Below are 57,671 nucleotides of genomic sequence, written 5' to 3'. Positions count from 1 at the left end.
GTTATAGATACAGAAATGAATAGTTGGATGAGTAAAGAAGATATAGAAAGCTTAGAAATGGAGATCCCTATAGGAAGGTTTGGAAAGGTTCAAGAAATAGGAGAAGTAGTTTCTTATTTATGCAGTGATGAAAGTTCTTATTTAACTGGACAAATAATAACAGTTGATGGTGGATTTATTTAGTCGAGAATGGAAAGTTGACAATTGAGAACCAGTATATTAATTGACAATTAGTAGAGAAGAATAGTCAATTAAATAGAGAAATTCATTTCATGAATTTCTCTATTTAATGTTGATTCTCAATTTTAAAATTTCAATTACTCAAGTTTCTCATCTGCACTTAAGTTTAAAGTGAAGTATGATAGTACTCCATTTGAAGTGTTTTGTATTCCGTAGGAACTGTTATGAAGATCAAGAATTCCTTTGGTTATAGATAATCCTAAACCTGATGAGTTTTTATCTCTTACTCTAGACTTATCTATTTTATAGAACTTGTTCCAGATATTATCGAGTTCATCTTTAGATATTTGGACACCAAGATTTTCAATAGATATTAGGACTTTACTTTCAAGTTTCTCTATAGATATAACTATCTTTTCACTAGAAGGTGTGTATTTAATAGCATTTGTCATGAAATTACTTAGTACTTGTTCTATTTGAAAAGTATCACCTTCAACATACAAATACTCAAATTCAGGATTAAAAACGACTTCTAGGGATTTTTCTCTAATTAATACATTATACTTTCTAAGTGAACCTTGAATCATTCTAATTATATTAAAAGTTTCTATGTTAGGTTTAACATTACCTGATTGAAGTTTTGATAGTTCAAGCATATCCATAACAAGTTTATTCATTTTATGAGCCTCATCTATTATGATATTTAAATAATCATTTTTAGCTTCTCCCTGAACTATGCCATCTCTAATTCCTTCTGCATAACCTTCTATTATACCTATAGGAGTTTTTAATTCATGAGATACATCTGCAATAAAGCCTTTTCTCATTTCTTCAACTTTTCTTTCATGTTCAACTTCTTCTTGTAGAATATCATTTTTACTTTTAAGTTCCGTTAAAGCAGATTCTAGATTTTCTGATAAAAAGTTTAAAGTTGTTCCAAGATTATTTATTTCATCATCTTCTAAAGGAGTATATCTTTCAGAAAAATCCATGTTACTCATTTTTTTAGCTATTTTATTTAGTTTTATAAGAGGATCTCCTATGTATTTAGATAAAATCATAGAATAAAATAAAGCTACCATAAGGGTTCCAACTATAAAATATGGTAAAAATCTATTTAAAACGCTAGTAGCTTCTCTTATAGGCTCTACAGAAGATACTGCCATTAAAATAGAACCATCATTCAATTTACAGATAACTACAGTAATAGTTGGATCAAAGTTTGAATTATCTGAAATAGTGACAAAGATTTTACCGGAGGAAATATATTGAGAGTTAGGTAAATACAAGTTATTATATATTTGCTTAAATGAAGATTCTGTATATTCATTAGTAGCTATATATATAAGGGAATCTTTTGGAGTTACAACTCCTACTTTTGCATTATTATTAGTTTCAAATTTATTCATGGCTGGCAAAAGAGCTCTTTTATATAATTCCACTCCTTGATTATATTCTACTGCTGAATTAGAATTTCTAAATTCCTCTACAGATTTGATTAATGAATTGTTTTTTTCGTTTATATAAAACTTCTCGAAAAAGTGTTTTTGAAAAATTAATATAAGAGAAACTAATATTATTAATGCTATAAAGGTAATAAAAAAAATCTTTTTTCCTATTTTACTACGCATCTTTTACCTCAAACTTATATCCGCTTCCTCTAACAGTAACTATATATTCAGAAGCCGTAGTTAACTTCTCTCTAAGTCGCTTAATTGTGGTATCAACTACTCTTGAATCTCCATAATAATCAAAACCCCATACTCCATCTAACATAGTGTCTCTTGATAAAACTATGTTTATGTTGTCAGTTAAAAAAACGAGAAGTTCAAACTCTTTAGGGGTTAAGTTAATAGGTTTATCCTCTACGCTTACATCCATAGAATCTTTATTTAAGGAAAGTTTTCCAAGTTCTAATACGGTTAAATTGGTTTCTTTTGAAGTTCTTTTTAAAAGTGCTTTGATTTTTGCAACCAAAACTTTTGGTGAAAAAGGTTTTGTTACATAGTCATCTGCACCCAATTCATAGCCGAGTAATTTATCCTCTTCTTGGCTTTTAGCAGTTAATAAAATTATAGGAACAGATGAGGCTTTCCTGATTTCTTGAGTTAATGTTAAACCATTTAGTCCAGGCATCATGATATCTAAAATTATTAAATCTACTTTGTTTTGTTTAAATAGGTGCAACCCCTCATTTCCATTTGAAGCTTCTATGATAGTATAATTTTCAATAGTTAAGTAGTCTCTTAAAAGAGATCTAATTCTAAGTTCATCTTCAACAATTAATAAAGTTTTCATAGGTCTAACTCCTTTCTAGTCTAATTATATAATAATTATTATACATAAAAAATATAGATAATCTGAATTTTTAAATAAAATGGTTTTAGTTTAGATTATATTATATAATAAGTGGAGAGTATATTAAAAGTAATTAACTATAAGGAGTGTTTTAATGGTAAGACTTAACTTTGATGCTAAAGAGGATGTTTTAGATAATGGATTTAAAGTAATAACAATAAAGAGAGAAACACAATTAGCATCTTTAAATTTAGGAATTAAGATAGGGGCTCTATATGAAAAAGAAAATGAGAAGGGAATATCTCATTTTATAGAACACATGATGTTTAAAGGAACTAAAACAAGAAACAACGAAAAGCTAAATGATGACCTAGAAGCCTTAGGTGGAGAATATAATGCTTATACAGATTACACATCTACAGTTTATTCAATAACTTGCCTAGAAGAAGAAATTGAAAATGCTGTTGATATTCTAAGTGATATGATAGTGAACCCCTCATTTGATATAAAAGAAATGAAAAAAGAAAGAGATGTTATATTATCTGAAATAAGGACAAGTAAAGATGATGTAGAAGATTTAAGTTTTAGAAGAACTAGTACTTTTGCATTTAATGAAAGTCCATTAAAATATGATATTATGGGAACAGAAAAAAGTATTGCTTCTTTTTCAAGGAAAAATTTGGTAGAATATTATAACAAGTATTATATGCCTAAAAATACAGTTTTGACCTTTGTATCAAGTTATGATCATGATAAAGCTATAGAACTTGTTAAAAAGTATTTTGATAAGTGGAGCAATAAGATAATAGGGGATAAGGACTTTAATTTAGAAAAGAATATTGCTGGTGTGTTTGAAAGTCATAAAAATGATATAGAACAAGCTACAATAACTTATTTATTTTCTTTTAATGATGTTCCAAAAGAATTAGAATTACCTATTAAGATTTTAAATCACAAATTAGGTGAAAGTTCTAATTCAATATTATTTAGAGAGTTAAGAGAAAAAAGAGGTTTTGCCTATGATGTATACACTCATTTAGATTTAAGCAGTAATGTAAAAACCCTTCATATATTTACTTCCCTTGTTGAAGAAAATGTTGAAGAAGCAATTAATGTTATAAATGAATGTATAGAAAAAATTAAATCTAAAGATATAGTTTTTGATGAATCAACTTTTGATTTGATGAAAAAGGTTCATAAAACAGCTGTGGTATCAACACTTGAGGACTCAACTGATTTAGGAAACTATGTATTGCATCAAATACTAGAAGGTGAAAGCATGTTTGAGTTTATTAAAGACATGCACAATTTAGATTCTTTAAAACCAGAAGATATATATAAGGCAGCGGAATATATATTGAGGGAGCCTACGGTGCACATACTGAGAAGCTAGAGAATTATTTGATGTTCCGCTACGTTAGGCAGAAGGATTTGATGAAGCCTGAGAGGCGGCTTCTACAGGGCAGTGGTGCATATACTAAGAAGTTAGAGAATTATTTGATGGTGGTCTGCAAGATTAGGTGAGAAGGAATTTAATGGAGTTCTTCGAACTCCTACAGAGCAGAGGTGCATATATTGAGGAGTTAAGAAAGGTTGAAGTTATTTGAATAAAATCACTAAGATAGAGGTTGGGAAACGAAATAAAGATAGAGTTAATGTTTTTATAGATGATGAGTTTGCATTTGCTTGTTTTGGGGAACTTGTGTATAATTATAATCTTACTAAGGGCAAGGTCGTTAATGTTGATGAACTTAGGGAAGTTATAGAACAGGAAGAGTACTTAAAATGTAAAAGTGCTGCTTTAAAGATGATGGAAAGATCTTATAAAACTGAAAAAGAAGTAAGAGAGAAGTTGTTAACTAAAGAATTTAGTGAAATTTCTATTCAAAGAGCTATTGAGTTTCTTAAGGAGTATAATTTTATAAATGATGAGAAATATGCTCAAATGTATATTAAAGATAAAATTAAACTTTCTGGAAAAAACAAAATAAAGTACTCTCTTATTAGAAAGGGAGTAGATGAAGAGTTTATAAAAAGTAATCTTGATATGGTTGATAAAGATTCAGAACTGGAAGTAGCTGAAAAATTAGCATATAAAAAATATGCTGTTATTTCAAAAGGTGAAAGTGATAAATATAAATTATCAAACAAACTTATAAGATTTTTAATGACAAAAGGATATGACTATGATACTTGTAAGAAAGTAACGAAAAAAATCGTAGAACTTGATTTTAATGATTAATGAGGGTGAGTTATGAAAGATTATAGTATAGACTTTTTATTTCTAGCATGTTTTTTGTTGCCTATAATATTTGGAGTAATAAGAGGATTTAGAGCAAATGACCTTATGAAAATAATTAGGGGTATTGAGGAAAGTATATGTTTTGTTACCTCATTTATAATAACAATTAACTTTTTAAATAGAAGTTATTTCTTTGATATTGACTTTATCCAAAGCATATCTATAAATTTAAGTAATTTTACTGAAAAATATCCGCAAATTTCTTATTACATTTTCTTGTTAATAAGTATTATAATAATATATGGGATATGTTTCATTCCATTTTTTATACTAAATCTACTTATATTTAAGCCTTTATTGACTAAAGTTGAAAATGTGTGGGATAATGGAGGGAATTTATTAAAGGGATTTATAGGAGCTATATTTAGAATTCCTCAGGGAATAATAATGGCTTTATTGTTTGGAATGATAGTTCATGGAGTTGTGTCATTTGTTCCTAATGATAACTTATCAACTCTTGTAAATAATTCGAAAAGTTATAAATATTTTTATAGCAAGATATTCAACCCAATATCAACATCGAATTTTGCAAGAGCTTTGCCTAATTTAATCGGTGATTCTATTAAGGTTAAGATTGTTAAAGAACAAATAGGAAACTCAAATGGTAGTGTTGAGAGTAATAAGATTGTAAATGAGATTGTATATTACAATGGAATTACTTTAGAAGAGGGAATAAAATCAAATAGTGAAATTGATAATATGGCATATGAGATCACAAGAAAAAGATCCTCGGATAAAGAGAAAGCTAAGGCTATTTATGCCTGGGTTGGATCGAATGTTGAATATGATTATGATAAGGCAACCGAGATTCTAAATGATAATTTCAGAAATAAATCAGGTGCAATTGTAACTTTTAAAGATAGAAGAGGAATATGTTTTGATTATGCATGTCTATTTACTGCAATGGCAAGAGCTAGTTCATTAAAGGTTAGAGTAGTAATAGGGCAAGGTTTTGATGGAAAGACTTGGGTTGCACATGCATGGAATGAAGTATACTTAAAAGAGGAAGATAGATGGATAAATGTAGATCCTACTTTTTATAAAGGTGGAAACTATTTTGATTCAAAGGACTTTTTTGAAGATCACAAAAAAGAAAAAGTAATAGGTGAATGGTAAGGGATTTCTTAAAAATTAAGAAATCCCTATGTAACCTTTTTTAGGAGAAGATTTATTGCTTTTTCACAATCTTCATCCTTGCTATTTAGTGCCCAAGCTCTATTAAAGTATAACAAAGCTTTCCTAGTATTATTAAGCATGGCATATGAATAAGCTAAATTAAAATAATATTTACTATCTTCTGATAAATCTATAGCTTTTTTTATATAAGTAATTGCATTTAAATAATCTTTAGTTTTTATCAAACATACCCCTGCATTATAATATGAGCAGGCTAAGTTTTCTTTAAGTTTTATGGCTTTTTCGTAATAATCTAATGCTTCTAGATAGTTCTTACTATTATATAGTTTATTACCCTCTTGAAAATAACTCATAAATCCTCCATAATATAAATAATTTACATATTGACATTATTAACAAAAATAACAATATTATTCAAAAACATAACATTGTTAACAATTAAATAGCTATACTTTAAATTGGATTTATTTAATAATATAATAAGTATTAGGCTTTTATTTTTATTGAAAGGAAGCGATTAAATGTATAATTTAGGGTTGGATGTAGGGTCTACTACAGTAAAACTAGTAATTTTAAATGCAGCAAATAAAATAGTATATAGCAGATATAAGAGACACTTCTCTGACATAAAAAGCACAATTATTGGCCTTATTAGAGAAGCCTATAAACAGTTCGGAAATATTGAGATAACAATTAATGTTACAGGTTCTGGTGGACTTTCAGTTTCAAAGTGGCTAGATGTTACTTTTATACAAGAAGTTATAGCATGTACTAAAACTATAGAGGAAATGGTTCCGGAAACAGATGTAGCTATAGAACTAGGTGGAGAAGATGCTAAGATAACTTACTTCAAAGGTGGAGTAGAGCAAAGAATGAATGGAACTTGTGCAGGTGGTACTGGTGCATTTATAGATCAGATGGCCTCACTACTAAAAACTGATGCTACAGGATTAAATGATTTAGCTAAAAGTTATGGAACTATATATCCTATTGCATCTAGATGTGGAGTTTTTGCGAAAACTGATGTACAACCTCTTATAAATGAAGGTGCTAAAAAAGAAGATATAGCAGCTTCTGTACTTCAAGCAGTTGTAACTCAAACTATAAGTGGATTAGCTTGTGGAAAACCAATTAGAGGAAAGGTTGCTTTCTTAGGAGGACCACTTTATTTCTTATCAGAATTAAGACAAAGATTTATAGAAACCTTAGAGTTAAAAGAAGAAGATGTCATATTCCCAGAAAACCCACAATTATTTGTGGCTTTAGGAGCAGCTTTAGCTTCAAAAGGTGAAAATAGCGTTTTGTTTAAAAATATAGTTGATAAAGTGAAAGAATTATCAAAGTTCCAAGATAAAGAAATAGAAACTTTAAGACCTTTATTTAAGGATGATGAGGAATTAATAGAATTTAGAAATAGACATGAGGGCAATAAAGCAAAAAGAGGGGATTTAAGTTTATATAAAGGAAATACCTATTTAGGTATTGATGCAGGATCTACAACAACTAAAGCTGCATTAATAGGTGAATCAGGAGAATTACTTTATTCCTATTATGGATCAAATGAAGGAAGTCCTTTATTAACTGTAGTAGGTATATTAAAAGAAATATACAGTAAGATACCTAAAGAAACTAAGATAGTTAATTCTACTATAACTGGATATGGTGAGAGTTTAATTAAAGCTGCCCTTCATATAGATATTGGAGAAATAGAAACTATAGCTCACTATAAAGCTGCTGATAACTTTCTACCAGGAGTTGATTTTATCTTAGACATTGGTGGACAAGACATGAAATGTCTAAGAATAAAAAATGGAGTTATAGACAGTATATTATTAAATGAAGCTTGTTCTTCAGGATGTGGATCATTTATAGAAACCTTTGCTAATTCTTTAAATATGGAAGTTAAAGATTTTGCTAAAGAAGCTTTATACTCATCAAGCCCTGTGGACTTAGGCTCAAGATGTACAGTGTTTATGAATTCAAGAGTTAAGCAATCCCAAAAAGAAGGTGCAACAGTAGGTGATATATCTGCTGGACTTTCCTATTCTGTTATAAAAAATGCTTTATTTAAAGTTATTAAAATAAGAAAAAAAGAGGAAATGGGACAGAAGATAATAGTTCAAGGTGGAACTTTCTATAATGATGCAGTACTTAGAAGTTTTGAACTTGTTTCAGAAAGAGAAGTAATAAGACCTGATATTGCTGGTCTTATGGGAGCTTTTGGAGCCGCATTAATCTCAAAAGAAAGATATACACAAGGTTATGAGTCTACTTTAGTACCTTTAGAGGAACTAGAAAGCTTTACTTTTGATACAAGTCTTGAGAGGTGTGGACTTTGTGGAAACAACTGCTTGTTAACTAAAAATAAGTTCTCAAATGGAGAAACTTTTATATCAGGAAATAGATGTGAAAGACCTATTATAGGTAGAGTATCTAGTGAAGAAGTTCCTAATTTGTATGACTATAAATATAGAAGAACTTTTAAATATATACCACTAAAGAAAGAAGAAGCTAAAAGAGGAATAATAGGAATACCTAGAGTTTTAAATCAATATGAAAACTATCCATTTTGGTTTACTTTCTTAACAGAGTTAGGATTTAGAGTTGAGTTATCTCCTAGAAGTTCAAAAGCTATATATGAAATGGGGATAGAAACTATACCATCTGAATCAGCTTGTTATCCAGCTAAGCTTGTTCATGGACATATTATGGCTTTGATAAATAGAGGAGTAAAAACAATTTTCTATCCATGTATTCCATATGAAGTAAAAGAAGATCCTACAGCGGGAAATCACTATAATTGTCCTATAGTAACTTCATATCCAGAAGCTATAAGAGCTAATATGGATGTTATTAAGGAGCAAGATGTTAAGTTTATGAATCCTTTCTTTGCACTTCATGATAAAGATAAGTTATTAGTTAGACTTATCCATGAGTTTAAAGAACTTGGTATTAGTAAAGAAGAGTGTACTAAGGCACTAGACTTAGCTTGGAGAGAAAAAGAAAACTACGTTTTAGATATAAGAAACAAAGGTGAGGAAGTAATAAAGTATCTTGAAGAAACAGGTAAAAAGGGTATAGTACTTAGTGGAAGACCATATCATATAGATCCTGAAATAAACCACGGAATACCTAATATAATAGCATCCTTTGGAATGGCTGTTTTAACAGAAGATTCAGTTGCTCATTTATCAGAGGTTCAAAGACCACTTAAGATAGTTGATCAATGGACATACCATTCAAGATTATATAGAGCTGCAACTTATGTATCTAAAAAAGACAACCTAGAGTTAGTTCAATTAAACTCCTTTGGATGTGGATTAGATGCAGTTACAACTGACCAGGTTCAAGAGATATTAAGTGCATCTGGGAAAATATATACTGTTTTAAAAATAGATGAAGGAAATAATTTAGGTGCTATAAGAATTAGAATTAGAAGCTTAATTGCTGCAATGGAAGAAAGAGTTAGAAATAACTATGTTCCTATAAAACAAAAGATTGAGTATAAGTCTAAAGAGTTTACTAAGGAAATGAGAAAAACTCATACAATATTGTCACCTCAAATGTCGCCTATTCACTTTGATTTAGTTCAGGAAGCTTTTAATTCTTCAGGCTACAACTTAGTAGTTTTACCATCAACTGATAAGATGGCTGTAGAAGAGGGATTAAAATATGTTAATAATGACGCTTGTTATCCTTCAATAATAGTAATAGGACAACTAATACATGCCTTAAAATCAGGTGAGTATGATTTAAATAATACATCAGTTATCATTTCTCAAACAGGTGGAGGATGTAGAGCAACAAACTATATAGGATTCCTTAAAAAAGCTTTAATTGAAGCTGGTTTTGAAAATATACCAGTTATATCTTTAAATGCTGTTGGACTTGAGAAACAGTCAGGATTTAAGATAACACCAAAACTCCTTCATAAAGCACTAATGTCATTAGTTTATGGTGATTTATTTATGAGAGTTTTATATAAAGTAAGACCTTATGAAAAAGAGGTTGGAAGTGCAAATGAACTTTATGATAAGTGGAGAAATATAGCTAAAGAAAATGTTAGAAGTGGAAGTTTTAATGCTTATAAAAAGAATATAAGAAATATTATTAAAGAGTTTGATGAACTAGAACTTTTAGATATAAAGAAACCTAAAGTTGGACTAGTCGGTGAGATTTTAGTTAAGTTCCATCCAACTGCAAACAATGATGCAGTAAGTGTTATTGAAAATGAAGGTGGAGAAGCAGTTATGCCTGATCTTCTAGACTTCTTCTTCTACTCAGCTTATGATGCAGACTTTAAATATAAATTCTTATCTGCAAGCAAAAAGAGCAGAAATATTTCAATGCTTGCTATATGGTTTATGGAGTTATATAGAAAAGAAATGAAGAAGGCTTTAGACGAAAGTAACAGATTCCATGCACCTAAGCATATAAAAGAATTAGGAGATATGGCATCTCAAATACTTTCTCTAGGTAACCAAACAGGAGAAGGATGGTTTTTAACAGCAGAAATGATAGAACTTATAGAAAGTGGAGTTAACAACATAATTTGTATGCAGCCTTTTGCTTGCTTGCCTAACCATGTTACAGGAAAAGGTATGATTAAGGCATTAAAGCATAAATATCCTCTTTCAAACATAGTTGCAGTAGATTATGATCCAGGTGCATCAGAAGTTAATCAGTTAAATAGAATTAAACTTATGATGTCAGTTGCCTTTAAGAACCTAGAACAAAAGGAAGTACCTAAAAAAGTATTATGGCTTGAAAAAGAAGTATAATATTTCTTGACAATTTTACATTTAATACTATAATATATGAATATATCTTATAATTTCATATGGATATACAAATGCAATGAAAAAGAGGAGTAAAAACAATAATGATATTAAGAGAAGAAAATCCTTAGGCTGTGAGATTTTCTATATCGGATGTTTTGAAGGTAGCTTTTGAGCAGCTTTGCTGAAAGTTTAAGTAGGTAAAGTCGGCAGCTATGTCGTTAAAGTAATGAGAGTCTATAATCTTTTATGATTGTAGAAATAAAGGTGGTACCGCGAGTCTTCGTCCTTTTATAGGATGAAGGCTCTTTTTTTATTCCATATATTTCCTGGGGAATAAAATTGATAAATATAAGTTCAAAAAGATGAAAGCAAAGAAAATACTTAAGCACAGCTATATTTTAGCTTAAAAGAAATGTACCTAAATTAAGAGGAGGAAGAAAAAATGAGTGAAAATAATATTTCAACAACCTATAATCCAAAAGAATTTGAAGAAAAGATATATAAAACATGGGAAGAGAAAAAATACTTTACCCCAGAGATTGATAAAAGCAAAAAGCCTTATACTATAGTAATGCCACCACCAAATATAACTGGTAAACTTCATCTTGGGCATGCTTTAGATAATACACTTCAAGACATTTTAATAAGATATAAAAGAATGCAAGGTTTTTGTACTTTATGGGTTCCTGGTGAAGACCATGCAAGTATAGCAACTGAAGTTAAAGTTGAGAATGAACTTCTGAAACAAGGTCTAGTTAAGAAAGAACTTAGAAGAGAAGGATTCTTAGAGAAAGTTTGGGAATGGTCAGATGAGTACAGAGAAAGAATAAGAACTCAACTTAAAAAGATGGGGGTTTCAGCAGACTTTACTAGAGAAGCTTTCACTATGGATGAGAACTTAAACAAAGCTGTTAGACATGTGTTTGTTAAGTTGTACAATGAAGGACTTATCTACCAAGGAAATAGAATAACTAACTGGTGTCCTAAGTGTGAAACTGCTTTATCTGATGCAGAGATTGAATACAAAGAACAAGAAGGAAGCTTCTGGCACATTAAGTATCCGGTTAAAGACTCAGATGAGTTTTTAGAAATAGCAACAACTAGACCTGAAACTCTTTTAGGAGATACTGCTGTTGCTGTAAATCCAAACGATGAAAGATTTAAGCATTTAATAGGTAAAACTTTAATACTTCCACTAGTTAATAGAGAAATACCTGTAGTTGCTGACGACTATGTTGATATAGAGTTTGGTACAGGTGCAGTTAAGATAACTCCAGCACATGATCCAAATGACTATGAAGTTGGTAAAAGACATTCTCTTAAAGAAATCAGAGTTATGGATGACAGAGGAGTTATAAACTCTTTAGGTGGAAAGTATGTTGGACTTGACAGATATGAAGCAAGAAAGGCTATAGTTAAAGACTTAGACTCAGAAGGACTTCTAGTTAAGATAAAACCTCATGTTCACAATGTAGGAACTCATGATAGATGTGGAGTTGTAATAGAACCTATAATATCAAAACAATGGTATGTTAAGATGGAATCTTTAGCAAAGCCTGCTGTAGAGGTAGTTAAAGAAAAGAAAACTAAGTTTATACCAGAAAGATTTGAAAAGACTTATTTCAACTGGATGGAAAACATTCAAGATTGGTGTATATCAAGACAACTTTGGTGGGGACATAGAATACCTGTATTCTACTGTGAAGACTGTGGAGAGATGATGGTAAAGGAAGATGCACCTGAGAGCTGTACTAAGTGTTCATCAACTAAGATAAGACAAGAAGATGATGTGCTTGACACTTGGTTCTCATCTGCACTTTGGCCTTTCTCAACTTTAGGTTGGCCAGATAAGACAGATGACTTAAACTACTTTTATCCTAACTCAGTTTTAGTTACTGGATATGATATTATATTCTTCTGGGTTGCTAGAATGATATTTTCTGGACTTCACAACATGGGAGAAACTCCTTTTGAACATGTACTTATACATGGTATAATGAGGGACTCTGAAGGTAAGAAAATGAGTAAGTCCTTAGGGAATGGTGTAGATCCTCTTGATGTAATAGACAGTTATGGTGCAGATGCTTTAAGATTCATGTTAGCTACAGGAAATGCTCCAGGAAATGATATAAGATATTATCAAGAGAGAGTTGAAGCTGCTAGAAACTTTGCAAACAAGATCTGGAATGCTTCAAGATTCTTAATGATGAACTTAGATAAAGAGTTAATGAACAAGTACAAAGATGAAAAAGACTACTCACTAGCTGATAAGTGGATATTATCAAGATGTACTACTTTAGTTAAAGAAACAACCGAGAACTTAGATAAGTTTGAACTTGCAATAGCTTTCCAAAAAGTTTATGACTTTATGTGGAATGAACTTTGCGACTGGTATATAGAACTTGTTAAACCTGTATTTTATGGAGAAGATGAAAAAGCTAAAGGAATTGCATATAGTGTAATCTACAAAGTTTTATCAACTGGACTTCAGCTTCTACATCCAGTTATGCCATTTATAACTGAAGAGATATATACTCATCTTTGTGACGAGTTTGAATCAATAACTATCTCAACTTGGCCAGAGTATGAAGAAGAGTTACATGATACAAAAGCTGAAAAAGAAATGGGATATATAATAGATTCAATCAAGTCTCTTAGAAATGTTAGAGCAGAAATGAATGTACCACCATCAAGAAAAGCTAAAGTAATTGCATATATAAATAAAGAAGCTAAAGATGCTTTCTTAAATGGAATTTCTTATATGGAGAAGTTAGCTTCTGCATCAGAAGTTGAGTTTATAGAAGAGAAAACCTTAGTTCCTGAAAATGCAGTTTCTGTAGTTGTTGAAGTTGGGGAGTTATTTATGCCACTTCTTGATCTAGTTGATAGAGAAAAGGAACTAGATAGACTAAACAAAGAAAAAGCTAAACTAGAAGGTGAAATAGACAGAGTTGATAAAAAGCTTTCAAATGAAAGATTCACAGCTAAAGCTCCAGCTGATGTGGTTGAAGCTGAAAAAGCTAAAGGTGAAAAGTATAAAGAAATGCTTGAATCAGTTATAGCAAGAATAAAAGCACTAGAATAGTATGTAAATGATGGGATGATTAAATCATTCCATCATTTAATTATATGTGTTAAAATAATGGGGACAAGTTAAACGCAATAAAAGTTGTAATATAAGAAGTAATTTATGGAGGTTTAGATATAATATGATAAAACTAATTGCAAGTGATATGGATGGTACACTTTTAAACTCAAAAGGAAACTTGCCAAAAGATTTTGATAAGGTAGCAGATAAGCTTATAAATAAGGGAGTAGTTTTAGTTGCTGCTAGTGGAAGACAATATTATACTCTTAAAAACACTTTCAGTAATATAAAAGATGATATGGTATTTTTAGCTGAAAATGGAGCTTATGTTGTATATAAAAACAAGGAATTATATTCTTCCATTATTTCAAAAGAAGAGGTTATAAAAATAATTGAATCTTCAAGAGGAATACCAGGAGTTGATATTGTACTTTGCGGTAAAAACGGTGCATATATTGAAAATACTGAAGAGAGATTTTTAACTGAGGTTAAAAAATATTATCATAAATATGAAGTTGTAGAAAGTTTAATTGAAGCTCAAGATGACTTTATGAAAGTTAGTTTATTTGATAGTCTTGGAGCTGCTGAAAACTCTAATAAAGTTATGAACCCATTATGGGGTGAGAAATTTAAAGTTACTGTATCAGGTGAAGATTGGCTTGATCTAATAAATAAAGATGCTAATAAAGGTAATTCCTTAAAAGTTATTCAAAAGCTATTAAACATAGATAAAAATGAGACTATGGTTTTTGGAGATTATTTTAATGATGTTGAAATGCTTCAAGAGGCATATCACAGTTATGCAATGATGAATGCACCAGAAGGAGTAAAAAAGCATAGCAGATTTTTAGCTAAAACTAATGATGAAGATGGAGTGATGAGAGTTATAAAAGAAAAAGTATTAAAGGAAGCTTAAACTTTGGAGGGAAAAATGGATTATAAAGAATGTATGAAGTATATACATGATTTAGGTAAATTCGGAATGAATTTTGGGATGGAAAGAACAGAGCGTATATTAGAGCTTCTTGGAAATCCCCATAGACAGTTAAAACTAATCCATGTTGCAGGAACTAATGGAAAAGGTTCAACTACATCAATGATTGCTAGTGTTTTAATTGAAGCAGGATATAAAGTTGGTATGTATACTTCACCTTTTTTAGAAGAGTTTGAGGAAAGAATTCAAATTAATAGAGAAAATATATCTAAAGAAGATTTAGTTAAAGTTGTAATGGAAGTCAAAGAGATAATACCAAAGGTAATAGAAGAGGGATTTCATGCACCTACAGAGTTTGAAATCATAACCTGTGTGATGTTTAAATACTTTAGTGATAAGAAGATTGATTTTGGTGTAATTGAAGTAGGACTTGGAGGAAGATTAGATTCAACTAATGTAATTAACCCTTTAGTATCAGTAATTACTTCTATAAGTTATGACCATATGAATATTCTAGGAAATGATATAAGAGATATTGCTAAAGAAAAAGCTGGGATAATAAAAGAAAAAACTCCTTTAGTTTTATATCCTCAAGTGAATCTGGTTACAGAGGTTATAGAGGAGATTGCTAAAACAAAAAACTCCAATATAATTTACACACAAAAAGAGCAAGTAAAGGTATTGGATTTTGTTCATGGAGAACATGAAAGTTATCAAATATTTGAAAGAGTTGAAGGCAGTAAAAAGAGGATATATGAGCTTCCTCTACTTGGTGAACATCAAATATTTAATTGTAATACAGCTATAACTACAATAGAGGTATTAAGAGATAACTTTAATATAAATATTTCAGATGAGCATATCTTAAGAGGAATAAAGAAGGTAAAATGGATTGGAAGAATGGAGATTCTTAAGAGGAATCCATTTGTTATAATAGATGGAGCTCATAATATTGATGGTATAAAAGCCCTTAAGCAAAATATACACAAATATTTTGAGTATGAAAAAATGATATTAATATTAGGAATTTTGGCAGATAAACAAGTAGATGAGATGATTGAAGAAATTTGTCTAGAAGCTACTGAAGTAGTTGCTGTAACCCCTCATTCTGATAGAGCTGAACTTGCTTTAGATTTGAAAGATAAGATAGATGGGTTTGGAATAAAGACTATTGCTTTAGAAAACTATGAAGAAGCTTATAAATACGTGCATAATAAATTAGGTAAAAAAGATATTCTTGTTGTAAGTGGGTCTTTGTACATGATTGGAGATATGAGAAAGATAATAAGAAAAGAGCAGTAATTTTACTGCTCTTTCTCTTTATGAGAGGTATTGTTAATAATATGCAAGGAATAAGTTTTAATCAATGCCATGATAGGTACACTTAAAAACATTCCTAAAACTCCAAATAACCCACCGCCTATTGTAATTGCTAAAATTACTAAAAGAGGTGATAAACCAACCTTTTCGCTAAGTATTTTAGGTCCTAAATAAAAACCATCAAATTGTTGCAGTAAAAATATGAAAAGCAAAACTATAAAAGCTTTCATAGGGTCCGCTAAAAAAGTTAAAATAAAAGCCGGAATCATTCCTATAAATGGTCCAAAGTAAGGAATCATATTAGTTACACCAACTATGATCGATATAAGTAAAGCAAAAGGTGCATGTATTAAAATTAAACCAATATAACATAAAACACCTATGATAAATGAATCTATTGATTTACCTATGATAAATTCAGAAAAAACTGAGTTAGCTTCACCAAGGAATTCAAGTATTTCATCTTGTTTAGGTTCAGGGAATAAGCGACATATGATTCTTTTACTTATATTAAGCAGTTTTTCCTTATCTTTAAGTATATATATAGATATTATGAACCCAAAAATAAATTTAAAAAAAGAAGTAGTAAACTTAATTGTTGAACTAAAAAGAGAAGAAAGTAAACTGTTAATAAATACATTAATGTCATTTAAACTCTTAGTTAATGTCTCTTCTAGTCTATCTACAATTAGAGGATTTAAATAATAATCTTTATTAAATTCATTTATCTTATCTGTAAGCCAAACTTGAGTATTTTCTGCATACTCAGGAAGGTTTCTAAACAAGTCTCCTAAACTATTAAATACTGTAGGGAATATTATAACTACGCCTAAAGCTATTACACCAATTACAATTATATATGTAATTATAAGAGAAGGCACTCTCTTAATATTAAAACGTCTTTCTATCAATTTCATTAATGGATTAAAAAAATAAGCTAATCCAAGAGCCCAAAAAAAAGGTGAAAGCATAGACAATATTTTGCTACCAAAAGGAATAAGTGAGCTTTCCCAACTTAAAATCAGTTTAAGCATTAAAATCGATATCAAAATAATGGGTATTAAATTAAAGTGGAATTTTTTAAAAATCTTCAATAAGCTGTCCTCCTTGACTATCATACTTAAATATTTATCATATAAACTACATTTAGTCAAATTAATAAGTATTAAGATTAAAATAAGAATAATATAAGAAAATTTGTATTAATAATAGGGGGAAATGGTGCTATAATTAACTGAATACTAACGCTAAGAGGGACTGATGAAATGTTAAATGTAAATATAAATCAAAAGAAGAGTTTAAGTCAATTATCTAGTGAAATGATGATGGATATAAAAGAAAATAGATATTTTAAATTATCTTTCATATCTGTATTAGTAAAATCAATTATATTTATAGTATTGATTTCAGATGATAAAGCAAATGGAATTAATGTTATGAGAATTTTTTATTCCTATCCACCTATTTTAGTATATTTTAGTTTTATAGCACTATTTTTATCCTTTGGATTTTTATTTAGGGGTAAGGGGCAATATATTTGTTTTCTGTTCTTGAATATATTATTTACAGTCCTTGTAATAGGTGACTTATGGTACTTTAGAAGTAATGCATCTTTTCTGACATTACATATGATGAAGATGACAAGTAATTTAGATAATTTAGGGTCATCTATAATTTCTATGGTAAGAGCTGTAGATATTCTATTTATAATAGATATCCCAGTGATGATACTACTTAAAATTAAGGATAAAAAAAGTAAGTTTAAAAGAAATACATATAGTTTTTTAGCTTTATTTATACTATCAATTGTGTATTTAATTTATGCACATATAAAAATAGATAAATATGATAAAGGATTTACAAATCAAATGATTTTCGCAAAAAGTTGGAGTCCTAATCAGACTATGTCTAACTTAACCCCAATTGGGTATCACATATTTGATTCTTATAATTATTATAAAGAATCGAAACCTTATGTACTTAATAATGAAGAAAAAGAAAATGCAGCTAACTGGTTTCAAAACAAAAAGGAAAACCTAGAAGACAATGAATATTATGGAGTCATGAAAGGAAAAAATGTATTAGTAGTTCAATGGGAGTCTCTTGAGAATTTTGTAATAGGGCAAAAAGTAAATGGACAAGAAGTAACTCCTAACTTAAATAAACTTCTTAATAATTCTTTGTACTTTGATAATTTCTATGAACAAACTTATAATGGTACGAGTTCTGATGGAGAATTAATAACTAATACCTCTGTTTTTCCTGTAAGAGAAGGTGCAACATTTTTTAGATATCCTAGTAATGAATATAAATACTCACTACCTAATGTGTTTAAAGGATTGGGATATGAAACAATAGCTTCTCATCCTGATAAAGGTTCATATTGGAACTGGATGCCTGCACTTAAGTCCATTGGATACGAAAAAACAATAGACTCTACGGATTACAATGTTGATGAGATAATAAACCTTGGAATAAGTGATCAAAGTTATCTTAAGCAGTTTGGGGATAAACTTGGAAGTTTAAAATCACCTTTTTTAGCTTACACAGTTACTTTAACAAGTCATTCTCCTTTTACAGTTTTACCAGAAAAAGATAAGGAATTAAAGCTTCCAGACAATTTAAACAATACTAGAATAGGAGGATACCTACAAAGTATTAATTATACAGACAAATACTTTGGTAAGTTCCTAGAGGATTTAGATAAAAAGGGAATTTTAAAAGATACTGTTATTGTTGTATATGGGGACCATGAAGGAGTTCATAAATTTTATGATGATGAGGTTAAAGCTACCTCAGGATTAGAAGATTGGATGAGGGACAATAATAGAAAAGTTCCTTTAATAATATATAATAAAGATATTGAGAAAAAAACACTACATGTAAATGGTGGACAAGTAGATACACTTCCTACAGTAGCATATCTGTTTGGCGTTAACTTAGATAAGGAGTCGGATAAAACTATTGGAAGAAACCTTCTTAATACTAAAAAGGATTTTGTAGTGTTATCAACAAGAGAATTTATAGGTGATGAGAAAGAGAAGGAAGAGATGCTCAAAGTCATAGATTTAAGTGATATGCTTATAAGAGCTAATTACTATAAGGATTAGGTGAATGATATGAACAAAAAAATATATATTTTATCAATTGTACCATTAATATTTCCTATATTATCAAGAGAAGATATTATTCCTTGGGTGATTGCTTTATTTTTTGTAAATAAAAGCATACAAGCTATAAAATCAAATATTAATGTGAACAGAAAACTACTTATTAATATTACATCATCTGGAGCTCTTATTTTAGCATTTAATTTATTGGCTTCAGCAATACAAAACTATTTTTCTAAGTTATTATTATAATTATCAATTTATCCTCCTTTTTAGGAGGATTTTTTTATCCATTTTTATAATCGTTTCATATATTATATTAAAGGTTATAAGTAGGAGGTGTAAAGTTGGAAGGTATATGTGTTTGTAACATTGCATCTAATTCACTTTCCTTTATAGACATAAATGATTATAAAGTGGGAACCTGCCCGATTACTTTAGGAGAATGCCCTTCAGGTCCTCATGGAATATGTCTATGGAGTGAATTTATAGTAACGGCTAATAGCTACAGTAATTCCATTTCTTTTGTTTCGATAAGAGATAAGAAAGAACAAAAGAATATTTATGTAGGTGCTCATCCTAGTGATGTAAAAGTGTATTTAAACAAAATATATGTTGTATGCGGAGAAAGTAATAGCCTAGCTATTTATGACTTAAATGAAGAGAAAATAATAAAAGAAATAGCTTTAGATTTATATCCTCACAGTATAGATATAAATAAGTGTGGCATGGCTGCTATAGTAAACATGCAATCTAATAAAATAAGTATAGTAGATTGTAATAAGGATATAAAGATAAAAGACATCTCAGTTGGCGAATTTCCAACAAAGTGTAGAATTACGGATGATTCAAAAGGTATAGTTGTCTGTGAAAGTTGTTTAGGTATGCATGTTCCAGGAAGTATAACTAAGTACGATATAGAAAATGAGAGTATAAGATACAAATATAAAGTGGGATATGGACCAGTAGATTTTTTTACAAGTGAAGATAAGATATATGTTTCTAATTTTGAAGAAGGAAGCGTTAGTATAGTGGATTTAAAGCTTGAAAAATTAGAGAAGATTAGCTTAGGAGGAATGCCAAGAGGTATACTTTTAAATGGAGATAAATTATATATAGCAGATAATTTCAAAAATAAACTAATAGTTGTTGATTGTATTACAAAGAAATTAGAAAAAACCATAACTTTAGGAAATGAACCTAATGCTATGGTTTATTATAATCTATTGTATTAATGAATTAATTATTTTAGTATAAATTTCAGAAGAATTTTCTTTCCATTTAGAGCATAAGTCAATGGCCTGTTTTTTTGAACCTACGCTTAGTTTTAGATCAATTAATAAGGAGTTATTTTCTAATGCTTTTAGAGTTACTATAAAGGAGTTATTATCATCAGGTGTGTAATCACTATGAATGGTTAGCTCCTTTTTTATTGACTCCCTTTTTTCAACTATATAACTATCTAAAATTGCTATTTTTGATTTAGAAATCCTGTCTCCAAAAAAGGTTAAAACATTGTCCCCTTTATCAGTTAATTGGATAAAATGTTTTTCATTTATATATTGATATTCTATAAAACCAGACGTGTCTAAATCATCAATATATTGCTGGAGAGTAAAATAATTTATAAAGCTTGTTTCTAAAACTAAATCTGTTAATTGAGTTTTAGTTACTGGATATTTAATGTTTTTTACTATATATAATAGGATAAGCTTGTTTTCAGCTAATTCCAAAGAATTTTCCTGCATATTAGTCCCTCCGATATATTGTGATTTTATTCAATTATAACACAAAATATTGGGAGAAGTAAGTAATGATTGGTTAAGAAATGTAATATAATTTATAAAATCCATAAATAGGTGGTGAGTATTTGAAAAGATTAATTATAAAAAGTTCATTGTTAGTCACTATACTTTTATCCTTGATGTTAATTAGTATATTAATTGCTAGAGACAGTAACTCAGCTTCAGCAAATATAAATAGTATGCCTATTTATAGGGTTGATAGGGAGGAGAAATGGGTTGCACTAACTTTTGATGTAAACTGGGCTGAAAGAGATTACCTAGAAGAGATATTAAGTGTATTAAAGAAAAATGATGTTAAAGCTACGTTTTTTGTTATGGGGAAGTGGGTTATATATCCTGAGGATAAGTCGGATAAACTTCTTGCAATTAAAGAAGGAGGACACGAAATAGAAAATCACAGTTATGAGCATCCTGATTTTCAAAAGATAACTAAAGAGAGAATGAAGTCGGAAATAAACAAGACAGAAGAGATATTTAAGAAGTATGGTATAGAAAATAAGAAGATGTTTAGATGTCCTTCAGGATCTTATAATGAGGAAACATTGAAGGTTGCTGATGAAATGGGCTACAAAGTAGTTCAATGGGATGTTGATTCACTCGATTGGAAAGAAACAGGACAAGAATATGAATATAGTAGAGTAATTAACAATGTAAAAAATGGCTCAATAGTTCTATTTCATAATAATGGTAAATATACACAGGCAAATTTAGATAAAATAATAAAAAATCTAAAAAATCAGGGATATGAATTTAAGAAAATTGAAGAAATTTTGTTTGAGAAAGATTATTTCATTAATGGAGAAGGTATACAAAAAAATAATTTATAAAATTTAACAATTGTTTATTGAAAAATTGAAAACTATTGTATTATAATTGATATATATAATTTCTTCCTATTATTGGCTATTGATGAAATATATTAAAAACTAATGGAGAGAGGGGTAAAGATGGACAATTTAATGTTAAATAATAAGATTTGTTTAGAAGGCAGGGTTGCTTCAAATCTAGATTTTTCTCATGAAATGTATGGGGAGGGTTTTTACAGCTTTGACCTAGAAGTTCAAAGACTTTCTGATTCAGTGGATATTTTAAGTATAACAGTTTCTGAAAGATTATTAACAGACCTAGAGTTAAACCTAGGAGCAGATATAGTGGTTGAGGGACAACTAAGAAGTTATAATAAATTTGTAGATGGATCTAATAGATTAATATTAACGGTATTTGCAAGAAATATAGTTCCTTGTGAAGAAAAAAGCAAAAACCCTAACGAAATATTTTTAGATGGTTATGTATGTAAGGAACCAGTTTATAGGACAACACCTTTTGGTAGAGAAATTGCGGATGTGTTGTTAGCTGTTAATAGAGCATATAATAAATCAGACTATATACCAACTATAGCCTGGGGAAGAAATTCGAGATTCTGCCAAAGCTTAGAGGTAGGAGATAACATAAGAATATGGGGAAGGCTTCAAAGCAGAGAATATCAGAAAAAGATATCTGAAAATGAAATCGTGAGAAAAGTTGCATATGAGGTTTCTATATCAAAAATGGAGAAAGTTGATAAAGAAGAATCCTATGACTCACAAGAAGAAAATAAAGATGCATCTTTTGGTGCGTAAAAAAAGGCTAGATTTTCTAGCCTTTCTTTTATGTAGATTATTTTCTAAGATCATCAAGTAACTGAGTCTTATTTTTTGTTTTATCATCAACATATTTTATTATTTTTGCTGGAGTACCTGCTACAACAACACCAGAAGGAACATCATCAACAACTACTGAACCAGCAGCTACAACTGAACCTTTACCGATTTTAATTCCTTCAAGAATTACAGCATTAGCCCCTATTAATACATCATCCTCAATTACACATGGCTCTTTTGAAGGTGGTTCTAAAACTCCAGCAACAACTGCGCCAGCGCCTAGATGTACTCTTTTACCAAGTTGTCCTCTAGCACCAACAACTGCATTCATGTCTACCATAGTACCTTCGCCTATTTCAGCTCCGATATTAATTACGGCACCCATCATAATTACAGCATTTTTAGCTATTGTAACCTTATCTCTTATTATTGCACCTGGCTCAATTCTAGCATCTACATCTAAAAGATTTAACATAGGAATAGCAGAATTTCTTCTATCATTTTCAACTCTAAAATGTTTAATCTTATGTTTGTTGTCTAAAATAAGCTTGGTTATCTCATCACTTTCTCCAAAAAGTATAAAGAATTCACCAGTGCCATACCATTCAATGCTTCCCATATCGCAACCATTAAGGTCTCCATTAACATAAACCTTAACAGGAGTAGACTTCTTAGATTCCTTTATGAATCTAGCTATTTCGTATGGATCTGTAAAATTATAGCTCATTTTATCACCCTTTCAAAAATATTACCATGTTTTGCATGGTATAATAAATAATTATAAACAAAAAAAGCCATACTTTAAAGGGGTAAAGTGGATTTAATTTGATTTTATTAAAATATTAAAGAATAAAGGAGAAATAATATGAAATTAGATAAAGGAATGATACAAGTATATACAGGTGATGGAAAAGGAAAAACCACTGCAGCTATAGGGCAAGGTATTAGAGCTTATGGTAACGGGCTAAGGGTAGTTATGATTCAATTTCTTAAAAGCAATGAAACTGGAGAGTTAAATGTATTAAAAAATCTTGGAGACAATTTCAAACTTGTAAGATTAGAAAAAAAGAGAGGTTTTGTATGGACTCTTAAAACTGATGAGATAGAAGAGTTGAAAAAAGAGGTAATTGAGGAGTATAATTATGCAAAAGAAGTATTAGCTAATGATTCATGTGATGTATTAATCCTGGATGAAGTTATGGGAGTACTTAAAAATAATTTTTTAAGTGAAGATGATGTTTTAGAACTTATTAAATCAAAACAAAAGCATGTTGAAATAATATTAACGGGAAGAAATGTTCCAGAAAAAATTGCAGGGTATGCAGATTTAATAACAGAGATGAAAGAAGTTAAACATTATTTTTCAAAAGGGGTAAATGCAAGAAGGGGGATAGAATATTAATGAATAGAAATGTAAGTAAAATAGAGATATCAGGTATAAGAAAGTTTTTTAATTTAGTAAATGAAGTACCAGATGCAATATCTTTAACTTTGGGACAACCTGATTTTAAAACTCCAGAAAGTATAAAAAATGGAGTTATACAAGCCATAAAGGAAGATAAAACAGAATACACATCTAATGCAGGAATATTACCTTTAAGAGAAGAAATAACAAGGTATCTAGAGACTTTAGGAATAAATTATAATAGCGATGAAGTATGTATAACTATTGGAGGAAGTGAAGGGCTATATTCAGTTCTATCTGCTGTTGTAGATAAGGGGGATAAGGTATTAGTTCCATCAATAGGCTATCCTGCTTATGAAAGTATAGTAACAGTAATATACGGTGAGGTTATAAATTATAACCTTAACAAGGACTTTACTCTAGATTTTTCTGATATTGAAGATAAAATAATAAAACATGATATAAAACTCATGGTACTTTCATATCCATCTAATCCTACTGGAGCATTATTATCTAAAGAAGATAGAGATAGATTAGCTGATATAATAAGAAAATACAACATAGTGGTTGTTACAGATGAGATATATGGATCATTAAGTTATGATGAATATTATTCTATAGCACAGATAGACGATATTAAAGAAAATATCATTTATGTAAGTGGATTCTCAAAGATGTTTTCAATGACAGGATTAAGGCTTGGGTATATATGTACAACTAATAATTTTATGAAAGAGATTATGAAGGTTCATCAGTACAATGTATCTTGTGCACCCTCCATAATTCAATGGGGAGTTTTTAATGGTTTTAGAGAAGCGTTAAAAAATTTAGAAATTATGAAAAAAACATTTGTTGATAGAAGAGATTTTGTGTATAATAGATTTGTTGACATGAATATAGATGTTATTCTTCCAAAGGGAGCTTTTTACATATTTCCATCTATTGAAAGCTTAAACATATCTTCACAAGAGTTTTGTAGAAGGTTACTTTTTGAAAGAAAGGTTGCGTGTGTTCCTGGAAATGCTTTCGGCAAAGGTGGCGATAAATATTTTAGGATTAGCTATTGCTATTCAAAAGAAGATTTATCTAAAGCTTTGGATATAATAGAAGATTTTATTTTGGAATTAAAATCTTAAAGCTTTGCTTTAAGATTTTTTTTGTTTAAGATGTGAAAGCGGATACTTAGTTTAGAGAATCACAAAGGCAATTGCAGAATTATGATAATTAAATAATGATTATTATGGGTATTTTATATAGAATTATGAGGAATACTAGATATATAATTATAAAAAGTTGTTAATAAATCATGTTTTGTCATTAAAAGTTTAATATTTTCATATAAATATTAAAACTTAGCAATTTTATATTGATTATTATTAAATTATCATCAAATGGGGTGAAATTACCCCTTGGAAAATGTGAAAGTAAAAATAAGATAAAGTGTTTGGAAAGCATGCATATATAATTAATGCAACGATTACAAGTGCCTTTGAAATACATATTAAATAGTTAAAAAACCATTTATTAATTTGATAATATATTAATATTTATAAATTAATATTAATATATTATATTGACATTTTGGTTTTGTGTAATATAATTATAATTAATAAATTTTGTATGTATTTGGCGAAAGATTAAAGGAGGAGAAGAGTCCATGTTAAAATATGTGCTCAAAAGGCTAGTTTCTAGTATTGTAACAATATTCATAGTTGCTACGGCAGTTTTCTTTTTAATGAGATTTATGCCTGGTGGTCCATTTGATGGAGAGAAAATGACAGCTGAAACAAAGAAAAATCTTGAGGTTAAGTATGGTTTGGACAAGCCACTTGGTGAACAATATAAAACCTACATAGGAAATCTAGTTAAGGGTGATTTAGGTGTTTCATTAAACACTTACAAAGGAAGAACTGTTAACTGGTTAATCGGATATTCATTCCCAGCTTCAGCAAAAGTTGGTGCAATTGCAATTCTTGTATCTTTAGTATTAGGTATTCTTTTAGGAATTGTTGCTGCTTTATATCAAGATAAGTGGCCTGATTCATTATCGATGTTCGTGGCAACGTTGGGAGTTACCATACCTAGCTTTGTTGTGGCTGCTGTACTGATATACTTCTTTGCAGTTAAATGGAGATTGCTTCCAGCTACTGGTTTTTCAAGTTGGAAAAACTATATCATGCCTGTAATTGCTTTATCAGGTTCATCAACAGCATTTATTACTAGATTATCAAGAAACAGACTTATAGATGTTATGAAATCAGATTATATAAGAACAGCAAAAGCAAAAGGTTTAAGTCAAACTACTGTTATTTTTAAACATGCTTTAAAAAATTCTTTAATACCAGTAGTTACATATTTAGGTCCATTGATAGCTTCAATTTTAACAGGATCATTTGTTGTAGAAAAAATGTTTGCTATTCCGGGATTAGGAAGAGAGTTCGTGCAATCAGTTACTAATAGAGACTATACAGTTTTATTAGGAGCTACGGTATTCTATTGCGTTTTTCTTGTTGTTGCGAACTTATTAGTAGATTTGATTTACGTTGTAATTGATCCAAGAATTAAACTAGATAACACAGAAGCTTAGATGGAGGTAGAACAAGTGGAATTTTCAAAAGACATGTTTCAACCATTAAATGGTGATGAAAAACAATTAAAACAAATACCTAGACCAACAGTTACTTATTGGCAAGATGCATGGAGAAGATTAAAAAACAATAAAGTTGCACTTATATCTCTATTAGTGGTTATATTTATAACTTTGATGGCTATTATTGTACCTATGGTTTCTCAATATACTTACGATAAGAACAACTTACAAACAACTAATTTAAGCCCTTCTGCAGAACACTGGTTTGGTACAGATGCATTAGGAAGAGACTTATTTGTAAGAACTATGTATGGTGCAAGATATTCTCTTATTATAGGATTAGTTGCGGCTGTAATTAACCTATTTATAGGAGTAATTTATGGAGGAATATCTGGATACGTTGGCGGTAGAGTAGATAATATAATGATGAGAATAGTAGATATATTATATGCTATACCTACTACTATATATGTAATTTTACTTATGACTGTAATGTCAAAGCCAGGGCAAGCGGGAAGTGGACTTGGAAGTATAATCCTTGCTATATCAATAACTTATTGGCTTAATATGGCTAGAATAGTAAGAGGTGAAATTCTTCAACTTAAGAGTCAAGAGTTCGTTCTTGCAGCAAAAACTCTTGGTGCATCAGGAAAAAGAATTATATTTAGACATCTAGTTCCAAATGCGATGGGGTCAATAATGGTTACACTTACATTATTAATACCTCAAGCTATATTTACTGAAGCATTCTTAAGCTTTATAGGTTTAGGGGTTGCAGCGCCAAGAGCATCTTTAGGAACATTAGCAAATGATGGTCAAACAGCAATATACACTTATCCGTATCAGTTGTTTTTCCCATCCTTGATTATATGCTTAATAATCTTAGCGTTTAATCTTTTTGGTGATGGACTAAGTGATGCATTGGATCCTAAGAAGAGAAAGTAGGAGGAATTAGATATGGAAAAGATATTAGACGTTAAAGATTTGAGAACCTCTTTCTTCACTCATGTAGGAGAAGTAAAGGCTGTTAGAGGAGTTTCTTTTTCCTTAGGCAAAGGAGAAGCTTTAGGAATAGTTGGAGAATCTGGTTCAGGTAAAAGTGTTACCATGATGAGTATAATGAAATTATTACAAGAGAATGGTAAAGTTGTTGGCGGAGAAGTTAACTTTGATGGTAAAAACATTAAAGATATGCCAGAGAAAGAAATGGAGAAAATTAGAGGAAATGACATAGGGATGATATTCCAAGACCCGATGACAAGTTTGAATCCAGTTTTCACTGTAGGTCAACAATTAACTGAACCATTAATTAAACATAGAAAAATATCAAAAAAAGAAGCTGAGAAATTAGCTGTTGAGATGCTAAATTTAGTTGGAATACCTTCCCCAGAACAAAGAATGAAGCAATATCCTCATGAATTCTCTGGTGGTATGAGACAAAGAGTTATGATAGCAATGGCTTTAATCTGTGATCCTAAGTTCTTAATAGCTGATGAGCCAACTACTGCTTTGGATGTAACAATTCAAGCACAGATACTTGAGCTTATGAAAAAACTTAAAAATGAATTAGGAACTGCAATTATATTAATCACTCATGATTTAGGAGTAGTTGCAGATGTATGTGATAGAATTAATGTAATGTATGGTGGAATAATAGTTGAATCTGGAGATGTTAGAGACATATTCTATAGAGCAAGACATCCATATACTTGGGGTCTTTTAGGAAGTGTTCCAAATCCAAAGGAAATTATTAGAGAAAAACTTAAACCTATAGAAGGTCAACCACCAGATTTACTTAACCCACCAGTTGGATGTCCTTTTGCAGCAAGATGTGAATATGCAATGAAGTTATGTATAGAAAAACAACCACCACTACTTAAAATTGGTGAGGGACATAGTGCAGCTTGTTGGTTAAATCATCCTGATGCACCTAAAGTTGAAGCACCTATTAAGAAGGGGGAGTAACAAATGAAAGAAAAGAAAACAATTATAGAAGTTAAAGAACTAACTAAATACTTCCCTGTAAATAAAGGGATGTTTTCAAAAAAGAGCTATGTAAAAGCTGTTGATAGAGTAAGCTTTAATATAAAAGAAGGCGAAACATTAGGACTAGTTGGAGAATCAGGATGTGGTAAAACTACTACTGGAAGAACTGTTCTAAAGTTATATAAACCAACATCAGGTAATATAATATTTGAAGGGAAAGATATTACAAACCTTTCAGATTCAGAAATGTTACCATATAGAAAAAAAATGCAAATGATTTTCCAAGATCCTTATGCATCATTAAATCCAAGAATGACGGTTGGGGATATAGTTGGGGAAGCTTTAGATATTCATAACTTACTAAAAGGTAATGAAAGAATAGATAGAGTTAGAGATTTATTGAATAAAGTTGGATTGAATGGGGACCATATTAATAGATACCCACATGAGTTTTCAGGTGGTCAAAGACAAAGAATAGGAATAGCTAGAGCTCTAGCTGTTGAACCTAGCTTTATAGTTTGTGATGAACCTATATCTGCTCTTGATGTTTCTATTCAAGCACAGGTTGTTAATATGCTTGAAGAGTTACAAGAAGAGTTAGGAATAACATATTTATTTATAGCTCATGATCTTTCTATGGTTAAACACATATCAACTCATATAGGGGTTATGTATTTAGGAAGATTAGTTGAGAAAGCTGAAAGTAATAAATTATATTCAGAACCACTACATCCATACACTAAAGCTTTACTTTCTGCTATACCTATTCCAGATCCAGATGCTGCTAAAGCAATGCAAAGGATAGTATTAGAAGGAGATCTTCCTTCACCAATAGATCCACCATCTGGATGTAGATTTAGAACTAGATGTAGGTATGCTATGCCAAAATGTGCAGAAATAGATCCTGAATTAAAGGATGTAGGAAATGAACATTATGTGGCATGTCATCTATATTAATTAAGCGAATAATTGCAAAGCAATTATCATAAATAAAATTTAGAGGGGGAAAAAACATGAAAAATACTAAGCTTAAAAGAATTTTTGCTACAGCTTTAACAGTAGCACTAAGCTTATCTGTTCTTGCTGGTTGTGGTAAAAAAGACTCAGGTTCAACTGCAGCTGCTGAACAAATCGTAAGATATAACTTAGGTGCAAACCCTAAGACACTTGATCCTGCATTAAACTCTGCAGTGGATGGGGCTATAGTTTTAGTTAATGCTTTCGAAGGATTAATGAAACTAGATAACAATGATCAACCAGTTGCTGGAGTAGCTGAAAGCTATGAAATGAGCGCTGATGGCTTAACTTATACATTTAAGTTAAGAAAAGATGCAAAATGGTCTGATGGATCACAAGTTACTGCTGGTGATTTTGAATACGCTTGGAAAAGAGCATTAGATCCAGCTACAGCTGCTGAATATGCTTACCAAATGTATTATCTTAAAAACGGTGAGTCTTACAACACTAATAAAGGAGCTAAGAAAGATGATGTAGGAGTTAAAGCTACTGATGATTCTACACTTGTAGTTACATTAGAAAACCCAACTCCATATTTCTTATCATTAGCTGCATTCCCAACATATTTCCCAGTTAAGAAAGATGTTGTAGAAAAAGATGCTGATTGGGCTAACAAACCAGAAACTTATATCTCAAATGGTGCTTTCAAAATGAAAGAATTTTTACCAAAAGATTCTATAACTTTTGTTAAAAATGACAACTATTATGGTAAAGCTGACGTTAAGTTAGATACAATCAAATATACACTTGTTGAAGATCAAAACTCAGCTTATGCATCATTAAAAGCTGGAGATTTAGATATGACTGATAGTGTACCTTCAGTTGAAATCGAAGCTGGAAAGTCAGAAGGCATAGTTAAGACTTTCCCAAATCTTGGAACTTACTTCTATGTTATAAATGTAGGACCAAATGCTAAAAACATTAATGCTGATGCTGCAAAAGCATTATCTGATGCTAAAGTTAGAAAAGCGTTAAACCTTGCTATAAACAGAAAAGACCTAGTATCAATACTTAAAGGTGGTCAAGAGCCAGCATTCTCATTTGTACCAACTGGAATAAATGTTGCAGGCGGAAAAGACTTCGCTAAAACTCAATACTTCAAACCAGAAGGCGATATGGCAGAAGCTAAGAAATTATTAGCTGAAGCTGGATATGCTGATGGAAAAGGACTTCCAACAATTGAAGTTCTATACAACTCAGGTGCTGGTCATGAGCAAGTTGCTCAAGCTGTTCAAGATATGTGGAAAACTAATCTTGGAATCAATGTAGAAATCAAAGCTCAAGAATGGGCTGTATTCCAAACTACAAGAAAACAAAAGAATTACTCAATTGCTAGACATGGTTGGTTAGGTGACTATGTTGACCCAATGACATTCTTAGATATGTGGGTTACAGGTTCAGGTCAAAATGATGCTGCTTACAGCAATGCTAAATACGATGAATTAATCGGAAAAGCTAAAACTGAAACTGATGCTGCTAAGAGAGTAGAGTACATGCAAGATGCAGAAGCTCAATTAATGGAAGATATGCCAATCATACCATTATACTACTACACTCAAACTAAGGGTCTAAAACCATATGTAAAAGACGTACACATTTCTCCATTAGGATTTGTTTACTTCCAAACTGCATTTGTTGAAGCTCACTAAGATTAATTAAAAATAGCTGTCGCAAATTATTGCGACAGCTTCTTTTTATGCTTTAAAAAAAACAAGACTAATAGTTTTAACTACTAGTCTTGTTTTGCTTAAAATTTAAGATTTAAAACATCATCCATATCATATAAGCCTGCTTCAGAAATATTACCCATATATTCACAAGCTTTTAATGCACCTACTGCAAAAACTTCTCTTGAGATAGCTTTGTGAGTTAGTTCAATAACTTCTCCAGCACCAGCAAAAATAACTTCATGATCACCAACAATTCCGCCGCCTCTAACAGCATGTATTCCAATTTCTTTATGCTCTCTCTTAGCAATTCCTTCTCTTCCGTGAACAAACTTAGTTTCTTCACTGATTGATTCTTTTATGGTATCTGCTAAAAGAACAGCTGTACCAGATGGCGAGTCTAATTTCTGATTATGATGTTTTTCAACTATTTCTATGTCATAGTTATTATATAAAAATGGAGTTATTTTTCTTAATAGATTATTAATAAGGTTTATACCCACACTCATATTACCTGAGCGGAAAAGAGGAATTAAATTTGATGTTTCATCTATTAAATTCAAATCTTCTTGAGTAAAACCTGTAGAACATATTACAATAGGTTTTTTTGTTTTTTTAGAAAAGTCTAATAAACTTTTTAAAGCAGCTGCAGAAGAGAAATCTAATAGTACATCATAATCTACAGTACAGTCCTCTAAAGAAGTAAATACAGGATAATCTAGTTCATTAGTTTTGAACCTATCAATTCCAGCAACAATCTTTAAAGTATTAAAGTTTAGAGCGGTAGAAGATATAACTTTACCCATTCTACCTGAACAACCATGTAATAAAACTTTAATCATAATCTTCCTCCTATTTCATTAGTTTGTATTTTGATAATACATTTATAAGTGTGTTTTTATTGATGTCTTCCATTTCATAAAGAGGAAGTCTTAAATCTCCAACATTCATATTCATTAAGTTTAAAGCTGTTTTTACTGGAATAGGATTTGTTTCAATAAAAAGAGTATTAATTAATTCTAAATATTCAAGTTGAAGATTCATTGAAGCATTAACATTACCGTCAAAATAGTTGGTACAAATGTCATGAATTACTTTAGGGATAATATTTGATGCTACAGAAATGACACCTTTTCCCCCTAGAGATAATATAGGAACAATTTGATCATCATTTCCTGAGTAAATGTCAATTTTGTCTTTTAGCTTGGAGGCAATTAGAGCAATTTGGCTAATATCACCAGATGCTTCCTTAACTGCCTTGATATTGTCAAGTTCAATTAGTGCTTCTAAAGATTTTGGAGTAATGTTCATACCTGTTCTTGATGGAACATTGTAAACAACTATTGGAATGGATACTTCATCATTTATAGCTTTAAAATGATGATAGAGTCCTTTTAGAGAAGTCTTGTTATAATAAGGATTAATTATAAGAAGACCATCGACTCCAATTGATTCAGCCCATTTACTCATGTCTATAGAAGTTTTTGTGCTGTTGGTACCTGTACCAGCTATAACTGGTATACGTCCATTTACAGTATCTACTGTGAATTTTATAGCATCTTTTTTTTCACTTTCGCTCATAGTTGATGCTTCGCCAGTAGTTCCACATATTATTATGGCATCTGTTCCTTCAGAAATCTGCCATTCTATTAGTTCTCTTAACTTATGAAAATTTACCCCTGATTCATTAAATGGAGTAACAAGAGCAACGCCTGCACCTGTAAAAATAGACATAAATTAAACCTCCGATTTTATTTTTCTTTTGATATAATTAATTCTGCTATTTGAATAGCGTTTAAAGCGGCTCCTTTTCTTATATTATCAGCAACTACCCATAAGTTTAATCCGTTGTCTAAGGAGAAATCTCGTCTTATTCTTCCAACATAAACATCATCTTTGCCACTGATTTCTAGAGCCGTAGGATATTGTAACTCTTTAATATTATCATATACAGTTATTCCTGTTGAGTTGCTTAATAAAGAAAATATATCTTCTATCTTAAATTCATTTTCAAGTTCAACGTTTATACTTTCTGAATGAGAATTTAAAACAGGAACTCTTACTGTAGTTGCAGTAATTTTTAGATCTTGATTATGAAGTATTTTTTTAGTTTCTTCGATCATTTTTATTTCCTCTTTAGTGTATCCATTATCTGTGAATACATCTATATGAGGAAGTACATTACCTGCTATAGGATAAGGGAACTTCTTTGGAGCTTCACCTTTTAATCCATCCTCTAAATCTTTAATTCCTTGTATTCCTGCACCAGAAACTGCTTGATAGGTTGAATAAATAATTCTTTTTATTCCATATTTATCATAAAGAGGCTTTAACGACACAACTGCTTGAATTGTTGAACAGTTAGGATTTGCTATTATTCCTTTGTTCCAATCTATATCTTCTGGATTTACCTCCGGTACTACTAGTGGCACCTCAGGATTCATTCTCCATGCACTTGAATTATCAATTACTACAGCCCCGTATTTAGAGAAAATTGGAGCAAACTCTAATGAAGTATCTCCTCCAGCTGAAAATAGAGCGAAGTCTATTTTTTTGCCTTTAATATTTTCTTCTCTTGTAGCTTCTACAAGGATATCTTGTCCTTTAAATTTTAATGCTTTACCCTCACTTCTTTCAGAAGCAAACAAGTAAAGTTCTTTCACTGGAAAGTTCCTCTCTTGAAGAATTTCTAAAAACTTTCTGCCTACGTTTCCAGTAGCCCCAACTATTGCCACGTTATACAAAATAATCCCCTCCTAAAAATAAATAAAATGACTTTACTAATCATTATAATCCTAATATAGAGAAAAGTATATTAAATATCAAGGTTTTTGAACAAATAATAGCAGTGATATGAATAATTTTTGTCTCTTAAAGAAAAAATATAAAGTGAAATACTTTTTATAGGGGGTTAATTATGAGTAAAACACCTTTGAAAAAAATAATAAAGTCAAAGATTAAAAACAATAAAGAGTTAACTGATGTAGAAAAATTAAGAGAAAAACTAAAATATGAAATTGCAGAAGAATTAGGTTTAAAAGATAAGGTAGATGAATTTGGATGGGGAGGACTTACAGCAGAGGAAACAGGAAGAATAGGCGGAATTATGACCAAACGTAAAAAAACTCTTAAAATTCCAAGTAATGATGAAATATTAGGTAGAAAATAGGTTGACTTATTTAGCTGAAATCTATAATATATTTTAGTAAGATTTACTGTGGGGGAACTATATTATGGAATGTTATAAAGATTTGTCTTATCTATATGATAAACTCATATATGATGATATAAATTATGGAGAAATATCAAACTACATAATTAATAAATATAAACAATATTCTAGTGAAAATTTATTGTATTTGGATTTAGCTTGTGGTACAGGTAATATATCAGTTTATTTAGCTAGGTATTTTAAAGATACCTTTTTAGTAGATTTATCTGAAGATATGCTTATTGAAGCTAGTGATAAGATGAGGAAGGAAAAAGTTAAGTTTAAAATTTTATGCCAAGATATGACCGAGTTAAATTTAAATAGAAAATTTAATCTAATTACTTGCGTATTGGATTCAACTAACTACATTTTAGAGAAAAACGAGTTAATAAGTTATTTCAGAGGAGTATACAATCACTTAGATAATGGAGGAGTATTTATCTTTGATATTAATTCATCTTATAAAATTAAGACGATATTAGGAGATAATATATACTCTTATAATACTGAAGAGATATTTTATACTTGGGAAAACTCTCTAGAAGATGATATTGTTGATATGTATTTAACCTTTTTTGTAAAAGAGGGGGAACTATATAGGAGGTTCGAGGAACATCATACAGAAAGAGCTTATGATGAGAAGGAGCTAGAGAGTATACTTAGAGATTCTGGTTTTGAAATCATGGAGAAACATGATGGCTATAGTGATGAGCCTGTAAGTGAAAAAAGTGAAAGAATAGTTTATATTGTTAGAAAATAGGAGGATTAACATGGAAGATAGGATTATAAGAGCTACCGCTAAAGGTGGCATGATAAGAATAATTGCTGGAGAAACTACAAGTCTTGTCAGTGAAGGTGCAAGATTACATGAGTGTACTCCTACAGCAGCATCAGCCTTAGGAAGAATGCTTAGTGCTGGAGCCCTTATGGGAACTATGTTAAAGTCAGATAAAGAAGTCTTGACAATTCAAATAAAAGGTGGTGGAGAGGCTAAAGGTGTTACTGTTACTGCATATAACGATGGAAGTGTTAAAGGATTTATTGGAAATCCTTTTGTTAATCCACTTTTAAAAGCTAATGGGAAATTAGATGTAGGTGGAGCCATAGGAACTAATGGAAATTTGACAGTTATAAAAGATTTAGGACTTAAAGATCCTTACATAGGACAAGTTCCTATAGCTACAGGAGAGATTGCAGAAGACTTATCATATTACTTTACAGTTTCAGAGCAAACTCCATCAGCAGTTGCATTAGGAGTTCTTGTAGATGTGGATTATAGTATAAAAGCTGCTGGAGGATTTATAATTCAGATGATGCCAGGAGCAGATGAGTTTTTAGCAGATATACTTATGTATAGATTAGAAGAAACACCTTCTGTAACTACAATGATGACTCAAGGGAAAACTATCGAAGATATAATCAAATATATATTTGAAGATATGGACTTAGTTATTCACGAAACATTACATCCTAAGTACAATTGTAATTGTTCTAGAGATCGTATGGAAAAAGCTTTAATAAGTATAGGTAGAAAAGATTTAACTGAAATATATGAAGAAGGCAAAGAAGAAGAAATTATATGTCACTTCTGTAATACTTCATATAAGTTTACTAATGAAGAGGTTGGAGAACTATTAAAGAGAATATAATCAAAAAGCCAGGGAAATATAATCCAAGCATTGTTTTCTTCTGGCTTTAATTATTTATAATAAAATAAAAAATCCTATGCTGAAATTCCTAGCATAGGATTCTAATTGGAGGCACCATCCGGATTTGAACCGGAGATAAAGGTTTTGCAGACCTCTGCCTTACCGCTTGGCTATGGCGCCATAAAAACAACTACAAAGCTATTATATGCACTTCAAATTACATTGTCAACAAAAACTATAAAAAAATAGAATAAACTTAAAAAAATATTAATATAAATTACAAAACAATCAAGAAGAAGGATGCGAGTTGGAGTTAGCAAAAATATTGATTTTATCTATAATAGGAGAGGCTATTTGGGAGACTCTTAAGATGTTTTGGCAAGAAGGGAAGATATCTAAAGATAGAATAGGAGCTTTGGTTGTCTGTATAATCATTGTATGGAGTACTGATTTAGATATCATGACAACCATAGGAATTCCAGTTAAGTTTAAAGTAATAGGTATATTGTTAACTGGAATACTGATAAGCAGAGGTTCTAATTTTATTCATGATCTATTTAATTCAGTAAATAACATAAGTAAAAAGTAAATATAAATAGTAAAAGTTGGGAAAGGAAACTTATCCCAACTTTTATTTTATAACATAAAATTATATTCAACAAAAATGTTCTTTATACGTACTATATTATAGAAATTAGTATAAAGTGAAAATTGAACCTCTATCTATTAATGGTCCATTATATAAATATACTGGTTCAACATGATGTTTTGTTAAAAACTTTTTAATTTCATTACCTTCAGGGTGAAAATCTAAATTGCCATAGAAAGCTAATTTGTTTTCCTCAATTAGTCCAGTACAACCGCCTATAAAACCATAATCTAATCCTGGAAGCTCTATATTTCCTGGATTTATGAGAAGTATGTCAAAGTCATAAGACGATAGTTTGTTATAGATCCCTTTATCAGATGTAATAAGAGCTCCTTCGTTAACTATAACTGTAGAACATTTTGTATAACCTTGATTAACATTAATATTTATTTTATTTTTAGCTAAGTCTAGAAGTTTTTTATCAGAGTTATCTAAAGTGTGGATAAAAAAGTTTTTCATAAACAAACAATTTAAAGGGATATCAAAAGGATAGTTAGATTTAAGAGAGTTTGTTGAATATTCAAAAGATACACCCAAGTTATTGATTACATCTATAAAACTTTTATCTACGTCTTTGCTTACAATTAATGAAATATCTTGTTCATTAATTAAGGTTAGTTGTATATCTGGATGTCCATTTATGGCAGGATATAAATTGGTATTTTTAGGCACAAGTATAATTTTATCAACATATTTAGATAAATTTTTATGTTCTTCTACAGAGATTCTATAGTCGACAAAAGCTAGCTTCATAATACTCACTTCCTTATTTGGTAGTCAATTAAAGAATAATATTTTTGAAGTAAATAGGCAACAGTATTGTCGATAAATGAAAATTTATTTACTGTATATGCTACAAAAATTTATACATACTATATGTAAGAAGGGAGTGAAATTCATGCTTGTTCTTTCTTTAGCATATGATGGTGAAATGAATTTTATTCAAGATATACAAGAAGTTAGAGCCCTTTTTAAAGAAAAAAATATTAAAATAGGTGTTTCTGAGAGTCTAGAGGGAAATACACATTTTATAAAAGTGTTTTGCGATAAAGAAAATAATGATAAGATAAAAAGCATTGTTCATTTATATATGAGTAATATACTTTATAAATTAGTGGTAGATACCTATAAAAGTAAGGCTTTATTTGAATATTTAACAGATACTTTTTTCTTTTTAAAACATGACGAAATACTTGAAGTAGAAGATAGAATAATGAAAACCTTAAAAGGTGAAGAGATGATAAAGGATGAAAATTCTATATACTGCTGTAATAGAATCAACAATGTAGTTGAGAAAATTAGAGCTTGTATGGAAGAAAATAATAACATCAATATTAATGGATTTATAACTTTTAGAATGAAAGAAATAGCACAAGATATTGAAAGTGTTATAGATAAAATAGTTGAGAAGTATTTAGTTGAAAAAGAGTATAAAGAGTTTATAAAACTTTTAAAATATTTTGTGGATATACAAGAAAGTAAAATAGAAGAAATAAACCTAGTAATAGAGGGAGAAGGTTCATACAAGATTAGAGATGCTTATGGGAATGATATATATTATGACTTTTTAAAAGAAATAGGAGATTTGAAAGTTGGAAGTAAGGTTAATATGGAAGACGTAATTATTAGTGGGCTCATTACAAACTCTCCTAAAAGAATCATAATTCATAAACAAGAAAATTGTTCAAACAAAGAATTTATTGATACAATAGTAAATGTATTTGGAGAACGAGTATCTTATTGTGATAAATGCTCTGTATGTGTTTCAAGTAAAATAAAAATATAAACAATAAAAACCTTGACAAAACAAAAATATCATAATATAATTTGTTAAGTAAAGAAGAAACAGCCGTTTCTCACCTTACAGCATTGCTAGTTAGGTTATTTATCCCGTAAATATTTTTGTTTGGATAAAAAGGACGGCTATCAAGTCGTCCTTTTATTGTGTTTAGGGATGTATTATCGGAGGTGAATAATATTAATAAAAATTTTGCTGTTAATGAAGAAATAAGAGATAGAGAAATTAGAGTTATTGCAGATGATGGTGAACAACTTGGCGTAATAGCTACTAAAGAAGCTCTAAGGATTGCAGAAGAAAAGGAATTGGATTTAGTTATGATATCTCCAGGAGCAAAACCTCCTGTGTGCAAAATCATGGATTATGGCAAGTTCATTTACGAACAATCTAAAAAAGACAAAGAAGCAAAAAAGAAGCAAAAAGTTATTAATTTAAAAGAGATAAGAGTTAGTCCTAAAATCGAAGAACACGACGTTTTAATAAAATCTAATAACGCACGTAAGTTCTTGGAAGAAGGGGACAAAGTAAAAATTACCGTTAGATTCAGAGGAAGAGAAGCAGAATATTCACATGTAGGAAGAAAGATTTTAGATAATTTTTATTCAAGATTAGAAGACTTATGTGTGATAGAAAAAGCAGCAAAGTTAGAAGGGCGTAATATGATAATGATTTTAGCGCCTAAAAAAGCTTAACTTGAGAGGAGGATTTTATCATGCCAAAAATGAAAACTCATAGAGGTGCAGCAAAGAGATTTAGAAAGACTGGAACTGGAAAACTTAAGAGAGCTAAAGCTTTTAAAAGTCATATCTTAACTAAGAAAAGTTCAAAGAGAAAAAGAAACTTAAGAAAAGCTGCATACGTGTCAACAACACAAGAAAAAGCAATGAAGAAATTATTACCATATCTATAATAGAGTAGATCGTAGGAGGTTAAGAACATGGCAAGAGTTAAAAGAGCTGTCAATGCTCGTAAGAATCATAAGAAAGTCTTAAAACTTGCAAAAGGTTATTATGGTGGAAAAAGCAGATTATTTAGAACAGCTAATGAAACAGTTATAAGAGCATTAAGAAATGCTTACGTTGGTAGAAGATTAAAGAAGAGAGATTTTAGAAGACTTTGGATAGCAAGAATAAATGCTGCTACAAGAATAAATGGTCTTTCTTATTCAAAATTTATGAACGGAATAAAGTTAGCTGGGATTGATATAAATAGAAAAATGTTATCAGAAATCGCAATTAATGATCCTAAAGCATTTACTGAATTAGTAGAAGTTGCTAAAAGTCAAATAAATGCATAACAAAAGAATGTGACTTAGGTCGCATTTTTTTGTTATGCATAATTTTTTAGAATTTACTTTTTGGTTTTGGAAATAATATTATTTGAGGTGCTTAAAATGTATTATAAATTAACAAGCAAGATTAAATTGAATGCTGTTCAGGTTCTTGTATTAGGTTTTTTTACAGTTATATTTATTGGAGGTATGATTTTATCACTTCCAATAAGTTCAGCAAGTGGAAACAAGACAAGTATTATAGATTCAATATTTACTGCTACAACATCTGTATGTGTAACTGGATTAGTGACAGTGGATACTGGAACTCATTGGAGCTATTTTGGAAAAACTGTAATAATGATTTTAATTGAAATTGGTGGTCTAGGGTTTATGTCTTTTGCAACTTTTGCAGCTATATTAATAGGTAAAAAGATAACTTTAAAAGAAAGGCTTTTGATGCAAGAAGCAATGAACACCATTAATTTTCAAGGAATGGTTAAATTAATAAAATATATTTTTGGCTTTACATTTTTAATACAACTAATAGGAGCAATTATACTCTCAACTCAATTTATACCAGAGTATGGAGTTAAAAAAGGTGCTTATTTTGGATTATTTCATTCTGTGTCAGCCTTTTGTAATGCTGGAATTGATATAATAGGAGAGTTTAAGTCTCTTACTGAATATACAAGCAATCCTGTTATTATTATGACTATTAGCTTTTTAATAATAATAGGAGGTCTTGGTTTTACTGTATGGTCTGAAATATATAATACTCGATCTCTAAAGAAATTTTCAACACATTCAAAAATGGTTGTATTAGTTACATTATCTTTATTAATAAGTGGAACTATATTAATGTTTATATTTGAATTTAATAATCCTGGAACTATTAAGAATTTTTCACTTGGAGATAAGATATTGAATTCTTGGTTTGCAGCTGTATCACCTAGAACAGCTGGATTTAATTCCGTATCAACTTCTGATATGAGTGCTGCTGGGGAGTTTTTGACAATAATATTAATGTTTATTGGGGGATCACCAGGATCTACAGCTGGAGGTATAAAAACAACTACTTTTGGTGTATTGGTTTTAACTTTCATATGTATCATAAGAGGAAGAGAAGATACAGAAGTATTTGGAAAAAGATTTTCTAAAGATTTAGTTTATAAAGCTTTTGCAGTTTTCTTTATTGGATTTACTATTGTAGTTGCAGGAACTATGATTTTATCAATAACAGAACCTTCAGCAGCCTTTGATTACATATTATATGAAGTTACCTCTGCTTTTGGAACTGTAGGTCTTACTATGGGGCTGACACCAAGCTTGTCATGGATGGGTAAAATAGTTATAATTATCATCATGTACGTAGGTAGAGTAGGACCTATGACGGTAGCATTAGCTTTAGCAAGTGGTAAAGCAAAACGTGCTATAAAGTATCCTGAGGATAAAATTTTAATTGGGTAGAGGTGTATTATAATGAGTAATAAGCAATTTCTAGTAATAGGACTTGGAAGATTTGGAAGAGCGGTAGCAAAAACATTATTCTCTATGGGGCATGATGTTTTAGCTATAGATATTGATGAAGATATAGTACAGGAGATATCAGATCATGTTACACATGCTGTTCAATTAGATGCTACAGATGAAAGCGCGCTTAAAACTATTGGAATCAATAATTTTGATGTAGCTGTAGTTACAATAGGCTCAAATATTCAAGCTAGTGTAATGATAACCCTTGTTCTTAAGGAATTAGGTATAAAGTTTATAGTTTGTAAGGGAGACAGTGACTTGCATGCCAAGGTTTTATATAAAATAGGTGCAGATAGAGTTATTCAGCCAGAAAAAGATATGGGTACTAGAGTTGCGCATAATTTAGCATCATCTAATATTTTAGATTATATTGAATTATCTCCAGAGTATAGCATAATTGAAATTGAAGCTCCTAGAGAGTGGTTTAATCATACTTTGAAAGAGTTGAGTTTAAGAAGTAAATACGGGCTTAATGTTATGGCTATTAAGCATAATAGTAAGATTAAAATTTCTCTAACAGCTGAAGATGTTATCAAAGAAAATGATATAATTGTAGCTATGGGTTCTTCAGAGGAGTTATCAAGACTGGAAAGATTAATATCAAAAATTAAATAACGAGGTGCTTACATTTGATTAAAATAGAAAGTAAAGACAATGCTATATTTAAAGATGCTAAAAAATTAAAAACTAAAAAAGAAAGAAAAGCTAGAGGAAGTTTTTTAGTTGAAGGTTTTAGGTTTTTATCAGAAGCATTTTATGAAGGATGTAAGGTTGAAGCTATTTTTATAGTTGAAAAAGAAATACACAAATTACATGAATATATAAATGAAGAAAAGTTAGTTAATACCAAAGTGTATGGAATAAGTGAAAATCTCTTATCAGAATTAAGTGATACAGAAACTCCTCAAGGAGTAGTAGGAATTGTTAGTATTAATAATATAAAAAATGTAAATAATACTGATAACTTCTATGTTTTATGTGATATGGTTCAAGATCCCGGAAATCTTGGTACAATAATAAGAACTTCACATGCAGCTGGAGCTTCAGGAGTTATATTAACAAAAGGGACAGTGGATCCATATAATAGTAAGACCTTAAGAGCTACCATGGGATCCATATTTCATATACCTATTATTGAAGACAATGAACTTGACTTTATTAAAGAACTTAAAGAAAAAGGATACTCTATTTTAGCGGCATCTTTAGAAGGAGAAAATAACTTCTTTGAAGAAGATTTAACTAATAATCTAGTTATTTGTGTAGGTAATGAAGGCAATGGACTAAGTGATTGCATATACTCATTATCAGACATAAAGGTTAAAATACCTATGCCAGGGAATGCAGAATCTTTAAATGTTTCTACAGCAGCTGGAATTATGATTTATGAGAGAGTTAGACAAAAAAGCCTTATAAATAATAAAATAAGCTAAAAGTATTGTATTTTATTAAAATAATGGTTATAATTCTAAATGTAACTTTATATGTAAAGACTGTGAATGAGAAAGTAGATTTGAAAATCTTTTTAAGGGAGAGAAGGTCATAGACTGAGAGCCTTCTTATGAGAGTTCATTTTGAAGTTCCCTCAGGAGTCCTAATGGTGAAATTTTAGTAGCTGTTAGCGGGAAACCGTTATTTGAATTAAGTGAGCTTCGGCTAATTAGGGTGGTACCACGGATACCCCGTCCCTTTATTTGGGACGGGGATTTTTTTATTTATTTTAAGATAAAGAAAGGAGATTTTAATTATGAAAGATAAGCTAATTGAAATAAAGGAAGCTGCATTATCTGAACTTAAGAACATTAATGTTTCTCAAGAGATGGAAACACTTAGAGTAAAATATCTAGGTAAAAAAGGAGAGTTAACTGGAATATTAAGAGGTATGGGAGGATTATCAGCTGAAGAAAGACCTCTTATAGGAAAACTTGCAAACGAAGTTAGAGCTGAGATTGAAGCTAAGATAGATGAGATCTTAACTGTAATTAAAGAAAAAGAAAAAAATGCAAAACTTGAAAGTGAAGTTATAGATATAACAATGCCTGGAAAGAAAGCAGTAATAGGAAAGAGACATCCTCTAGATTTAACTTTAGAATCTATGAAGGAAATTTTTATATCTATGGGATTCACTATAGAAGATGGTCCAGAAGTTGAACTTGATTATTATAACTTTGAAGCTTTAAATATACCTAAAAATCATCCAGCTAGAAGTGAGCAAGATACTTTCTACATTAATGATTCTTTAGTGCTTAGAACTCAAACTTCACCAGTACAAATAAGAGTAATGGAGAAACAAACTCCTCCAATTAAGATGATATCACCTGGTAAAGTTTATAGAAGTGATGCAGTTGATGCTACTCACTCACCAATCTTCTATCAAATGGAAGGGTTAGTTATAGACAAGGGAATAACTTTTGCAGACCTTAAGGGAACATTAGAATTATTTGCAAAAAAGATGTTTGGAGATAAGGTTCAAACTAAGTTTAGACCTCACCATTTCCCATTTACTGAACCATCAGCTGAAATGGATGCAACTTGCTTTGTTTGTCAAGGAGAAGGTTGTAGAGTATGTAAGGGTTCAGGTTGGATAGAATTACTTGGTTGTGGAATGGTTCATCCAGATGTTTTAAGAAATTGTGGAATAGACCCAGAGGTTTATAGCGGATTTGCTTTTGGATTCGGTGTAGATAGAATGGTTATGCTTAAGTATGGAATAGATGATATAAGACTTCTATATGAAAGTGATATGAGATTTTTAAATCAATTCTAATTTAGAAAGGAGTAGTTTTAATGAAAGTACCAGTTTATTGGCTAAAGGATTATATAAATATTGATATAGATGGAAAAGAACTTGGAGATAGATTAACTTTATCAGGGTCTAAGGTTGAGGAAGTTATAGTTTCAGGTGATGAGATTAAAAATGTAGTTACAGGAAAGCTAGTTAAAATAGAACCTCATCCAGATGCAGAAAAGTTGGTTATATGTCAGCTTGATGTAGCTCAAGAGGAAGAAGTTCAAATAGTTACAGGAGCTAAAAATATGAAAGAAGGAGATGTTGTTCCAGTTGCTCTTCATGGAGCGATACTTCCTAACGACTTAAAGATAAAGAAGGGCAAACTTAGAGGAGTTGTTTCTAATGGAATGATGTGCTCTGAGGAAGAACTGGGAATAGCAGGAGATAAAGAAGTTCATGGACTTATGATATTAGATCCAGCTACACCACTTGGAAAAGATATAAAAGAAGTTCTAGGGTTAAACAAAGAAACTATAGACTTTGAAATAACTTCAAATAGACCTGATTGTTTAAGTGTTATAGGTATAGCTAGAGAAACTTCTGCAACTTTAGGTAGAGATTTTTCTATGCCTAATTTATCTTATACTTCAACTAGTAACAAGAATATTGAAGATGAACTAAAAGTAACTATTAATGACTCTTTATGTAAGAGATATTTAGCAAGAGGAGTTAAAAATGTTAAGATAGCACAATCACCAGCTTGGATGCAAGAAAGACTTTTAGATGCAGGTGTTAGGCCTATAAATAACATAGTTGATATAACAAACTTCGTGATGCTTGAGCTTGGTCAACCAATGCATGCTTTTGATAAAAGACAGATATCAAGTGGTCATATTGTTATAGAAAGAGCAAAAGAGGGTGAAAAGTTCACAACTCTTGATGAGATAGAAAGAAACCTTGATAACTCTATGCTTTGTATTAAAGATGGAGAAACTACAGTAGCACTTGCTGGAATCATGGGTGGGTTAGACTCAGAAATAAAAGAAGATACTACTGAAGTTATATTCGAGTTTGCAAACTTTGATGGAACGAATATAAGAGTTAACTCTAAAAAACTTAACTTAAGGACAGAAGCATCTTCAAGATTTGAAAAAGACATAGATCCAAACCTAACATTACTTGCAGCAGATAGAGCTTGTGCATTAGTACAAGAACTTGGATGTGGAGATGTTATGGAAGGAACTTTAGATGTTTATCCAGAGAAGAAAGAAAGTCATGAAATGAAAGTTTCTGTAACTTGGGTTAACAAGTTTTTAGGTACCTGTATACCTGCAGAAGATATGAAGACTTACTTAGACAGACTTGAACTAAAAACTACTGTAAGTGGAGATGACCTTGTAATTACAGTACCAACTTTTAGAATAGATGTTCATATTAAAGAAGATATAGCAGAAGAAATAGCAAGAATATATGGATACAACAAGGTACCAACAACTATAAGCACAAGTACTACAGATAGAGAACCAAAGTACAGAAAAGAAAGATTAGATGATCTTCTTATTGAAACATTATTATCTTCAGGAGTGAATCAATCAATAAGTTATTCTTTTGTATCTCCAAAGGTATTTGATGAGATTAACTTACCTAAGGATAGTGTGCTTAGAAATGCAGTTAAGATAAAGAATCCACTAGGTGAAGACTACAGTATTATGAGAACAACTACTGTACCATCAATGATGGAATCTTTAAAGAGAAACTACACTAGAAACAATGACTATGTAAGATTATTTGAAATAGGAAGAACTTATTTACCTAATGAAGATGAAAATGCACTTCCAAAAGAGAACAACATACTAAATATAGGTATGTATGGTGATTGTGACTATTTAGATCTTAAGGGTGTAGTTGAAAACATCTTAGATGCTTTAGGAATAACTAAGATATCTTTAGAAAGAGAAAAAGATAATGTTTGTTATCATCCTGGTAAAACAGCTGCTTTAATGGTTGGAAAACAAAAAGCTGGAGTATTTGGAGAAATACATCCTGACCTTTTAGATAACTATGGAATTGATACTTTAGGATATTTAGCTGAACTTAACTTAGATGTTTTATATGAAGCTTCAAATACAATAAAAGCGTATAAACCATTACCAAAGTTCCCAGCAGTGACTAGAGATATAGCAATTTTAGTTGATGATGAAGTTTTAGTTGGAGATATTGAAAGCACTATAGTAAAAGCTGGCGGAAGTTTAGTTGAAAAGGTAAGTTTATTTGATGTATACAAAGGTAAGCAAACACCAGAAGGTAAAAAGAGCATAGCTTATGCAATTGCATATAGAGATGAAAATAAAACTTTAACTGATAAAGAAGTTAACAAGGTTCATGATAAGATTTTAAGAAGCTTAGAGTACAAACTTGGAGCTCAACTTAGATAATATCGAAAAAAGACTAAACTATTGATGTAGTTTGGTCTTTTTTTATAAACATTGAAGTCAATTAATAGAAAACTGTGGTGTAAAAAAGGTTACGAACCTAGTTCTACTTTATTCACAGGAAGAAATGTTTGTGTTAAAATTAAGTAAAGACAAATAAGCTAGAGGTGAAATATGAGTTCGGTTGTAGTTAAAGTTAATGGTATAGAGTATAATTTAAAGGGTAGAGAAAATGAAGAATATTTAAAAGGTATTGCAGAATATATAGATAGTAAAATACAAGAACTGTGTGAAAAAAATCCAAAACTTAGTTATTCGGCGGCAACTGTGCTAGCTGGAATAAATGTAGCTGATGAACTTTTTAAAAGTGACTTACAATGTGAAAAATTAGAGAAAGAGTGTAAAGGTCTAAAAGAGAACTACAAGAAATTAGAAGAAGAGTTTAATATTAAGGTTAAAGAAATAGAAACTTTAAATGAGAAATTAAAGGAAATAGAAAACACAAATTCTGAAGATTTAATTAAAGAAGTAGAAGATTATAAAAGTCAGTTAGACATAATGGAAGAGCAATACAAAAAGACAAAAGAACAAAACAAAACATTGATGAGTAGAAATAAGGAAGTTAATTTTCAATTGAATAATTATAAATATAAAGTACTTGATTTAGAAAAAAAATATATGGATATTAATTTTAAGCTTGCAAGAGAAAAAAGTGGGCAAAATATATTATTAAATACTAAAAAACATAGATAAATTAAGGAGTTTAGGATACTCCTTTTTTGTCGCATGGGTTAGGCTAATATGTATTGAACATGTACTCACAAGAAGTGCAACGCTTAAAGTATACAAATATGATAGTTTAAACATCAGAAAAACCACAGGAGAGATGAAGAATGAATAAAATAGAACTATTAGCTCCAGCAGGAAGTATGGAAAGTTTATATGCTGCCATAAATAACGGAGCCGATGCTGTATATCTTGGGGGAGATAAATTCTCTGCAAGGGCATATGCATCGAATTTTGATAAAGAGAATATGGAGAAGGCAGTAGACTATGCTCATCTATATGGTGTGAAGATATATGTTACAATAAATACTCTAATAAAAGAAGAGGAAATGAATTCTCTCTTAGAATATACGAAGGACCTATATAAAATGGGGATTGATGGTGTTATACTTCAGGATTTAGGAGCCTATAGAAACTTAAAAAGGCTAATTCCTGATTTAGAGATACATGGATCAACTCAAATGACAGTACATAATCCAGAAGGGGCACTATTCTTAACTGAAAAAGGTTTTAAGAGAATAGTGTTATCAAGAGAACTATCATTAGATGAAATTGAGTATATATCTAAAGATATGGGCATAGAAACTGAGATATTTGTTCATGGAGCCTTATGCGTGTGTTATTCAGGCATGTGTCTCATGAGTTCCATGATTGGAGGAAGAAGTGGCAATAGAGGAAGATGTGCTCAAAGTTGTAGACTTCCTTATACCCTAAAATCAATAAATGGTGGAAAAGAGTTTAAAGGATATTTATTAAGCCCTAAGGACATATGCACAGTTGATGATGTTAAAGAGATATTAAAAACTGGGACTTCTTCATTAAAAATAGAAGGAAGAATGAAGAGGCCAGAGTATGTTGCAGGAGTTGTGTCTGAGTATAGAAAAGCCATTGATGGTAACAAAAATAAAAATGGTGAAAAGCAATTAATGAAGCTTTTTAATAGGGAAGGTTTTTCAAAAGCATATCTTTACAAAAATGAAGGTAAAGATATGATGGCTTATAAATATCCTAAAAATACAGGAGTTTTTGTAGGTAAAGTTGTTGAGAATTCACTTGTCTTATTAGATGATGATATTTCTCTTAAGGATGGGATAAGAATAGGTGAAGGTGGGTTTACTGTTGCTAAGATATTACTTGATGGAAAAGAAGTTGAGAAAGCAAGTAAAGGAGACAAAGTAAAGTTAATCCCAAATCAATATAAAAAAGGTGATATTCTTTATAAAACCTCTGATAACTTATTGCTTAAGAGTTTACAATCAACCTACAACAGCATTTATGATAGAAAGGTTGATATATCTTGTGATGTTGAATTCAACTTACATGGGCCTATCATATTAAGAACTAGGTATATGGGAGAAAACTTTGAGGTCTATGGAGAAAATGTTGAAATAGCTAAAAACAAACCTTTATCTAAAGAAAGAATTCAAGAATCTTTGATGAAATCAGGAGAAACTGCCTTTAAGATAACTAAAGTTGAGTTTAAATCCTATGAAGAAGGCTTTTTGCCAGTATCCTCATTAAATAATGCTAGAAGATTACTTATAGAAAAGATTGAAGAAAATGTGAAGCTTAGATATAAAAAAGATATCAAGATATCAGATAAACATGAAAAACAAGAGATTTTAGATGTTGACGGGCCTAATTTACTTTTCATAGCTAACACTAAGGCCCAACTAAAGGCCCTAGTAGATGAAAAGGCCCATGATATAGGCATCAGTATTTACAACAAAAACATGTCAGGTATAAGACTTAAGGATCTAGATGGTCTTGATGGGCCTAACTTATATTTAAAGGTACCTAATATAATAAAACAAGAGTATAATGTTTTAGTTAAAGAAATAGAAGAGAATCTACATAGATTTAAAGGGATAATTACATCTAATTTAGGAATAATAAAGAGATTTCAAAACAGAATATTAATAATAAGTGATTATAAGAGCAACATATTTAATTCTTCAGTGGTGAAATTCTTTAAAGAAAATAATGTATATCCATATTTAAGCCAAGAATTAAATAGAAAAGAAATCATGAATATACTATCTAAAGAAAAAAATCTAGGTATGTGTGTTTATGGGAAAACAGAATCTATGATATCAGAATATTGTCCTGTAGGAAGTATTGTTGGAGGAAAATGTTCTAATAAAGAATGTTCAGCTCCATGTGTAAATGATGAATTTATGCTTGTTGATAGAATGAATAAGGACTTTAGAGTGTTAACAGATAAATTCTGTAGGGCCTATATATATAACTCTGCCCCTATTAATCTAATTGATGAAATGGAAGAACTTAAAGAAAAAGGTGTATCAAGTTTTAGATTTGATTTCATTGATGAAGGGGAAGAAGAAGTTAAGGAAATATTAAATTATTTAAAAGATAAGACTCCTTTAGAAAATAAAGAATATACCAAAGGTCATTATAGAAGAGGAGTAGAATAAAGGAGAAGGTTAATGAAAGAACGATCTATAAAGATATTAGAATTTAATAAAATAAAAGAACTGGTAAAAGAATATGCAATAACAGCTGGTGCTAAAGAGTTAATAGAAGAGTTAAAGCCTTATGATAATGTTTATGAAATTAAAGAACATATACAAGAGACAAGAGAAGCTTTAAATTTACTTATGACTAAGGGAAACCCTCCTTTTGAAGGGTTTTATGATGTTAGAGATGGAGTATCTAGGGCATTAAAGGGAGGTACTTTAAATGCTCTTCAATTACTTAGAATAGGGAATATGTTAAGATCCTCAAGAAAGTTTCTTGATTATATAAAGAGAAAAGAAGAGGAAGAAGATCATAAAATTATTGAAGAAATATGTGAAGGAATCACTCCTTTAAGAAAACTTGAAGAAAGCATAGAAATTGCTATAGTTGGTGAAGATGAGATATCAGATAGAGCTAGTAGCACTTTAAGTAACATCAGAAGATCCTTAAAGGAAAAGAACTCTTCTGTTAGAGAAAGAATAGGTGGAATAATAAGAGATAACTCTAAGTTCCTTCAAGACAACTTATATAGCGTAAGAGGGGATAGATATGTTATTCCTGTAAAGTCTGAACATAAAGGGCAAGTACCTGGACTTGTTCATGATCAAAGTTCATCAGGTGCTACATTGTTTATAGAGCCTATGAGTTTAGTTAATCTAAATAATGAAATTAAAGAACTTATGCTAAAGGAAAAGGCAGAAATAGAAAGAATATTAGCTGCTTTATCTAAGGGAGTTTATAACAATAAGGATGAAGTAAAAAGAAATCTAGATATATTAATTGAACTAGATTTTATCTTTGCAAAAGCTAAATATGGAAGTTCCATAAACGGTGTTGCACCTATAGTAAATACTGATGGTTCATTTCATATCATAGAAGGAAGACATCCACTCATAAGTTCCAAGATAGTTGTACCATCAACATCATACCTTGGCAAAGAGTTTACTTCCTTAATAATAACTGGACCAAACACAGGTGGAAAAACTGTAACTTTAAAAACTATAGGGCTTTTACATCTTATGGGTATGAGTGGATTACTAATACCTGCTAGAGATAATTCATCTATAAGTTATTATGAAAACATATTTGCAGATATAGGAGATGAACAAAGTATAGAGCAGAGTTTGTCAACTTTCTCATCTCATATGAAAAATATAGTTGAGATTATGGAAGATGCAAATGAAAATTCTTTAGTACTTTTTGATGAACTTGGAGCAGGAACAGATCCAACTGAAGGTGCTGCTTTAGCTGTATCAATACTTGAGAGTTTAAGAAAAAGAAACTGCAAGATAGTTGCTACAACTCACTACAGTGAGCTTAAAGGATATGCACTTAGAACTATAAATGTAGAAAATGCCTCAGTTGAGTTTGATGTCGAAACTTTAAGACCAACTTACAGACTTTTAATTGGAATACCTGGTAAGTCAAACGCTTTTGAGATATCTAGAAGACTTGGATTAAGTGATAGTGTAATTAAAGATGCTAAAGAAAGTATATCTTCTGAATCACTTCAGTTTGAAGATCTTATACAAAGTTTGCAAGAAAAGAGTATAAAAGCAGAAGAAGATGCTAGAAGAGCAGAAGTTTTAAAAATAGACGCTGAAAAGCTTAAAGAAAAGTATAATAGCAAGTTAGAATCTTTAGAAAAGATGAGAGAAAATGCCTACTCTGAAGCAAGAAGAGAAGCTAAACAGCTTTTAAGAGATGCTAAAGAAGAAGCTGATGAAATCTTAAAAACTATGAGAGAACTTGAAAGAGATGGTGTATCTTCTACAAACAGAAAAAGACTTGAAGAAGAAAGAAGCAAACTTAGAAATAACTTAGACAAAGCTGAAGCAGAATTAAACAAGGAAAAGAAGAAAAAAGGAAAAGAGATAGCTGAAGTTAAACTAGGAATGGAAGCTTTTTTACCTTCTTTAAATCAAAAAGTTGTAGTAATATCAATGCCAGACAACAAAGGTGAAGTTAAAGTTGAAGCTGGTATTATGAAGATAAATGTTAAACTTAAAGACTTAGTTATAGCTGAAGGAATAAAAGAAGAAAAGAAAAAGTCATCTAAACAAGTTAATCTAAACTTAAAATCAGTTAGTTCATCTGTGGACTTAAGAGGGTTAGATGCAGAAGAGGCTTGTTATGATGCAGATAAGTATTTAGATGAAGCTTATATGGCAGGCTTAGGAGAAGTATCCTTAATACATGGAAAAGGTACAGGGGTATTAAGAAAAGCTATAAATGACATGTTAAAGAGACATCCTCATGTAAAAAGTTATAGACTAGGTGAGTATGGTGAAGGTGGAACTGGAGTAACAGTAGTTCAACTGAAGTAAACCTTGTTGTGGTAGACGCGTTTCTCAGCGTCAATCTAATCATTTGTTTATAAAGAATTTAATGAAACTATTGAAAAGAAGGGTTTCTACAGGAGAGAAAAAGATGATTTTAGTAAGTGCTTGTTTAGCGGGAGTTAATTGCAGATATGATGGTAAAAATACTTACAAAGAAGAACTTCAAAAACTAATTGAATCTGGAAAGGCTGTATTAGTATGTCCAGAACAGTTAGGAGGGCTATCAACACCAAGAAATCCAGCTGAAATAAGAGGGGATTTAGTGATAGACAATAAAGGGAATGATGTCACAGAACAGTTCACAAAAGGGGCCCATGAAACTATGAATATAGCAAAACTTATGAACTGTAAGGTTGCTATATTAAAAAAGAATTCTCCTTCCTGTGGATTTGGGGAGGTTTATGATGGTACATTTAGTGGCATAAGGAAAAAAGGTAATGGACTAACTGGTGATATTCTTGATAAACATGGAATAAAGGTATTTAATGAAGAAAATTATCATGAAGCAATAAAGGAATATATTTAAAATAAATGATGGGCCTATCAAGTTAATTTGATAGGCCCATCAAGTTTTGTTAAACTCTTATTTCTCTTAGTACATTAATGTGTTCAACATTAGGATCTTCAGTTCCTTGAACATAAAGGCCCGCTCTCTTAAGATCTTTTACATAGTGAACAACTTCTAAGGTTATAATTTCCCCAGGACATAAAACAGGTATTCCTGGTGGATATGCCATTAAAAATTCTGCACTTATTCTTCCTACAGCATCTTCAAGAAGTAAAGTTTCTTTTTTAGAGTTAAATGCAGCTCTAGGATTTACTTTCATCTCTGGGATATCAGGTATATCTAAAAAGTCTGGTTTTATGTTACTTTTTTCTGAATGCTCTTTAGAAATTTCTTTTAAAGCAGTTACTAAACTATTTAAAGCTTCCTCCGTATCTCCAAAAGATCCTACAGCAAGAACATTATAAAGATCGGATAGTTCTACTTGTATATGATATCTTGTAGCTAATATAGTATCTAATTCATAACCTGTTAAACCTAATTCTCTACAATTTACAGTAATCTTAGTTGGGTCAAAGGAAAAAGCGCCAGGTTTTCCGAGTATTTCTTCTCCAAAACAATAAAGTCCAGGGATTTTATTTATTTCATCTCTTACTTTTTTGCAACGCTCAACAGTTTTTGCAAGAAGTTCTTTTCCTTCTAAAGCTATTTGTTTTCTAGCGCAATCAAGACTTGCCATAAGTATGTATGATGGTGAAGTTGTATGAAGTAAGTTTAAAACTTGTTGAACTCTTTTTGGATTTATAAGTTTACTTTTAACATGTAAAAGTGATCCTTGAGTTAATGAACCTATTATTTTGTGAGTACTTTGAGCACATATATCTGCCCCAGCCTTTAATGATGATAAAGGAAGGGAATCATTAAATCCTAAATGAGGCCCATGAGCTTCATCAACTATCAAAGGTATATCATAGCTATGAACAATATCAGCTATTTTTTTAATGTCAGTAGCAACTCCATAATAAGTTGGATTTATGATTAATACTGCTTTAGCATCAGGATTTTTTCGTAGAGACTCAGCTACAACCTCAGGTGTAACACCATGAGCAACTCCTAACTGTTTATCAAGTTCAGGAGTCATGAATACTGGAACAGCTCCACTTAAGATAATTCCTGAAGTAACAGATTTATGAACGTTACGAGGAATAAGTATTTTGTCCCCATCGCCAACAACAGAAAGAATCATAGCTTGAATAGCGCCAGATGTTCCATGAATAGAGAAAAAGGAAGCATCAGCATCATAAGCATCAGCAACTAACTCTTGTGCTTTCTTTATTGGTCCTGTTGGATGGTGTAGGGAATCAACCATTTTAAAAACAGTTACATCTATTTTAAATGGGTTATCTCCTATAAATTTTTTAAAGTCATTTTCAATGCCATTACCTTTTTTATGACCTGGTACATGAAAGGGAATTGTTTCATTATTGACATATTCCATCAATGCGTCAAATAAGGGTGTTTCATTTTGGTTTAATTTATACATGTATGGACACCTCTTTCGTTTACCTAATAATTTAAAAACACTACTATTATATTTTACCAAAACCCTCATTTCAATAAAAAAATTTTAAAAAGAATAAATATTTTATTCTTGTCAATAATACAGAGGAGGAGGGATAAATATGGAATGTAATAAAAGAATTAAAAGTATTGGACATAGTGGGAGAAAAAGCAGAAAAAATGGTAAAGTACCAGGGGTAATTTACGGTAAAGGTATTGAAAATATGCTCTTTGAAATTTCTGAATTAGAGTTAAATGAGGAAATTTTACAAAATGGAGGACATGGATTTGTAAATATCAATTTAGAAGGTGAAAATCATAAAGCACTTATAAAAGAAATACAACGTGATCCATTAACAAGAAAATTAGTACACATTGATTTAGAGAAGATAAGTGGAGATAAGAAGATAACTTCATATGTTCCATTAAACTTTACTGGTGAAGAATTTGTAGGAAAAGCAGGAGCTGTACTTCAAAAAGAAAGAAATGCAGTTAGGGTTGAATGTACTCCAGACAACTTACCAAAATCAATAAATGTAGATATAACTAACGGTTCAGTTGGTTCAGTGTTTAGGTTAAGTGATGTTGAAGTTGGAGAAGAAATTTCAATAATAGATGATTTAAATACAGTTGTAGCAGCTATAAGTTATGAAAGAAATACCGTATCTATGGATATGGCTATTAATGAAGAGCAAATAAAAGAAGAAAAAGAAGATAAAAAGAAAAATTAATCTGTAATAAAAAATGTGGATTATAGTAGTAAATGCTAATGATTAACATAGGATTCATTAGCATTTTACCTTTTTGTTACCATATAACTTACATAAAAGTGTTTTCATATACTGTAAATTCGTGTATAATGGATTTGCACATTTAAGGAGGGATTTTTGTGGATTACAAAATTAGATATGAGGAATGGTTACAATCCAAAGTTATATCAGAAGAAGTCAAGAATGAACTTAAACAACTTAATGATGAAAAGGAAATAGAAGATAGATTTTATAGAGATCTTGAATTTGGTACAGGTGGATTAAGAGGAGTAATAGGTTACGGAGACAACAGAATGAACACATACACTGTTGGAAAAGCTACTCAAGGATTCGCAAATTATTTATTAGAAAACTTTGATGATAATAGATCAGTAGCAATAGCTTATGACTCAAGAAATATGTCAGTAGAATTTGCTAAATCAGCAGCTTTAACTTTATGTGGAAACGGTATAAAAGTATATTTGTTTAAAGTGTTAGAGCCAACACCAGTATTATCATTTGCAGTTAGACATTTAAACTGTTCAGGTGGTATAGTAGTAACTGCATCCCATAATCCAAAGCAATATAACGGATATAAAGTGTATGGTCCAGACGGTGGACAAGTAACCGATGGAGATGCAAACAAGATAATAGGATACGTAAAAGATATAAAAGGTTTTGAAGAAATAAAAACTATAAGCGAAGAAGAAGCTTTAGAAAAAGGATTATTAGTATACATTGGAGAAGATGTAGATAAAGCATATATAGATGCAATTAAAAAAGCTACTATAAGAAAAGAATTAGTTAGTGAAAAAGCAAAGGATTTAAATATAATATATACTCCTATACATGGATCAGGAAATATTCCAGTAAGAAGAGTATTAGCTGAACTTGGTTATGAAAATGTAAATGTAGTTAAGGAACAAGAACTTCCAGATGGAAACTTCCCAACAGCTCCATATCCAAATCCAGAAGATCCAAAGGTATTTAAATTAGCTTTAGAAATGGCTGAAAAATCAGAACCAGATATAATTTTTGGAACTGACCCTGATTGTGATAGAATAGGGGTAGTGGTAAAAGATAAAACTGGAGATTATAAAGTTTTAACAGGTAATCAAACAGGAATGCTTTTAACACATTATATATTAAGTTCTTTAAGCGAAAGAAATGAAATTCCAGACAATGGAGTAGTTATAAAAACTATAGTAACAACTGAGTCGGCTAATGATATAGCTAAGGCTTATAATGTTGAAATAATGGATACCTTAACTGGATTTAAGTATATTGGAGAAAAAATGACTGCTTTTGAGAAAGATAACAGTCATAAATATCTATTTGGATTTGAAGAAAGTTATGGATATTTAATAGGAGACCATGCAAGAGATAAGGATGCTGTTGTAGCTGCAATGCTTATAGCTGAAATGACTCTTTACTATAAGGAAAATGGCATGAGTCTTTATGATGGACTTTTAGCTTTATATGAAAAGTATGGCTACTATAAAGAAGCTCTTGAATCTTTTGAACTAACTGGTAAAGAAGGTCAAGAAAAGATAGCTAAGTGTATTGAAAATCTTAGAAGTACTGAATTTACTGAATTAAATAGAGTTAAGCTTTCATTAAAGGAAGACTATAAATTAAGTACTCAAAAAAATATGAACCTTAATTCTGAAGTAACTCTTGATTTACCTAAATCAAATGTATTAAAATTTATATTTGAGGATGATTCATGGTTTGTAGTAAGACCTTCAGGAACAGAACCTAAAATGAAACTATATATTGCTGTAAAAGGTAATTCTATAGAAAATTCAGAAGAAAACTTAAATAGCTTTAAAGAAGCTGTTAGAGGATTAATTGAAAAAAACTTAAATTAATAAAAAAGCTATCATCCTTCGGTGATGATAGCTTTTAATTCTTATATGGAAAAGGAGAAAATATCTTGGATTATAGAAATTTATTTAAAGAAAAACTATCAAAGCTATTATTTTTAGAATTAAATAAAGAAGGTTTTATTAAAGCACTTAATATATCAAACTTAGAACTTAAAAATAAAGAGTTATTTGTACCTATAAACACTACTTATTTAGCTTCAAATATAGAAAATGAAATAAAAATAAAAAATCTTCCTATATATGATTTTATTGAAGGAATGAGTTTTGCCTTAGGAGCAGATGATAAGCTGAAATTTAATGAAGATTATATAACTTTATTAAAAAACATTAAGGACTCAATACCTTGTATAAAAAGTGCAGTAGCAAAAAAGATAAAAGAGAATCTTTTTGATGAGGCTTATATACTATTAAGAGGGTTAACTAATGTAACTAATGAGGAAGAAGTGTGGGAGAAATTATTTCTTATTGGTGAAACAATAAGGGAACAAGATAAAGGTTTTACAGAAGTATTTAAAGAAGACATAGATAGATATAAATATCTAAATCCAAACTCTCATAAAGCAAGTATCTATGAAGCTTTGATTTATAATGATGAGGGAAATAATGAAAAAGCCTACGTTTATATAAATGAATATTTAAATTCTGGCGGAGAACCAGAAGAATACATCTTAAGTTTGAAAGCTGAACTTGAAGATACTTTAGATTATGAAAATGGGAAAAAATTAATAGAAGGAAATCCTAAAGAGGCTTTAAAAAAGCTAATTCCTTTACTTGATAGATTTGGGGATAATCCGTCTTTATTTTATTACGTAGCTTTATGTTATAGAAA

The 57,671-nt window shown here is 30.3% G+C and carries 51 protein-coding genes, 1 tRNA gene and 3 other annotated features (2 of these 55 cut by a window edge); of the genes, 40 read left to right on the top strand and 12 right to left on the bottom strand.

The genetic code is table 11. The features are described 5' to 3' along the window. A protein-coding gene (gene ymfI / locus BUA92_RS12165; RefSeq protein WP_073019902.1) for an elongation factor P 5-aminopentanone reductase crosses the window boundary here: on the top strand, positions 1 to 183 show its 3' portion. It extends 561 nt beyond the left edge of the window; 183 of the gene's 744 nt are visible here — the last part of the coding sequence; its start codon lies off the left edge, out of view; its stop codon occupies positions 181 to 183. 134 nt (positions 184 to 317) lie between these two features. Here ymfI and BUA92_RS12160 read toward each other — a convergent pair whose 3' ends face one another. Both BUA92_RS12160 and BUA92_RS12155 read right to left on the bottom strand, forming a co-directional pair. Beyond that, on the bottom strand, positions 318 to 1,811 hold the full coding sequence (locus tag BUA92_RS12160) for a sensor histidine kinase (RefSeq protein WP_073019900.1): 1,494 nt from the start codon (positions 1,809 to 1,811) through the stop codon (positions 318 to 320). Further along, complete coding sequence (locus tag BUA92_RS12155; RefSeq protein WP_073019897.1) at positions 1,804 to 2,478, bottom strand: response regulator transcription factor; 675 nt, start codon at positions 2,476 to 2,478, stop codon at positions 1,804 to 1,806. Before BUA92_RS12155 ends, BUA92_RS12160 begins: the two co-directional genes overlap by 8 nt. Positions 2,479 to 2,632: 154 nt before the next feature. Here BUA92_RS12155 and BUA92_RS12150 point away from each other — a divergent pair, with 154 nt between their 5' ends. The 3 genes from BUA92_RS12150 (at position 2,633) to BUA92_RS12140 (ending at position 5,896) form a co-directional block, all read left to right on the top strand. Further along, a complete protein-coding gene (locus BUA92_RS12150; RefSeq protein ID WP_073019895.1) occupies positions 2,633 to 3,871 on the top strand; it encodes a M16 family metallopeptidase in 1,239 nt (412 codons plus the stop codon). 210 nt (positions 3,872 to 4,081) lie between these two features. After that, entirely contained in the window at positions 4,082 to 4,720 is a 639-nt protein-coding gene (recX, locus tag BUA92_RS12145) for a recombination regulator RecX (RefSeq protein WP_073019893.1), read from the top strand. A 12-nt stretch (positions 4,721 to 4,732) separates the two neighbouring features. Next, complete coding sequence (locus BUA92_RS12140; RefSeq protein WP_073019891.1) at positions 4,733 to 5,896, top strand: transglutaminase-like domain-containing protein; 1,164 nt, start codon at positions 4,733 to 4,735, stop codon at positions 5,894 to 5,896. A gap of 26 nt (positions 5,897 to 5,922) precedes the next feature. Here BUA92_RS12140 and BUA92_RS12135 read toward each other — a convergent pair whose 3' ends face one another. After that, positions 5,923 to 6,270 carry a tetratricopeptide repeat protein gene (locus tag BUA92_RS12135; protein WP_073019889.1) on the bottom strand — a complete coding sequence of 116 codons (348 nt, stop codon included), beginning with the start codon at positions 6,268 to 6,270 and terminating at the stop codon, positions 5,923 to 5,925. A gap of 168 nt (positions 6,271 to 6,438) precedes the next feature. Between BUA92_RS12135 and BUA92_RS12130 the strand changes: the two genes are divergently transcribed. The 4 genes from BUA92_RS12130 (at position 6,439) to BUA92_RS12115 (ending at position 16,022) form a co-directional block, all read left to right on the top strand. After that, positions 6,439 to 10,698, top strand: coding sequence for a 2-hydroxyacyl-CoA dehydratase (locus BUA92_RS12130; RefSeq protein ID WP_073019887.1), 4,260 nt, complete (start codon positions 6,439 to 6,441; stop codon positions 10,696 to 10,698). 67 nt (positions 10,699 to 10,765) lie between these two features. Beyond that, positions 10,766 to 10,989 (top strand) — a binding site (T-box leader). Positions 10,990 to 11,140: 151 nt separating this feature from the next. Continuing rightward, positions 11,141 to 13,783, top strand: a complete 2,643-nt coding sequence (locus tag BUA92_RS12125; RefSeq protein ID WP_073019885.1) for a valine--tRNA ligase — start codon at positions 11,141 to 11,143, stop codon at positions 13,781 to 13,783. A gap of 124 nt (positions 13,784 to 13,907) precedes the next feature. Beyond that, positions 13,908 to 14,702 (top strand): Cof-type HAD-IIB family hydrolase, encoded by a 795-nt coding sequence (locus BUA92_RS12120; protein WP_073019883.1) that lies wholly within the window; start codon positions 13,908 to 13,910, stop codon positions 14,700 to 14,702. Positions 14,703 to 14,717: 15 nt separating this feature from the next. After that, positions 14,718 to 16,022 carry a bifunctional folylpolyglutamate synthase/dihydrofolate synthase gene (locus tag BUA92_RS12115; RefSeq protein ID WP_073019881.1) on the top strand — a complete coding sequence of 435 codons (1,305 nt, stop codon included), beginning with the start codon at positions 14,718 to 14,720 and terminating at the stop codon, positions 16,020 to 16,022. Positions 16,023 to 16,024: 2 nt separating this feature from the next. Here BUA92_RS12115 and BUA92_RS12110 read toward each other — a convergent pair whose 3' ends face one another. Beyond that, entirely contained in the window at positions 16,025 to 17,134 is a 1,110-nt protein-coding gene (locus BUA92_RS12110) for an AI-2E family transporter (protein ID WP_242950147.1), read from the bottom strand. Between the two features lie 171 nt (positions 17,135 to 17,305). On the opposite strand from BUA92_RS12110, the gene BUA92_RS12105 reads away from it, so the two are divergent. The 3 genes from BUA92_RS12105 (at position 17,306) to BUA92_RS12095 (ending at position 20,385) form a co-directional block, all read left to right on the top strand. Beyond that, positions 17,306 to 19,150, top strand: coding sequence for an LTA synthase family protein (locus BUA92_RS12105; RefSeq protein WP_073019880.1), 1,845 nt, complete (start codon positions 17,306 to 17,308; stop codon positions 19,148 to 19,150). A 9-nt stretch (positions 19,151 to 19,159) separates the two neighbouring features. Further along, positions 19,160 to 19,402: a hypothetical protein gene (locus tag BUA92_RS12100; RefSeq protein ID WP_073019878.1), complete on the top strand. Its 243-nt coding sequence runs from the start codon at positions 19,160 to 19,162 to the stop codon at positions 19,400 to 19,402. Positions 19,403 to 19,497: 95 nt separating this feature from the next. Further along, a complete protein-coding gene (locus BUA92_RS12095; RefSeq protein WP_073019876.1) occupies positions 19,498 to 20,385 on the top strand; it encodes a YncE family protein in 888 nt (295 codons plus the stop codon). Here BUA92_RS12095 and BUA92_RS12090 read toward each other — a convergent pair. Next, a complete protein-coding gene (locus tag BUA92_RS12090; RefSeq protein WP_073019874.1) occupies positions 20,374 to 20,898 on the bottom strand; it encodes a DUF4364 family protein in 525 nt (174 codons plus the stop codon). The two genes, BUA92_RS12095 and BUA92_RS12090, sit on opposite strands and share 12 nt — an antisense overlap. Positions 20,899 to 21,074: 176 nt before the next feature. Between BUA92_RS12090 and pdaB the strand changes: the two genes are divergently transcribed. Then, entirely contained in the window at positions 21,075 to 21,782 is a 708-nt protein-coding gene (gene pdaB, locus BUA92_RS12085; protein WP_073020062.1) for a polysaccharide deacetylase family sporulation protein PdaB, read from the top strand. A gap of 120 nt (positions 21,783 to 21,902) precedes the next feature. Next, complete coding sequence (locus tag BUA92_RS12080) at positions 21,903 to 22,574, top strand: single-stranded DNA-binding protein (RefSeq protein WP_073019873.1); 672 nt, start codon at positions 21,903 to 21,905, stop codon at positions 22,572 to 22,574. A gap of 37 nt (positions 22,575 to 22,611) precedes the next feature. On the opposite strand, the gene dapD is transcribed toward BUA92_RS12080, so the two are convergent. After that, a complete protein-coding gene (dapD, locus tag BUA92_RS12075) occupies positions 22,612 to 23,322 on the bottom strand; it encodes a 2,3,4,5-tetrahydropyridine-2,6-dicarboxylate N-acetyltransferase (protein WP_073019872.1) in 711 nt (236 codons plus the stop codon). Positions 23,323 to 23,460: 138 nt separating this feature from the next. Between dapD and BUA92_RS12070 the strand changes: the two genes are divergently transcribed. From BUA92_RS12070 to BUA92_RS12040, 7 genes are all read left to right on the top strand, one after another. Continuing rightward, the gene (locus tag BUA92_RS12070; RefSeq protein ID WP_073019871.1) at positions 23,461 to 23,997 is read left to right on the top strand and encodes a cob(I)yrinic acid a,c-diamide adenosyltransferase; all 537 of its coding nucleotides are present in this window, start codon (positions 23,461 to 23,463) and stop codon (positions 23,995 to 23,997) included. Continuing rightward, positions 23,997 to 25,136: a pyridoxal phosphate-dependent aminotransferase gene (locus BUA92_RS12065; protein ID WP_073019870.1), complete on the top strand. Its 1,140-nt coding sequence runs from the start codon at positions 23,997 to 23,999 to the stop codon at positions 25,134 to 25,136. The genes BUA92_RS12070 and BUA92_RS12065 overlap by 1 nt, the downstream gene beginning before the upstream one ends. Before the next feature lie 521 nt (positions 25,137 to 25,657). Beyond that, positions 25,658 to 26,587: an ABC transporter permease gene (locus BUA92_RS12060; RefSeq protein ID WP_073019869.1), complete on the top strand. Its 930-nt coding sequence runs from the start codon at positions 25,658 to 25,660 to the stop codon at positions 26,585 to 26,587. Next, a complete protein-coding gene (locus BUA92_RS12055; protein WP_073019868.1) occupies positions 26,588 to 27,535 on the top strand; it encodes an ABC transporter permease in 948 nt (315 codons plus the stop codon). A 12-nt stretch (positions 27,536 to 27,547) separates the two neighbouring features. Beyond that, positions 27,548 to 28,555, top strand: coding sequence for an ABC transporter ATP-binding protein (locus tag BUA92_RS12050; RefSeq protein ID WP_073019867.1), 1,008 nt, complete (start codon positions 27,548 to 27,550; stop codon positions 28,553 to 28,555). Between the two features lie 3 nt (positions 28,556 to 28,558). Further along, on the top strand, positions 28,559 to 29,533 hold the full coding sequence (locus BUA92_RS12045) for an ABC transporter ATP-binding protein (protein WP_073019866.1): 975 nt from the start codon (positions 28,559 to 28,561) through the stop codon (positions 29,531 to 29,533). Positions 29,534 to 29,589: 56 nt separating this feature from the next. Beyond that, positions 29,590 to 31,242: a peptide ABC transporter substrate-binding protein gene (locus BUA92_RS12040; RefSeq protein ID WP_073019865.1), complete on the top strand. Its 1,653-nt coding sequence runs from the start codon at positions 29,590 to 29,592 to the stop codon at positions 31,240 to 31,242. Between the two features lie 98 nt (positions 31,243 to 31,340). Here the strand turns inward: BUA92_RS12040 and dapB are convergent, their stop codons facing one another. From dapB to BUA92_RS12025, 3 genes are read right to left on the bottom strand one after another with little or no spacing between them, the layout of a single operon-like run. Beyond that, positions 31,341 to 32,102: a 4-hydroxy-tetrahydrodipicolinate reductase gene (dapB, locus tag BUA92_RS12035; protein WP_073019862.1), complete on the bottom strand. Its 762-nt coding sequence runs from the start codon at positions 32,100 to 32,102 to the stop codon at positions 31,341 to 31,343. 10 nt (positions 32,103 to 32,112) lie between these two features. After that, positions 32,113 to 32,994, bottom strand: coding sequence for a 4-hydroxy-tetrahydrodipicolinate synthase (dapA, locus tag BUA92_RS12030; protein ID WP_073019860.1), 882 nt, complete (start codon positions 32,992 to 32,994; stop codon positions 32,113 to 32,115). Between the two features lie 17 nt (positions 32,995 to 33,011). Then, positions 33,012 to 34,004 carry an aspartate-semialdehyde dehydrogenase gene (locus BUA92_RS12025; protein ID WP_073019857.1) on the bottom strand — a complete coding sequence of 331 codons (993 nt, stop codon included), beginning with the start codon at positions 34,002 to 34,004 and terminating at the stop codon, positions 33,012 to 33,014. Positions 34,005 to 34,177: 173 nt separating this feature from the next. Between BUA92_RS12025 and BUA92_RS12020 the strand changes: the two genes are divergently transcribed. From BUA92_RS12020 to hslO, 3 genes are all read left to right on the top strand, one after another. Then, positions 34,178 to 34,429 carry an alpha/beta-type small acid-soluble spore protein gene (locus tag BUA92_RS12020; RefSeq protein ID WP_073019855.1) on the top strand — a complete coding sequence of 84 codons (252 nt, stop codon included), beginning with the start codon at positions 34,178 to 34,180 and terminating at the stop codon, positions 34,427 to 34,429. Between the two features lie 64 nt (positions 34,430 to 34,493). Next, entirely contained in the window at positions 34,494 to 35,231 is a 738-nt protein-coding gene (locus BUA92_RS12015) for a class I SAM-dependent DNA methyltransferase (protein ID WP_073019852.1), read from the top strand. A gap of 10 nt (positions 35,232 to 35,241) precedes the next feature. Continuing rightward, positions 35,242 to 36,120 (top strand): Hsp33 family molecular chaperone HslO, encoded by an 879-nt coding sequence (gene hslO / locus BUA92_RS12010; protein WP_073019850.1) that lies wholly within the window; start codon positions 35,242 to 35,244, stop codon positions 36,118 to 36,120. Positions 36,121 to 36,226: 106 nt separating this feature from the next. On the opposite strand, the gene BUA92_RS12005 is transcribed toward hslO, so the two are convergent. Further along, positions 36,227 to 36,300 (bottom strand) — tRNA-Cys (locus BUA92_RS12005). Between the two features lie 127 nt (positions 36,301 to 36,427). Here BUA92_RS12005 and BUA92_RS12000 point away from each other — a divergent pair. Beyond that, positions 36,428 to 36,709 carry a hypothetical protein gene (locus tag BUA92_RS12000; RefSeq protein WP_073019848.1) on the top strand — a complete coding sequence of 94 codons (282 nt, stop codon included), beginning with the start codon at positions 36,428 to 36,430 and terminating at the stop codon, positions 36,707 to 36,709. 105 nt (positions 36,710 to 36,814) lie between these two features. On the opposite strand, the gene BUA92_RS11995 is transcribed toward BUA92_RS12000, so the two are convergent. Next, a complete protein-coding gene (locus BUA92_RS11995) occupies positions 36,815 to 37,522 on the bottom strand; it encodes a DUF6873 family GME fold protein (RefSeq protein ID WP_073019846.1) in 708 nt (235 codons plus the stop codon). Positions 37,523 to 37,667: 145 nt separating this feature from the next. On the opposite strand from BUA92_RS11995, the gene ytxC reads away from it, so the two are divergent. The 13 genes from ytxC to BUA92_RS11930 all read left to right on the top strand — a co-directional run bounded on the left by ytxC (position 37,668) and on the right by BUA92_RS11930 (position 52,665). Then, positions 37,668 to 38,555 carry a putative sporulation protein YtxC gene (gene ytxC / locus BUA92_RS11990; RefSeq protein ID WP_073019844.1) on the top strand — a complete coding sequence of 296 codons (888 nt, stop codon included), beginning with the start codon at positions 37,668 to 37,670 and terminating at the stop codon, positions 38,553 to 38,555. A gap of 45 nt (positions 38,556 to 38,600) precedes the next feature. Then, positions 38,601 to 38,718: a sequence feature (ribosomal protein L20 leader region), on the top strand. 19 nt (positions 38,719 to 38,737) lie between these two features. Next, positions 38,738 to 39,259 carry a translation initiation factor IF-3 gene (gene infC, locus BUA92_RS11985; RefSeq protein WP_073019842.1) on the top strand — a complete coding sequence of 174 codons (522 nt, stop codon included), beginning with the start codon at positions 38,738 to 38,740 and terminating at the stop codon, positions 39,257 to 39,259. A gap of 20 nt (positions 39,260 to 39,279) precedes the next feature. Further along, on the top strand, positions 39,280 to 39,477 hold the full coding sequence (rpmI, locus tag BUA92_RS11980) for a 50S ribosomal protein L35 (protein ID WP_073019840.1): 198 nt from the start codon (positions 39,280 to 39,282) through the stop codon (positions 39,475 to 39,477). 27 nt (positions 39,478 to 39,504) lie between these two features. Next, complete coding sequence (gene rplT / locus BUA92_RS11975) at positions 39,505 to 39,864, top strand: 50S ribosomal protein L20 (RefSeq protein WP_021801393.1); 360 nt, start codon at positions 39,505 to 39,507, stop codon at positions 39,862 to 39,864. Positions 39,865 to 39,960: 96 nt separating this feature from the next. Beyond that, on the top strand, positions 39,961 to 41,307 hold the full coding sequence (locus tag BUA92_RS11970) for a TrkH family potassium uptake protein (protein ID WP_073019838.1): 1,347 nt from the start codon (positions 39,961 to 39,963) through the stop codon (positions 41,305 to 41,307). A 12-nt stretch (positions 41,308 to 41,319) separates the two neighbouring features. Then, the gene (locus BUA92_RS11965; protein ID WP_073019836.1) at positions 41,320 to 41,988 is read left to right on the top strand and encodes a potassium channel family protein; all 669 of its coding nucleotides are present in this window, start codon (positions 41,320 to 41,322) and stop codon (positions 41,986 to 41,988) included. A 14-nt stretch (positions 41,989 to 42,002) separates the two neighbouring features. Beyond that, positions 42,003 to 42,803 carry a TrmH family RNA methyltransferase gene (locus tag BUA92_RS11960; RefSeq protein WP_073019834.1) on the top strand — a complete coding sequence of 267 codons (801 nt, stop codon included), beginning with the start codon at positions 42,003 to 42,005 and terminating at the stop codon, positions 42,801 to 42,803. A 53-nt stretch (positions 42,804 to 42,856) separates the two neighbouring features. Next, positions 42,857 to 43,063: a binding site (T-box leader), on the top strand. A 54-nt stretch (positions 43,064 to 43,117) separates the two neighbouring features. After that, positions 43,118 to 44,137 carry a phenylalanine--tRNA ligase subunit alpha gene (gene pheS / locus BUA92_RS11955; RefSeq protein WP_073019833.1) on the top strand — a complete coding sequence of 340 codons (1,020 nt, stop codon included), beginning with the start codon at positions 43,118 to 43,120 and terminating at the stop codon, positions 44,135 to 44,137. A 20-nt stretch (positions 44,138 to 44,157) separates the two neighbouring features. Beyond that, on the top strand, positions 44,158 to 46,536 hold the full coding sequence (gene pheT / locus BUA92_RS11950) for a phenylalanine--tRNA ligase subunit beta (protein WP_073019832.1): 2,379 nt from the start codon (positions 44,158 to 44,160) through the stop codon (positions 46,534 to 46,536). 171 nt (positions 46,537 to 46,707) lie between these two features. After that, on the top strand, positions 46,708 to 47,286 hold the full coding sequence (locus BUA92_RS11945; RefSeq protein WP_073019831.1) for a cell division protein ZapA: 579 nt from the start codon (positions 46,708 to 46,710) through the stop codon (positions 47,284 to 47,286). Positions 47,287 to 47,426: 140 nt separating this feature from the next. Then, positions 47,427 to 49,754: a U32 family peptidase gene (locus BUA92_RS11940; RefSeq protein WP_073019830.1), complete on the top strand. Its 2,328-nt coding sequence runs from the start codon at positions 47,427 to 47,429 to the stop codon at positions 49,752 to 49,754. Positions 49,755 to 49,766: 12 nt separating this feature from the next. After that, the gene (locus tag BUA92_RS11935) at positions 49,767 to 52,124 is read left to right on the top strand and encodes an endonuclease MutS2 (RefSeq protein ID WP_073019829.1); all 2,358 of its coding nucleotides are present in this window, start codon (positions 49,767 to 49,769) and stop codon (positions 52,122 to 52,124) included. Between the two features lie 103 nt (positions 52,125 to 52,227). Next, positions 52,228 to 52,665 carry a 2-thiouracil desulfurase family protein gene (locus tag BUA92_RS11930; protein WP_073019828.1) on the top strand — a complete coding sequence of 146 codons (438 nt, stop codon included), beginning with the start codon at positions 52,228 to 52,230 and terminating at the stop codon, positions 52,663 to 52,665. Positions 52,666 to 52,714: 49 nt separating this feature from the next. Here BUA92_RS11930 and BUA92_RS11925 read toward each other — a convergent pair whose 3' ends face one another. Then, positions 52,715 to 54,187: an aminotransferase class I/II-fold pyridoxal phosphate-dependent enzyme gene (locus BUA92_RS11925; protein WP_073019827.1), complete on the bottom strand. Its 1,473-nt coding sequence runs from the start codon at positions 54,185 to 54,187 to the stop codon at positions 52,715 to 52,717. Positions 54,188 to 54,326: 139 nt separating this feature from the next. Here BUA92_RS11925 and BUA92_RS11920 point away from each other — a divergent pair, with 139 nt between their 5' ends. The 3 genes from BUA92_RS11920 to BUA92_RS11910 all read left to right on the top strand — a co-directional run. After that, positions 54,327 to 54,935: a 50S ribosomal protein L25 gene (locus tag BUA92_RS11920; RefSeq protein ID WP_073019826.1), complete on the top strand. Its 609-nt coding sequence runs from the start codon at positions 54,327 to 54,329 to the stop codon at positions 54,933 to 54,935. A 158-nt stretch (positions 54,936 to 55,093) separates the two neighbouring features. Then, entirely contained in the window at positions 55,094 to 56,824 is a 1,731-nt protein-coding gene (locus BUA92_RS11915) for a phospho-sugar mutase (protein ID WP_073019825.1), read from the top strand. Positions 56,825 to 56,889: 65 nt separating this feature from the next. Continuing rightward, positions 56,890 to 57,671 carry the 5' portion of a tetratricopeptide repeat protein gene (locus BUA92_RS11910; protein ID WP_083553502.1) on the top strand. It continues 310 nt past the right edge of the window, so the window shows 782 of its 1,092 coding nt (coding positions 1–782); it begins with the start codon at positions 56,890 to 56,892; its stop codon lies beyond the right edge, outside the window.

It is taken from the genome of Clostridium intestinale DSM 6191 (genome assembly GCF_900130055.1).
Classification (GTDB): Bacteria; Bacillota; Clostridia; order Clostridiales; family Clostridiaceae; genus Clostridium_T; species Clostridium_T intestinale.
Note: the sequence above shows the minus strand (reverse complement) of the source record. Positions and strands in the feature narration are given on the sequence as shown.

What these genes read in the sequence shown, in the direction of transcription:
- BUA92_RS12160 (WP_073019900.1), bottom strand. Translation starts at nt 1,811, where the DNA reads ATGCGTAGTAAAATAGGAAAAAAGATTTTTTTTATTACCTTTATAGCA.
- BUA92_RS12155 (WP_073019897.1), bottom strand. Translation starts at nt 2,478, where the DNA reads ATGAAAACTTTATTAATTGTTGAAGATGAACTTAGAATTAGATCTCTT.
- BUA92_RS12150 (WP_073019895.1), top strand. Translation starts at nt 2,633, where the DNA reads ATGGTAAGACTTAACTTTGATGCTAAAGAGGATGTTTTAGATAATGGA.
- BUA92_RS12140 (WP_073019891.1), top strand. Translation starts at nt 4,733, where the DNA reads ATGAAAGATTATAGTATAGACTTTTTATTTCTAGCATGTTTTTTGTTG.
- BUA92_RS12135 (WP_073019889.1), bottom strand. Translation starts at nt 6,270, where the DNA reads ATGAGTTATTTTCAAGAGGGTAATAAACTATATAATAGTAAGAACTAT.
- BUA92_RS12130 (WP_073019887.1), top strand. Translation starts at nt 6,439, where the DNA reads ATGTATAATTTAGGGTTGGATGTAGGGTCTACTACAGTAAAACTAGTA.
- BUA92_RS12125 (WP_073019885.1), top strand. Translation starts at nt 11,141, where the DNA reads ATGAGTGAAAATAATATTTCAACAACCTATAATCCAAAAGAATTTGAA.
- BUA92_RS12120 (WP_073019883.1), top strand. Translation starts at nt 13,908, where the DNA reads ATGATAAAACTAATTGCAAGTGATATGGATGGTACACTTTTAAACTCA.
- BUA92_RS12115 (WP_073019881.1), top strand. Translation starts at nt 14,718, where the DNA reads ATGGATTATAAAGAATGTATGAAGTATATACATGATTTAGGTAAATTC.
- BUA92_RS12105 (WP_073019880.1), top strand. Translation starts at nt 17,306, where the DNA reads ATGTTAAATGTAAATATAAATCAAAAGAAGAGTTTAAGTCAATTATCT.
- BUA92_RS12100 (WP_073019878.1), top strand. Translation starts at nt 19,160, where the DNA reads ATGAACAAAAAAATATATATTTTATCAATTGTACCATTAATATTTCCT.
- BUA92_RS12090 (WP_073019874.1), bottom strand. Translation starts at nt 20,898, where the DNA reads ATGCAGGAAAATTCTTTGGAATTAGCTGAAAACAAGCTTATCCTATTA.
- pdaB (WP_073020062.1), top strand. Translation starts at nt 21,075, where the DNA reads ATGTTAATTAGTATATTAATTGCTAGAGACAGTAACTCAGCTTCAGCA.
- BUA92_RS12080 (WP_073019873.1), top strand. Translation starts at nt 21,903, where the DNA reads ATGGACAATTTAATGTTAAATAATAAGATTTGTTTAGAAGGCAGGGTT.
- dapD (WP_073019872.1), bottom strand. Translation starts at nt 23,322, where the DNA reads ATGAGCTATAATTTTACAGATCCATACGAAATAGCTAGATTCATAAAG.
- BUA92_RS12070 (WP_073019871.1), top strand. Translation starts at nt 23,461, where the DNA reads ATGAAATTAGATAAAGGAATGATACAAGTATATACAGGTGATGGAAAA.
- BUA92_RS12065 (WP_073019870.1), top strand. Translation starts at nt 23,997, where the DNA reads ATGAATAGAAATGTAAGTAAAATAGAGATATCAGGTATAAGAAAGTTT.
- BUA92_RS12060 (WP_073019869.1), top strand. Translation starts at nt 25,658, where the DNA reads ATGTTAAAATATGTGCTCAAAAGGCTAGTTTCTAGTATTGTAACAATA.
- BUA92_RS12055 (WP_073019868.1), top strand. Translation starts at nt 26,588, where the DNA reads ATGGAGGTAGAACAAGTGGAATTTTCAAAAGACATGTTTCAACCATTA.
- BUA92_RS12050 (WP_073019867.1), top strand. Translation starts at nt 27,548, where the DNA reads ATGGAAAAGATATTAGACGTTAAAGATTTGAGAACCTCTTTCTTCACT.
- BUA92_RS12045 (WP_073019866.1), top strand. Translation starts at nt 28,559, where the DNA reads ATGAAAGAAAAGAAAACAATTATAGAAGTTAAAGAACTAACTAAATAC.
- BUA92_RS12040 (WP_073019865.1), top strand. Translation starts at nt 29,590, where the DNA reads ATGAAAAATACTAAGCTTAAAAGAATTTTTGCTACAGCTTTAACAGTA.
- dapB (WP_073019862.1), bottom strand. Translation starts at nt 32,102, where the DNA reads ATGATTAAAGTTTTATTACATGGTTGTTCAGGTAGAATGGGTAAAGTT.
- dapA (WP_073019860.1), bottom strand. Translation starts at nt 32,994, where the DNA reads ATGTCTATTTTTACAGGTGCAGGCGTTGCTCTTGTTACTCCATTTAAT.
- BUA92_RS12020 (WP_073019855.1), top strand. Translation starts at nt 34,178, where the DNA reads ATGAGTAAAACACCTTTGAAAAAAATAATAAAGTCAAAGATTAAAAAC.
- BUA92_RS12015 (WP_073019852.1), top strand. Translation starts at nt 34,494, where the DNA reads ATGGAATGTTATAAAGATTTGTCTTATCTATATGATAAACTCATATAT.
- hslO (WP_073019850.1), top strand. Translation starts at nt 35,242, where the DNA reads ATGGAAGATAGGATTATAAGAGCTACCGCTAAAGGTGGCATGATAAGA.
- BUA92_RS11995 (WP_073019846.1), bottom strand. Translation starts at nt 37,522, where the DNA reads ATGAAGCTAGCTTTTGTCGACTATAGAATCTCTGTAGAAGAACATAAA.
- ytxC (WP_073019844.1), top strand. Translation starts at nt 37,668, where the DNA reads ATGCTTGTTCTTTCTTTAGCATATGATGGTGAAATGAATTTTATTCAA.
- rpmI (WP_073019840.1), top strand. Translation starts at nt 39,280, where the DNA reads ATGCCAAAAATGAAAACTCATAGAGGTGCAGCAAAGAGATTTAGAAAG.
- rplT (WP_021801393.1), top strand. Translation starts at nt 39,505, where the DNA reads ATGGCAAGAGTTAAAAGAGCTGTCAATGCTCGTAAGAATCATAAGAAA.
- BUA92_RS11970 (WP_073019838.1), top strand. Translation starts at nt 39,961, where the DNA reads ATGTATTATAAATTAACAAGCAAGATTAAATTGAATGCTGTTCAGGTT.
- BUA92_RS11965 (WP_073019836.1), top strand. Translation starts at nt 41,320, where the DNA reads ATGAGTAATAAGCAATTTCTAGTAATAGGACTTGGAAGATTTGGAAGA.
- pheS (WP_073019833.1), top strand. Translation starts at nt 43,118, where the DNA reads ATGAAAGATAAGCTAATTGAAATAAAGGAAGCTGCATTATCTGAACTT.
- pheT (WP_073019832.1), top strand. Translation starts at nt 44,158, where the DNA reads ATGAAAGTACCAGTTTATTGGCTAAAGGATTATATAAATATTGATATA.
- BUA92_RS11945 (WP_073019831.1), top strand. Translation starts at nt 46,708, where the DNA reads ATGAGTTCGGTTGTAGTTAAAGTTAATGGTATAGAGTATAATTTAAAG.
- BUA92_RS11940 (WP_073019830.1), top strand. Translation starts at nt 47,427, where the DNA reads ATGAATAAAATAGAACTATTAGCTCCAGCAGGAAGTATGGAAAGTTTA.
- BUA92_RS11935 (WP_073019829.1), top strand. Translation starts at nt 49,767, where the DNA reads ATGAAAGAACGATCTATAAAGATATTAGAATTTAATAAAATAAAAGAA.
- BUA92_RS11930 (WP_073019828.1), top strand. Translation starts at nt 52,228, where the DNA reads ATGATTTTAGTAAGTGCTTGTTTAGCGGGAGTTAATTGCAGATATGAT.
- BUA92_RS11925 (WP_073019827.1), bottom strand. Translation starts at nt 54,187, where the DNA reads ATGTATAAATTAAACCAAAATGAAACACCCTTATTTGACGCATTGATG.
- BUA92_RS11920 (WP_073019826.1), top strand. Translation starts at nt 54,327, where the DNA reads ATGGAATGTAATAAAAGAATTAAAAGTATTGGACATAGTGGGAGAAAA.